The organism is Kribbella sp. NPDC006257 (assembly GCF_040613535.1).
Taxonomy (GTDB): domain Bacteria; phylum Actinomycetota; class Actinomycetes; order Propionibacteriales; family Kribbellaceae; genus Kribbella.
The window spans coordinates 55,174-112,844 of the sequence record NZ_JBEXSJ010000011.1 but is presented as its reverse complement, the minus strand read 5'-3'; the positions used below and the strand labels follow the sequence as shown (position 1 = coordinate 112,844).

The 57,671-nt window shown below is 67.1% G+C and carries 42 protein-coding genes and 1 pseudogene (1 of these 43 running past the window's edge); 28 read left to right on the top strand and 15 right to left on the bottom strand.

Annotated features, from left to right (window positions below; genetic code table 11):
* The 11 genes from ABZ004_RS15875 to sppA form a co-directional block, all read left to right on the top strand.
* On the top strand, window positions 1-103 hold the 3' portion of the coding sequence (locus tag ABZ004_RS15875; RefSeq protein WP_355680578.1) for a hypothetical protein. The gene continues 113 nt to the left of window position 1, outside the view; the window shows 103 of its 216 coding nt (coding positions 114-216); its start codon lies off the left edge, out of view; its stop codon occupies window positions 101-103.
* A 97-nt stretch (window positions 104-200) separates the two neighbouring features.
* A complete protein-coding gene (gene atpB, locus ABZ004_RS15870; RefSeq protein ID WP_355680577.1) occupies window positions 201-980 on the top strand; it encodes a F0F1 ATP synthase subunit A in 780 nt (259 codons plus the stop codon).
* A gap of 78 nt (window positions 981-1,058) precedes the next feature.
* On the top strand, window positions 1,059-1,283 hold the full coding sequence (gene atpE / locus ABZ004_RS15865) for an ATP synthase F0 subunit C (RefSeq protein ID WP_355680576.1): 225 nt from the start codon (window positions 1,059-1,061) through the stop codon (window positions 1,281-1,283).
* 32 nt (window positions 1,284-1,315) lie between these two features.
* Window positions 1,316-1,888 (top strand): F0F1 ATP synthase subunit B, encoded by a 573-nt coding sequence (locus tag ABZ004_RS15860; protein ID WP_355680575.1) that lies wholly within the window; start codon window positions 1,316-1,318, stop codon window positions 1,886-1,888.
* Entirely contained in the window at window positions 1,888-2,685 is a 798-nt protein-coding gene (locus ABZ004_RS15855) for a F0F1 ATP synthase subunit delta (protein WP_355680574.1), read from the top strand. Before ABZ004_RS15860 ends, ABZ004_RS15855 begins: the two co-directional genes overlap by 1 nt.
* Window positions 2,686-2,775: 90 nt before the next feature.
* Window positions 2,776-4,413, top strand: a complete 1,638-nt coding sequence (gene atpA / locus ABZ004_RS15850) for a F0F1 ATP synthase subunit alpha (protein WP_355680573.1) — start codon at window positions 2,776-2,778, stop codon at window positions 4,411-4,413.
* Between the two features lie 6 nt (window positions 4,414-4,419).
* Window positions 4,420-5,331: a F0F1 ATP synthase subunit gamma gene (locus ABZ004_RS15845; protein WP_355680572.1), complete on the top strand. Its 912-nt coding sequence runs from the start codon at window positions 4,420-4,422 to the stop codon at window positions 5,329-5,331.
* A gap of 5 nt (window positions 5,332-5,336) precedes the next feature.
* A complete protein-coding gene (gene atpD, locus ABZ004_RS15840) occupies window positions 5,337-6,794 on the top strand; it encodes a F0F1 ATP synthase subunit beta (protein WP_355680571.1) in 1,458 nt (485 codons plus the stop codon).
* Window position 6,795: 1 nt separating this feature from the next.
* Window positions 6,796-7,200 carry a F0F1 ATP synthase subunit epsilon gene (locus ABZ004_RS15835; RefSeq protein ID WP_355680570.1) on the top strand — a complete coding sequence of 135 codons (405 nt, stop codon included), beginning with the start codon at window positions 6,796-6,798 and terminating at the stop codon, window positions 7,198-7,200.
* Between the two features lie 92 nt (window positions 7,201-7,292).
* On the top strand, window positions 7,293-7,724 hold the full coding sequence (locus ABZ004_RS15830) for a DUF2550 domain-containing protein (RefSeq protein ID WP_355680569.1): 432 nt from the start codon (window positions 7,293-7,295) through the stop codon (window positions 7,722-7,724).
* Window positions 7,725-7,810: 86 nt separating this feature from the next.
* Window positions 7,811-9,472: a signal peptide peptidase SppA gene (gene sppA, locus ABZ004_RS15825; RefSeq protein ID WP_355680568.1), complete on the top strand. Its 1,662-nt coding sequence runs from the start codon at window positions 7,811-7,813 to the stop codon at window positions 9,470-9,472.
* Here sppA and ABZ004_RS15820 read toward each other — a convergent pair.
* Window positions 9,469-10,200 carry a phytanoyl-CoA dioxygenase family protein gene (locus tag ABZ004_RS15820; protein WP_355680567.1) on the bottom strand — a complete coding sequence of 244 codons (732 nt, stop codon included), beginning with the start codon at window positions 10,198-10,200 and terminating at the stop codon, window positions 9,469-9,471. The genes sppA and ABZ004_RS15820 overlap by 4 nt on opposite strands.
* Window positions 10,201-10,270: 70 nt before the next feature.
* Between ABZ004_RS15820 and ABZ004_RS15815 the strand changes: the two genes are divergently transcribed.
* Window positions 10,271-11,119, top strand: coding sequence for an AraC family transcriptional regulator (locus ABZ004_RS15815; RefSeq protein ID WP_355680566.1), 849 nt, complete (start codon window positions 10,271-10,273; stop codon window positions 11,117-11,119).
* Entirely contained in the window at window positions 11,116-12,000 is an 885-nt protein-coding gene (locus ABZ004_RS15810; protein ID WP_355680565.1) for an aminoglycoside phosphotransferase family protein, read from the top strand. Before ABZ004_RS15815 ends, ABZ004_RS15810 begins: the two co-directional genes overlap by 4 nt.
* On the opposite strand, the gene ABZ004_RS15805 is transcribed toward ABZ004_RS15810, so the two are convergent.
* Window positions 11,997-12,575, bottom strand: a complete 579-nt coding sequence (locus tag ABZ004_RS15805) for a cob(I)yrinic acid a,c-diamide adenosyltransferase (RefSeq protein WP_355680564.1) — start codon at window positions 12,573-12,575, stop codon at window positions 11,997-11,999. The two genes, ABZ004_RS15810 and ABZ004_RS15805, sit on opposite strands and share 4 nt — an antisense overlap.
* 50 nt (window positions 12,576-12,625) lie before the next feature.
* Between ABZ004_RS15805 and murA the strand changes: the two genes are divergently transcribed.
* The 3 genes from murA to ABZ004_RS15790 all read left to right on the top strand — a co-directional run bounded on the left by murA (window position 12,626) and on the right by ABZ004_RS15790 (window position 21,009).
* Window positions 12,626-13,912, top strand: a complete 1,287-nt coding sequence (gene murA / locus ABZ004_RS15800) for a UDP-N-acetylglucosamine 1-carboxyvinyltransferase (RefSeq protein ID WP_355680563.1) — start codon at window positions 12,626-12,628, stop codon at window positions 13,910-13,912.
* Window positions 13,913-13,949: 37 nt separating this feature from the next.
* On the top strand, window positions 13,950-15,134 hold the full coding sequence (gene fabV, locus ABZ004_RS15795; RefSeq protein WP_355680562.1) for an enoyl-[acyl-carrier-protein] reductase FabV: 1,185 nt from the start codon (window positions 13,950-13,952) through the stop codon (window positions 15,132-15,134).
* A 157-nt stretch (window positions 15,135-15,291) separates the two neighbouring features.
* On the top strand, window positions 15,292-21,009 hold the full coding sequence (locus tag ABZ004_RS15790; protein ID WP_355680561.1) for an RHS repeat-associated core domain-containing protein: 5,718 nt from the start codon (window positions 15,292-15,294) through the stop codon (window positions 21,007-21,009).
* On the opposite strand, the gene ABZ004_RS15785 is transcribed toward ABZ004_RS15790, so the two are convergent.
* The 3 genes from ABZ004_RS15785 to ABZ004_RS15775 form a co-directional block, all read right to left on the bottom strand.
* The gene (locus tag ABZ004_RS15785) at window positions 21,010-23,511 is read right to left on the bottom strand and encodes a DUF3516 domain-containing protein (protein WP_355680560.1); all 2,502 of its coding nucleotides are present in this window, start codon (window positions 23,509-23,511) and stop codon (window positions 21,010-21,012) included. It lies immediately after the preceding gene.
* 332 nt (window positions 23,512-23,843) lie between these two features.
* The gene (locus ABZ004_RS15780) at window positions 23,844-24,263 is read right to left on the bottom strand and encodes a hypothetical protein (protein WP_355680559.1); all 420 of its coding nucleotides are present in this window, start codon (window positions 24,261-24,263) and stop codon (window positions 23,844-23,846) included.
* Window positions 24,264-24,304: 41 nt separating this feature from the next.
* Complete coding sequence (locus tag ABZ004_RS15775; protein WP_355680558.1) at window positions 24,305-26,305, bottom strand: hypothetical protein; 2,001 nt, start codon at window positions 26,303-26,305, stop codon at window positions 24,305-24,307.
* A 251-nt stretch (window positions 26,306-26,556) separates the two neighbouring features.
* On the opposite strand from ABZ004_RS15775, the gene ABZ004_RS15770 reads away from it, so the two are divergent.
* A complete protein-coding gene (locus tag ABZ004_RS15770) occupies window positions 26,557-27,051 on the top strand; it encodes an SRPBCC domain-containing protein (RefSeq protein WP_355680557.1) in 495 nt (164 codons plus the stop codon).
* A gap of 54 nt (window positions 27,052-27,105) precedes the next feature.
* Here the strand turns inward: ABZ004_RS15770 and ABZ004_RS15765 are convergent, their stop codons facing one another.
* From ABZ004_RS15765 to ABZ004_RS15740, 6 genes are all read right to left on the bottom strand, one after another.
* Window positions 27,106-27,552 carry a helix-turn-helix domain-containing protein gene (locus tag ABZ004_RS15765; RefSeq protein WP_355680556.1) on the bottom strand — a complete coding sequence of 149 codons (447 nt, stop codon included), beginning with the start codon at window positions 27,550-27,552 and terminating at the stop codon, window positions 27,106-27,108.
* A gap of 36 nt (window positions 27,553-27,588) precedes the next feature.
* The gene (gene rox / locus ABZ004_RS15760) at window positions 27,589-29,016 is read right to left on the bottom strand and encodes a rifampin monooxygenase (RefSeq protein ID WP_355680699.1); all 1,428 of its coding nucleotides are present in this window, start codon (window positions 29,014-29,016) and stop codon (window positions 27,589-27,591) included.
* Between the two features lie 153 nt (window positions 29,017-29,169).
* Window positions 29,170-32,643 (bottom strand): S8 family serine peptidase, encoded by a 3,474-nt coding sequence (locus ABZ004_RS15755; protein WP_355680555.1) that lies wholly within the window; start codon window positions 32,641-32,643, stop codon window positions 29,170-29,172.
* A gap of 90 nt (window positions 32,644-32,733) precedes the next feature.
* A complete protein-coding gene (locus ABZ004_RS15750; protein WP_355680554.1) occupies window positions 32,734-33,900 on the bottom strand; it encodes a CU044_5270 family protein in 1,167 nt (388 codons plus the stop codon).
* Complete coding sequence (locus ABZ004_RS15745; RefSeq protein ID WP_355680553.1) at window positions 33,893-34,591, bottom strand: RNA polymerase sigma factor; 699 nt, start codon at window positions 34,589-34,591, stop codon at window positions 33,893-33,895. Before ABZ004_RS15745 ends, ABZ004_RS15750 begins: the two co-directional genes overlap by 8 nt.
* Window positions 34,592-34,765: 174 nt before the next feature.
* Entirely contained in the window at window positions 34,766-35,104 is a 339-nt protein-coding gene (locus ABZ004_RS15740) for a hypothetical protein (protein ID WP_355680552.1), read from the bottom strand.
* Between the two features lie 114 nt (window positions 35,105-35,218).
* On the opposite strand from ABZ004_RS15740, the gene ABZ004_RS15735 reads away from it, so the two are divergent.
* The 3 genes from ABZ004_RS15735 to ABZ004_RS15725 all read left to right on the top strand — a co-directional run bounded on the left by ABZ004_RS15735 (window position 35,219) and on the right by ABZ004_RS15725 (window position 40,256).
* Complete coding sequence (locus ABZ004_RS15735) at window positions 35,219-35,551, top strand: STAS domain-containing protein (protein ID WP_355680551.1); 333 nt, start codon at window positions 35,219-35,221, stop codon at window positions 35,549-35,551.
* A gap of 93 nt (window positions 35,552-35,644) precedes the next feature.
* Complete coding sequence (locus ABZ004_RS15730; RefSeq protein ID WP_355680550.1) at window positions 35,645-38,191, top strand: hypothetical protein; 2,547 nt, start codon at window positions 35,645-35,647, stop codon at window positions 38,189-38,191.
* An 85-nt stretch (window positions 38,192-38,276) separates the two neighbouring features.
* Window positions 38,277-40,256 carry a protein meaA gene (locus ABZ004_RS15725; RefSeq protein WP_355680549.1) on the top strand — a complete coding sequence of 660 codons (1,980 nt, stop codon included), beginning with the start codon at window positions 38,277-38,279 and terminating at the stop codon, window positions 40,254-40,256.
* Here ABZ004_RS15725 and ABZ004_RS15720 read toward each other — a convergent pair.
* Window positions 40,253-40,732, bottom strand: a complete 480-nt coding sequence (locus ABZ004_RS15720; protein WP_355680548.1) for a pyridoxamine 5'-phosphate oxidase family protein — start codon at window positions 40,730-40,732, stop codon at window positions 40,253-40,255. The two genes, ABZ004_RS15725 and ABZ004_RS15720, sit on opposite strands and share 4 nt — an antisense overlap.
* Window positions 40,733-40,828: 96 nt before the next feature.
* Between ABZ004_RS15720 and ABZ004_RS15715 the strand changes: the two genes are divergently transcribed.
* From ABZ004_RS15715 to ABZ004_RS15690, 6 genes are all read left to right on the top strand, one after another.
* Window positions 40,829-42,709, top strand: coding sequence for a hypothetical protein (locus ABZ004_RS15715; protein ID WP_355680547.1), 1,881 nt, complete (start codon window positions 40,829-40,831; stop codon window positions 42,707-42,709).
* A 40-nt stretch (window positions 42,710-42,749) separates the two neighbouring features.
* Entirely contained in the window at window positions 42,750-43,829 is a 1,080-nt protein-coding gene (locus tag ABZ004_RS15710; RefSeq protein WP_355680546.1) for a LuxR C-terminal-related transcriptional regulator, read from the top strand.
* Window positions 43,830-43,875: 46 nt separating this feature from the next.
* Window positions 43,876-44,184 carry a hypothetical protein gene (locus ABZ004_RS15705; RefSeq protein WP_355680545.1) on the top strand — a complete coding sequence of 103 codons (309 nt, stop codon included), beginning with the start codon at window positions 43,876-43,878 and terminating at the stop codon, window positions 44,182-44,184.
* Between the two features lie 15 nt (window positions 44,185-44,199).
* Window positions 44,200-45,954 carry a sialate O-acetylesterase gene (locus ABZ004_RS15700; RefSeq protein ID WP_355680544.1) on the top strand — a complete coding sequence of 585 codons (1,755 nt, stop codon included), beginning with the start codon at window positions 44,200-44,202 and terminating at the stop codon, window positions 45,952-45,954.
* A gap of 102 nt (window positions 45,955-46,056) precedes the next feature.
* Entirely contained in the window at window positions 46,057-52,161 is a 6,105-nt protein-coding gene (locus tag ABZ004_RS15695) for a DNRLRE domain-containing protein (protein ID WP_355680543.1), read from the top strand.
* Window positions 52,162-52,548: 387 nt separating this feature from the next.
* Entirely contained in the window at window positions 52,549-53,901 is a 1,353-nt protein-coding gene (locus ABZ004_RS15690; RefSeq protein ID WP_355680542.1) for a DNRLRE domain-containing protein, read from the top strand.
* A gap of 37 nt (window positions 53,902-53,938) precedes the next feature.
* On the opposite strand, the gene ABZ004_RS15685 is transcribed toward ABZ004_RS15690, so the two are convergent.
* A complete protein-coding gene (locus tag ABZ004_RS15685) occupies window positions 53,939-54,844 on the bottom strand; it encodes a cyclase family protein (protein ID WP_355680541.1) in 906 nt (301 codons plus the stop codon).
* A gap of 50 nt (window positions 54,845-54,894) precedes the next feature.
* Here ABZ004_RS15685 and ABZ004_RS15680 point away from each other — a divergent pair, with 50 nt between their 5' ends.
* Window positions 54,895-55,782 carry an alpha/beta fold hydrolase gene (locus ABZ004_RS15680; protein WP_355680540.1) on the top strand — a complete coding sequence of 296 codons (888 nt, stop codon included), beginning with the start codon at window positions 54,895-54,897 and terminating at the stop codon, window positions 55,780-55,782.
* Between the two features lie 137 nt (window positions 55,783-55,919).
* On the opposite strand, the gene ABZ004_RS15675 is transcribed toward ABZ004_RS15680, so the two are convergent.
* Together ABZ004_RS15675 and ABZ004_RS15670 are read right to left on the bottom strand one after the other, a co-directional pair.
* Entirely contained in the window at window positions 55,920-56,636 is a 717-nt protein-coding gene (locus ABZ004_RS15675; protein ID WP_355680539.1) for an isocitrate lyase/phosphoenolpyruvate mutase family protein, read from the bottom strand.
* Window positions 56,637-56,735: 99 nt separating this feature from the next.
* Complete coding sequence (locus ABZ004_RS15670) at window positions 56,736-57,203, bottom strand: carboxymuconolactone decarboxylase family protein (RefSeq protein WP_355680538.1); 468 nt, start codon at window positions 57,201-57,203, stop codon at window positions 56,736-56,738.
* A gap of 47 nt (window positions 57,204-57,250) precedes the next feature.
* Here ABZ004_RS15670 and ABZ004_RS15665 point away from each other — a divergent pair.
* Window positions 57,251-57,535: pseudogene (locus ABZ004_RS15665) on the top strand (winged helix-turn-helix domain-containing protein); the annotation flags it as partial.
* Between the last annotated feature and the right edge of the window lie 136 nt (window positions 57,536-57,671).

The following is a 57,671-nucleotide window of genomic DNA, read 5'->3' as shown; positions in this document are numbered from 1 at the left end:
GGATCGCTGGCTGGGCACCTGGTTTCTTCTTCCGGTGGGCATCGTGATCGGTGCCGGCCTGACGATCTTGTTGTTGAACTTCCGGTACCGGCAGCAACCCTGAGCCGTACCGGGTCTGACGTAGTTGACCGCCTTGCCCTGAGCCGCCCTGCCCTTAGCCCTATGGCGAACGACTTGAGCACGACGCGAGAGGAGACCCGGTGAGCGCCGGCGTTTCGACCGAGTTCATTTCCCCCGGTCCACAGAGTTTCGACACCCCAGGCCTGTTCGGCGTGGACTGGCTGACCAAGCCCGTCCTGGTGGCGGCGCTGTCGGTGGTAGTGATCGTCTGGTTCTACTGGGCGGCTTCCCGCAAGGCCGCTGTCGTGCCGTCGAAGCTGCAGTTCGCCGGTGAGCTGGGCTACAACTTCGTCCGCAACTCGATGGCGCGCGATGCGATCGGCAGCCAGGAGTACATGAAGTACGTGCCGTACCTGTGCGGCTTGTTCTACTTCATCCTCTTCAACAACGTCGCCGGCACGATCCCGCTGATCCAGTTCCCGACCTTCAGCCACATCGGCTGGGCGTACGTGGCCGCGATCATGAGCTGGGTCATCTACAACGCGGTGGGCATCAAGAAGAAGGGCCTCTGGGGCTACTTCAAGCACCAGACGATGCCGGCCGGCGTACCGCTGTGGCTGATGCCGCTGATGATCCCGATCGAGTTCATCTCGAACATCCTGGTCCGCCCGGTCTCGCTGAGCCTGCGGTTGTTCGCCAACATGTTCGCCGGCCACATCCTGCTGCTCGTCTTCGTCACCGGTGGCGACTACATGCTGCGCGAGACCGGCAGCATCGCGCTCGGCGGCGTCGGCATCATCACCTTGCTGATGGGCCTCGCGATCGCCGGACTGGAGCTGTTCGTCCAGTGCATCCAGGCCTACATCTTCGTCGTCCTGACCGCGCAGTACATCGGTAGCGCGATCTCCGACGAGCACTGATCCGCCGCACCACCCCCATAGACCCGTAGCAACGGAAACCCGGATAGCACTTATCCGTACCGAAAGGAACACACCGCAATGAGCGCTCTCGACATCACCGGCAACATCGCCGTTCTGGGCTACGGCCTCGCAGCGATCGGCCCGGGCGTCGGTGTTGGTCTGATCTTCGCCGCCGTCATCAACGGCACCGCGCGTCAGCCCGAGGCACAGAGCCGGCTGCAGTCGATCGCGTGGATCGGCTTCGGCGTCACCGAGGTGCTGGCGATCATCGGTATCGCCCTCGCCTTCGTATTCCGTAAGTGAGCCCACTCTTCTCTGACTGACAGGACTCAGACATGTTGACGATGGTGCTACCGCTCAGCGAGGCCGCCGGGGAAGACCCGAACCCGCTGCTGCCGCACAACGCCGAGATCATCTTCGGTTTCGTCTTCCTGATCCTGCTGGCCATCGCCTTCGCCAAGGTCGTCGTCCCGAAGTTCGAAAAGGCGTATGCCGATCGGACCGCGGCGATCGAAGGCGGGATGAACGAGGCCAAGCAGGCCCAGGCCGAGGCGAAGGCGGCGCTCGACAAGTACAACGCGCAGCTGGCCGAAGCCCGGCAGGAAGCTGCGAAGATCCGTGAGGACGCGCGCGAGCAGGGTGCGCTCATCATCGCGGAGATGCGTGAGCAGGCGAACGCCGAAGCAGAACGCATCGTGACCCACGCCCGCACCCAGATCGACGCCGAGCGCACGCAGGCGGTTGCCTCGCTGCGCAGTGAGGTCGGCACGCTCGCGACCTCGCTGGCCGGCCGGATCGTCGGTGAATCGCTCGAGGACGAGGCGCGCCAGCGTCGTACGGTCGAGCGTTTCCTGTCCGAGCTGGAGTCCTCGGAGTCGGCCCGGCAGGCAGTCGGAACGGACGGCTGATGCGCGGCGCTTCGAAGGAGTCACTCGTCCGGGCCCAGGCGGCCCTGGCGGGTGTCACCGTCTCCGAAGACCTCGGCGCCGAGCTGTTCTCGGTCGCCAAGGTGCTCGACGGCAACGGCACGCTGCGCCGGGCGCTGACCGATCCGGCCCGGCCCGCCGCGGCGCGGACCGGACTGGCCGGACAGTTGTTCGGCGGCAAGATCTCGGCCCAGGCGCTCGAGATCCTGACCGCCGCGGTGAACGGGCGCTGGGTCAGCGCCCGGGACCTGGCTGACGCGCTCGACCAGTTGAGTGTCGAGGCCGAGATCGCGTACGCCGACGGGCAGCGCGAGCTGGACGAGCTCGAGGACCAGCTGTTCCGCCTCGACCGGGTGGTCGTGGCCGAGCGGGTGCTGGCCGACAAGCTGAACGACCGGAGCATTCCGCTCGCGGCCCGCCAGGGACTGCTGCGCGGTCTGCTGGAGGGCAAGGCCGACGCCGTCACCGTGCGGCTGGCCGAGCGCGCGGTCGACGGCCGCGGGCTGCACTTCGCGGCCGTGATGCGCGGCTACCAGGTCGCTGCCGCGGCTCGCCGGGACGCCAGCGTCGCGACGGTCCGGGTGGCCGCCGACCTGACCGAAGGCGAGCGTTCCAGGCTCGCCGACGCACTCGGGCGGCAGTACGGCCGGCAGATCCAGCTGAACGTGATCGTGGACCCGAACGTGGTCGGCGGTGTCCGGGTGGACATCGGCGACGAGGTGATCGACGGAACCATCGCGGCCCGGCTCGACGAGGCGCAACGGCGCATCGCGGGCTGACCCTAACGACATATTGCGGCGCTAGCGGTCAGCAAGCCTCTAGAGCCATCCACAGGCCAAGCTAGGCCAAGGAAGCAGGGACGGAAGATAATGGCGGAGCTCACGATCAGGCCGGAGGAAATCCGGGACGCCCTGGATCGCTTCGTCTCCGACTACGAACCGGAGACGGCGACCCGCGAAGAGGTCGGCACCGTTGTCGACGCAGGCGACGGCATCGCGCACGTCGAGGGACTGCCCTCGGCGATGGCGAACGAGCTGCTCACCTTCGAGGACGGCAGCCAGGGCATCGCCTTGAACCTCGACGTCCGCGACATCGGCGTCGCCGTTCTCGGTGAGTTCAGTGGCATCGAGGAGGGCCAGCAGGTCCGCCGGACCGGCCAGGTGCTGTCCGTGCCGGTCGGCGAGGGCTACCTGGGTCGCGTCATCGACCCGCTCGGCAAGCCGATCGACGGCCTCGGCGAGATCAAGGACATCGAAGGCACCCGCGCGCTCGAGCTGCAGGCAGCCGGCGTGATGGACCGCCAGGAGGTCCGCGAGCCGCTGCAGACCGGTATCAAGGCGATCGACGGGATGATCCCGATCGGCCGCGGCCAGCGTCAGCTGATCATCGGCGACCGGTCGACCGGCAAGACCGCGATCGCGATCGACACGATCATCAACCAGAAGGCCAACTGGGCCTCCGGCGACCCGAAGAAGCAGGTCCGCTGCATCTACGTCGCGATCGGCCAGAAGGGCTCGACGATCGCCTCCGTGCGTGGCGCGCTCGAAGAGGCCGGCGCGATGGAGTACACCACCATCGTCGCCTCCCCGGCCTCCGACCCGGCCGGCTTCAAGTACGTCGCGCCGTACACCGGTTCGGCGATCGGCCAGCACTGGATGTACCAGGGCAAGCACGTCCTGATCGTCTTCGACGACCTGACCAAGCAGGCCGAGGCCTACCGGTCGATGTCGCTGCTGCTCCGCCGCCCGCCGGGCCGCGAGGCCTACCCGGGTGACGTCTTCTACCTGCACAGCCGGCTGCTCGAGCGTTGCGCGAAGCTGTCCGACGAGCTGGGCGGCGGCTCGATGACCGGCCTGCCGATCATCGAGACGAAGGCCAACGACGTGTCGGCCTTCATCCCGACCAACGTCATCTCGATCACCGACGGCCAGATCTTCCTCCAGTCGGACCTGTTCAACGCCAACATCCGGCCCGCCATCGACGTCGGTGTCTCGGTGTCCCGGGTCGGCGGTGCCGCGCAGGTCAAGGGCATGAAGAACGTCTCCGGCTCGCTGAAGATCGACCTCGCCCAGTTCCGCGCGATGGAGGCGTTCGCGATGTTCGCCTCCGACCTCGACGCCACCTCGCGCCGCCAGCTGGACCGTGGTCAGCGCCTGGTCGAGCTGCTCCGCCAGCCGCAGTACTCGCCGTACCCGATCGAGGAGCAAACGGTCTCGATCTGGGCCGGTACGACCGGCAAGTTCGACGACGTCCCGGTCAACGACGTACTCCGGTTCGAGCGCGAGTTCCTGGACTTCCTGCGTCGCGAGAGCAACGTGCTGGACGCGGTCCGCGAGTCGGGCAAGTTCGAGGACGAGTCCGCGGCGGCCGTGACGGACGCGATCGACAAGTTCAAGCCGACCTTCCAGACCTCCGACGGCCAGCTGCTGGCCGGCAAGGAGGAGACCGCGGCGATGGACTCCGAGGACGTCGAGCAGGAGCAGATCCGCAAGCAGAAGCGGGGCTGATCACCCATGCCAGCCAGTCTGCGGGAGCTTCGTGAGCGTCGGGCCTCGGTCTCGACGATCAAGAAGCTGACCCGCGCGATGGAGCTCATCGCGGCGTCCCGGATCGTCAAGGCGCAGCAACGCGCCGCGGCGGCCGGTCCGTACGCGCGTGAGCTCACCCGTGCCGTGTCGGCGGTGGCGACGTACTCCAACGTCGACCACCCGCTGACCACCGAGAAGCCGGACGCGAAGCGTGCTGCCGTCCTGCTGATCACCTCGGACCGTGGCCAGGCCGGGGCGTACTCCTCCTCCGTGATCCGCGAGGGTGAGCGGCTGAACCAGCTGCTGCGCGAGGACGAGAAGGAGATCATCCCGTTCCTGAGCGGCCGCAAGGGCATCGCCTACTACACCTTCCGGCAGCGTGAGATCGCGCAGTCGTGGAGTGGCGATTCCGACGCGCCGTCGTTCGCCCGGGCCCGGGAGATCGCCGACGCCCTGATCGAGAAGTTCCTGACCCCGACCGACGAGGGCGGCGTGGACGAGATCCACATCGTCTTCACCCGGTTCGTGTCGATGCTGACCCAGCGCCCGGACGTGATCCGGTTGCTGCCGTTGGAGGTCGTCGAGGGCGAGGAGCCGCCGGCGGCGGACGAAGTACTGCCGCTGTACGAGTTCGAGCCGTCGGCCGAAGAGGTGCTGGACGGCCTGCTGCCGAAGTACGTCGCCAGCCGGATCCACTACTGCATGCTGCAGGCGGCGGCGTCCGAGCTGGCCAGCCGGCAGCGGGCGATGAAGTCCGCGACCGACAACGCCCAGGACCTGATCGAGTCGCTCACGCGGCAGTTCAACCAGGCCCGCCAGGCCCAAATTACCCAAGAAATCAGCGAGATCGTCGGTGGCGCCAGCGCGCTGGCCGATGCCAACGCCGGGAGCGAGTGAGAGAGATGACTGCCACGGTTACCGAGAAGAACGACAACAGCGGAGGGGCCGCCTCCGTTGGCCGCGTCGCCCGGGTGATCGGCCCGGTCGTCGATGTCGAGTTCGCGGCCGACGCGATGCCCGACATGTACAACGCGCTCGAGGTGGACATCACCCTGGGCGAGACCACCCAGACGATCACCCTAGAGGTTGCGCTGCACGTCGGCGACAACATCGTCCGGGCGATCTCGATGAAGCCCACCGACGGCCTGGTCCGCGGTGCCGAGGTGCGCGACACCGGTGCGGCGATCTCCGTCCCGGTCGGCGACGTCACCAAGGGCCGGGTCTGGTCCGTGACCGGCAAGTGCCTGAACCAGGACGAGTCCGAGTTCGAGATCACCGAGCGCTGGCCGATCCACCGCAAGGCGCCGGCCTTCGACCAGCTCGAGTCCAAGACCCAGATGCTGGAGACCGGCATCAAGGTGCTGGACCTGCTCACGCCGTACGTCCAGGGTGGAAAGATCGGCCTGTTCGGCGGTGCGGGCGTCGGCAAGACGGTGATGATCCAGGAGATGATCTACCGGATCGCGCACAACTTCGGTGGCACCTCGGTGTTCGCCGGCGTCGGCGAGCGGACCCGTGAGGGCAACGACCTGATCCACGAGATGGAAGAGGCCGGCGTCTTCAAGGACACCGCGCTGGTCTTCGGTCAGATGGACGAGCCGCCGGGCACCCGGCTGCGGGTGGCGCTGTCCGCGCTGACGATGGCGGAGTACTTCCGCGACGTCGCCAACCAGGACGTGCTGCTGTTCATCGACAACATCTTCCGGTTCACCCAGGCCGGTTCCGAGGTCTCCACGCTGCTCGGCCGGATGCCGTCGGCGGTTGGTTACCAGCCGAACCTGGCCGACGAGATGGGCATCCTGCAGGAGCGGATCACCTCGACCCGCGGGCACTCGATCACCTCGATGCAGGCGATCTACGTGCCGGCCGACGACTACACCGACCCGGCTCCGGCGACCACCTTCGCCCACCTCGACGCGACCACCGAGCTCTCCCGCGACATCGCGTCGCGTGGTCTGTACCCGGCCGTCGACCCGCTGACCTCCACGTCGCGGATCCTCGACCCGCAGTACATCGGCCAGGAGCACTACGACGTGGCCGTCCGGGTGAAGCAGATCCTGCAGAAGAACAAGGAACTGCAGGACATCATCGCCATCCTCGGTGTCGACGAGCTGTCCGAAGAGGACAAGATCGTCGTCGCCCGGGCGCGCCGGATCGAGCAGTTCCTGTCGCAGAACACCTACATGGCGGAGAAGTTCACCAACATCCCGGGCTCGACCGTGCCGCTGAAGGACACCATCGAGTCCTTCAAGAAGATCACCGAGGGCGAGTGCGACCACATCGCCGAGCAGGCGTTCTTCAACACCGGTTCGCTCGAGGACGTCGAGCGCAAGTGGGCAGAGCTGCAGAAGGACAACTGAGATGGCCGATGAATCCGCCAAGCACCTCGAGGTAGCCCTCGTCGCGGCCGAGCGGACCGTGTGGGAGGGGCAGGCGAAGATCGTCATCGCCCGCACCACCGACGGCGACGTCGGCATCCTGCCGGGGCACGCGCCGTTGCTGGGTCTCCTGCAGGGCGGCACCGTCCAGGTGCGGACCGTCGACGACGAGTACTTCGTCGCGGCCGCGCCGGACGGCTTCATCTCGGTGGCCAACGACCGGGTCTCGATCCTGGCCGAGAACGCCGAGATGGGGCACGACATCGACCTGGAAGAGGCCAAGCTGGCACTCGAGCGGGCGCTGTCGACCGGTACCGACTCCGAGGACGAGCAGGAGCAGGTGCGGCTCGCCGAGGCCAGGGTGCGGGCCGCCGAGACGGCGTCCTGACCCCACCTGCCATAATTGAAAACAGTCACACTCAGCACGGTTCGGGGTAGGTGCCGCCAGGTCGTCGGCACCAGGAATGGGGTCGGCAGCTTATGAGGACAGTCCTCGATGTGGTCGGGGTCTGTCTTGCTGCCGCCGTACTGCTGATCATTTTTTTCGCGTTCCGCCGTCGCTGGTTGTCCAGGGACGGCGGAACGTTCGATTGCAGCCTCCAGCTGGCTGAGAAGGACCACGGCCGCGGCTGGGCGCTCGGCATCGCCCGGTACGTCGGCGACGACCTCGAATGGTTCCGGGTCTTCAGCCTGGCCTGGTGGCCGAAGCTGACCGTGAGCCGCCGTCAGTTGCAGGGCGTCACCACCCGCCGCCCGATGGGCAACGAGCCGCTGGTCACGTACGCCGGCCACGTCATCGTCGACGCCGAACTCCGCGACCGCACCGTCCACTTCGCGATGACCGAGGAAGCCCTCACCGGCGTCCTCGCCTGGATGGAATCCGCACCCCCCAACACCCAGACCTACCTCTGACCTTCCGCTTGCGTCCGAAGAAGTGGACGAGACGTCCCTCCGCTTCTTCGGACGTAACGGTTGGGTGGGGCGTCTAGGGTCGGGGTATGACGGGTGTGTTGCTTGAGCTGGATCTGACTCGGGGTGTGCTGGAGACGCCGCCTGCATCGCCGTTGGCTGCGTTCAGGGCGCGGCATCTGCCGACCTTGCGGGAGCTGGTGTCGGCGCTGCGCAAGGGGTCGCGGGACGACTCCGTGCTGGGGCTGGTCGCGCATCTGGGTGGGCCGGCATTGTCGCTGGCTCAGGTGCAGGATCTTCGCGAGGCAGTGGCCGACTTCCGGGCGTCCGGGAAGCCGGCGGTGGCCTGGACCGAGTCCTTTGGTGAGGTCGGTGGCGGGACAGTGCCGTACTACCTGGCTACCGCGTTCGACGAGATCTGGCTGCAGCCTTCGGGGGACCTCGGGATCACCGGGGTTTCCGTGCAGGCGACGTTCATTCGTGGTGCGCTGGACAAGGCTGGGCTGATCCCGCAGTTCGGCAAGCGGCGTGAGTACAAGACCGCCGTCGACACGTTCACCGAGAAGGAGATGACCGGACCGGGCCGCGAGATGGCGGCGCGGCTGGCCGAGTCGGCGTACGAGCAGATCGTCGAAGGCATCGCCGTACGGCGTGGGCTGGAGCCGGCGCGCGTCAAGGAGCTCGTGGACAGTGCGCCGCTGGCCGCGGAGGCCGGCCGGGAAACCGGGCTGGTGGACAAGCTGGGGTATCGGTCGGACGTGTACGACGCGCTGCGGAAGGGGCTCGGGGAGTTCGAGCCGTTGCTGGCCGAGCGGTACGTGCGGCGTGGACCGCGGACGCTCGACGAGGTGCGCAAGGCGCTTCCGTGGCCGCAGAAGCCGGTGGTGGCGGTCATCCGGATCAGCGGTGGGATCACTGTCGGCCGCAACTCGGGCGGTGGGCCGCTGGGTGGTCCCGGGTCGGGCTCGGACACCGTAGGCGCCGCTCTGCGGGCTATGGCTCAGGACGACAAGGTCAAAGCCGTCGTACTCCGGGTCGACAGCCCTGGTGGGTCATACGTCGCCTCTGACGCCATCCGCCACGAGGTGCTGCGGCTGCGAGCCACCGGGCGTCCAGTGATCGCGTCTATGGGCAGTGTGGCCGCATCTGGTGGCTACTTCGTCGCCATGCCTGCCGATGTCGTCGTAGCTCAACCAGGGACCATCACAGGCTCTATCGGCGTCTTCACGGGCAAGGGAGTGGTCCGGGACGCGCTGGGCCGCCTCGGCATCTCTCAGCAGGCTGTGTCCGAGGGGGAGAACGCCCGGATGTACTCCGCCCAGGAGGAGTTCTCACCTGAGCAGTGGGAGCGTCTGGAGGAGACCCTGGACCGCATCTACACCGACTTCGTCGCCAAGGCTGCCCAGGACCGCGGCCTTGCCGAGGCAGAGCTGGAAGCCCTGGCTCGCGGCCGGGTGTGGACCGGCGCCGACGCCCACGCCCACAAGCTCGTCGACGAACTAGGCGGCTTCGAACACGCCCTCCGCCTGGCCTGCAACCGCGCCGGCCTCGACCGAGACAACATCGCCCTCGCCGCCGCCCCGCACCGCAACCTCCTGGACCGCCTCCGCCCACCCACCACCACCGAAGACCTAGCAGCCACCAGCAAGTCCCCCTTCACCACACACGGCCTAACCACCACCATCTACAAAGCCCTAGGCCTCCCACCCACCGGCCTACTCACCATGCCCACCACCTGGTCCATCTCCTAGCCGACTCTGGGGAAGGTCTCGTCTGGGAGGGGCTCGCCTGGCGTGAGGTGTAAGGGGTCGGTTACTACGTGGGGGGTGCCGGAGTAGGTGGTGTTGGCGTCTATGTAGATGTTGATGTGGGCGAAGCGGGCGGTGTCTGTGGTGTTGGGGAGGGCCATGTGTCCGGTGTAGCCCGAGTGGAAGGTGCAGTCGCCGGCGTACAGGGGGATGGTGACTCGGGGCGAGTAACGGAGCTCTGGGGCTCGGGTGAAGAGGTCTTCTTCGTCTGCGAGGTTCTGGGGTTGTAGGTCGGTGCGGGTGTGGGAGCCGGGGAGGAAGGTCATGCAGCCGCGTTCGGGTGGTACGTCGACCAGGGCGATCCAGGCTGACAAGGGGAGCCGGTCGTTCGCGTGGGGCCAGTAGGGGCGGTCCTGGTGGAAGTGGGTGGCCGCGTTGCTGTTGGGTTCCTTGACGAGCATCTGGTCGTGCCAGAGGCGGACGGGGAATCCGGCTAGCTGTTCGGCGACGGTGGCGATGCGGGGGTGGAGCGTCAGCTCCCGTAGTACCGGGTCTTGCTGCCAGACGTTGACCAGCTGGCTGAAGATGGAGTCCTGTTGGAGGCGGTCGGCGCGGTGTTCTTCCAGGTAGCTGCCGGCACGGGATCGGTAGCGGTCGACCTCGGCCGGGGTGAGGACTGACGGGACTCGGACGAATCCGTCCTTGCGGTAGGCGTTGATCAAGTCATCCATGGTGATAACCATGAAGTCCGCCGATAAAAGGCGACAGGGCGATCGTGACCAGTAGTCGTACGATTCTGACATGCCGGAGACGCTGCACGAGGTGGAGTTGTTCGTCGGTGGACCGGTCTGGGGTGGGGTCCATCGGCTGAACGAGGATGTCGAGCCGCATGCTCATGACTTCCTGGAGATCGCGGTGGTCGGCGCCGGGAGCGGGCGGCACGAGACGAGCCAGGGGGAGCGCAGCGTGCGGCACGGGATGGTCGTCGTACTACGCCCTGGCGCGTGGCACGCGTTTCGCCGTACGACGGATCTCGTCGTCGCCAACTGCTGCGTCTCGATGCCCGGTCTGCAGGGCCAACTCGCCGGCCTGCAACAACTTCCAGTACTGCGGGACCTCCTGTGGACCGGACCTGCTGCCCGGGCACCCCACGGCGTCGAGCTCACTCAGGTCGCCCCAGATGCAGCAGACGAAGCAATAGAAGAGATCGCCAAGCTGGAGCAGGAGCTGTCCCACCAGAGAGCGGGGCGAGTGCTGGGGAGGCTTGTGACGGTGCTCGGCATCATGGCTGATGGGCGGGTTGGGGAGCAGGCGGTGGAGCAGGTGGTGCATCCGGCGGTGGTGGCGACGGTGGCTCGGCTTGAGGGGGCGATCGCCGAAGCGTGGTCGTTGGATGACCTTGCACAAGCTGTGAGTCTCGATCCGGCCTATCTCAGCAGGCTGTTTCGCCGTGACACCGGCTTGAGCCCGCTCGCCTTCCTGGCTCGGCAGCGGGCTGAGCGGGCAGCGGTGCTTCTCGCACAGACGGACCTGCCCGCCGCCCGCGTGGGGGCGGCAGTCGGGTGGACTGATCCGACCTACTTCGCCCGGCGCTTCCGCTCCCTGGTTGGATCGACACCGACCGAGTACCGCAACCGGAGCGGCAGATGACCGACGATCTCCGCCGGCTCGCCACCCTCGCGGCCCGCCGTCGCGGCGCCGGCGAGGTGAGAACGGCAGGGCGTGGCACCGAGTTCGCCTTCTTCGTCGCCGACAACGGCGAGGGCTACCGGGTGCCGCGGGCCGATCTGTCCGACCGGGTCAACGACCCGGACGTCAGCGCTTACCACCTGCAGCGCAAGGAGCAGATCTTCACGACCTGGGCTGCCGAGCACGACCTCCCGGCCGCCGAGGTGCGAGAGCTGCTGGAGATCGAGGGCATTCCGGTTCTGGTCGTGACCGTGGTGGAGGACGACGGGTCGGAGTTGGCCGGCCGCGCATTCGGCCGGATGCTCGCGCGAATGCATCAGACACCCCCGCCCACCAGCAGCGCCGAGCACCAGTCGCCCACCGGCAACGTCCACCACCAAGAGGATCTCGCAGACACGATCGCGGCTCGGCTCACTCATCGGCACGCGGCGCTCACGAAGTACGGGCTCGAGCACTTGCCCGCACCACATGAGCTCGCAGAGATGATCCGGGCCGGGACCGGGCCGGACGTGGTGAATCACCTGGACCTGCGCAGGCAGAACGTTCGCTGTCAGGACGGTGAGGTGAAGGCGCTCTTCGACTGGAGCAACGCGTTGCTCGCGCCGGTGGAGCTCGAGCTCGCCCGGCTCACCGAGTACGCCGAGATCGCGGAGAACGGGCTGGAGCTCCGCGAACTGATCGCCGGGTACCGCGAGGCGGGTGGGATCGTCGCCGATCACACCGACGCCTGGCGGCTGCTCCGGCTGGACGCCGCGGTGATGCTCGCGAACCTGTTCGACTCGGTGGTCCCGGACCCCCGGATGCGGGACCTGTTCCTCAAGCGATCAGCGGCATTGCTCTAGCGATCGCCGCCCGGGACCCAGAGGACGTCGCCACCCGAGGACAGGTTCGCCACTCGGCCGAGGATGAAGAGTAGGTCGGACAGCCTGTTCAAGTAGGTGATCGCCAGCAGGTTCACCGAGGGTCCGTGAGCCTCGACAGCGGCCCAGCCTGCCCGTTCGGCTCGGCGAGTGACGGTGCGGGCGACGTTCAGGTACGCCGAACCGACCGATCCGCCCGGCAGGATGAACGAGCGGAGTTTGGTGAGACGGTTGTTGTACTCGTCGCACCAGCCTTCGAGCCGGTCGATGTAGTCCTGGGTGATCCGCAGCGGCGGGTACTCCGGGTCGGGGGCGATCGGATTGCACAGGTCCGCACCCACGTCGAACAGGTCGTTCTGGATCCGCGTGAGCAGCAGCACCAAGGAGCTGTTCAGGTGGCCGGCCGCGATCGCGACGCCGATCGAGGAGTTCGCCTCGTCGACCTCGCCGTACGCCGCGAGCCGCGGATCGGTCTTGGTGGTCTTGCTCATGTCGCCCAGGCGGGTCTCGCCGGCATCGCCGGTCCGGGTATAGATCCGCGTCAAGTTCACAGCCATGTCACGGCACTCTACGCAGGGTTGTGAACGAGAGCAGATACAGTCAGCAGGTGGAACGGTTTCGGATCGCGGGTGAAGCACGGCTCGAGGGCTCTGTCGAGGTGGCGGGCGCGAAGAACAGCGTGCTGAAGCTGATGGCGGCGGCGTTGCTGGCCGAGGGGACGACGACGCTTCGGCAGGTGCCGAGCATCCTCGATGTCACCTTCATGGCGCAGCTGCTGGACACGCTCGGCTGCAAGGTGCTGGTCGACGCTGACGCTGGTACGGCGACGATCGCGGTGCCCGGTGAGATCGGCCACCAGTGCGACTACGAGCTGGTCCGCAAGCTGCGCGCCTCGATCTCGGTGCTCGGCCCGCTGCTCGGCCGCTGTGGTCAGGCGGAGGTGGCGCTGCCGGGCGGCGACAACATCGGTTCCCGCGGGCTCAACATGCACGTCGCCGGCCTGGAGTCGATGGGCGCCAAGGTCCACATCGAGCACGGTTTCGTGATGGCCGAGGCGCCGCAGGGTCTGCACGGCGCCGAGGTCTGGCTGGACTTCCCGAGCGTCGGCGCGACCGAGACGATCATGATGGCCGCCGTGCTGGCCAAGGGCACCACGGTGATCGAGAACGCCGCCCGGGAGCCCGAGATCCAGGACATCGCCGCGATGCTGGTCGAGATGGGCGCGCAGATCGACGGCGCCGGTACGCCGCGGATCGAGGTCTCCGGCGTCGACGGGCTGCTCAAGCCGGTCGAGCACGTGGTCGTTCCGGACCGGATCGTCAGTGGGAGCTGGGCATTCGCCGCCGCAATCACCAAGGGTGACATCACGATCGCGAACGGTCATGCCGAGCATCTCGAACTGCCGCTGGACAAGCTGCACAAGGCCGGCGCCGAGATCACCATCCTGAACCCGGGCTTCCGGGTCGTGATGCACGACCGCCCGAAGCCGGTCGACGTCGTCACCCTGCCGTACCCGGGCTTCGCGACCGATCTGCAAGCCTTCGTGATCGCGATGAACGCCGTGAGCGACGGCGCCGCGATGGTCACCGAGAACCTCTTCGAGGGCCGGTTCACCTTCGCCCAGGAGCTGACGCGACTGGGTGCGCAGATCCAGACCGACGGCCACCACGCCGTCGTACGGGGTGTTCCGCGGTTGTCCGGGGCGCCGGTGGTGGCCAGTGACATCCGCGCCGGAGCCGCGCTGGTGATCGCCGGGCTGGCCGCCGAGGGGGAGACGTTGGTCTCGGCCGCGCACCACGTGCACCGCGGCTACACCGACTTCGCCGGCAACCTCCGACGCCTCGGCGCCGACGTCACGGTCGAACCGGACGACGCGGACGTCTACTGGAACTAGTGCGGGCGTATTACCGGCACAAGTTAGGGTCAGGCGCATGACAGAGCGCCTGATCAAGCCCCTCGGCCGTGGATTCCTCTTCCTCGACTCGCATCCCGCCGGCTGCGCCCAGATCGTGCGGGGACTGACCGGACAAGTCGAGGCCCGTATGACGGATGCCCGGCCGGTCGCCTTGGTGGTCGGCTCGAGCTCCGGCTACGGGTTGGCCACGACGATCGCCGGGCTGGCCAGGTACGGGATCAACGGGGTCGGGATCTCGTTCGAGAAGGCGCCGACGCACCGGCGTACGGCGACCGCCGGCTGGTATCGCACCGCGGAGACCGCGGCGTACGCGGCCGAGCAGGGCAGCGAGTTCCACTTCGTCAACGCGGACGCGTTCGCCGACACCACGAAGTCCGAGGTGCTCGACCTGATCGCGGAGCGGTTCGGGGGAGTGGACTACCTGATCTACAGCGTCGCCGCGCCGCGCCGGATCGACCCGCGCACGGAGACGACGTACCAGTCGGTGATCAAGGCGATCGGGCAGTCCGCGCAGACCAAGAGCCTCGCGTTCGAGGACGGCGAGCCGGTGCTGCAGGAGGTCGCGATCGAGGTCGCCACCGACGACGAGGTCGCCGAGACCGTCCAGGTGATGGGCGGCGAGGACTGGATCCGCTGGGTGGACGCGCTCGAGGAGCGCAAGCTGCTCAAGGACGGCTTCAGCACGGTCGCGCTGACCTACATCGGTTCCGAGTTGACCGGCCCGATCTACCGGCAGGGCTCGATCGGCGCGGCCAAGGCGCACCTGGAGAAGACGGCACAGGAGCTGCGCGAACGCGACGGCGTAGAAGCCCGTACGTCGGTCAACGGTGCCGCGGTGACCCAGGCATCGTCCGCGATCCCCGGCATCGGGCTGTACGTGAGCCTGCTGCACAAGGTGCTCGGCGACAAGCTCCAAACCCCCATGCAGCAGTCGATCTCGCTGTGGGACCAGCTGACCGGCGACAAGCCGCTCGACCTCGACGAGGACGGCCGCATCCGCCTCGACCGCTGGGAACTCGACCCGGCCGTGCAGGCCACGATGAAGCAGGAGTGGGAAGCGGTCACCGCCGAGAACATCGCCGACGCCACCGACGCCGCCTGGTTCTTCGCCGAGGTCCGCCGCCTCTACGGCTTCGACGTCCCCGGCGTCGACTACGCCGCCGAAACCGAGGTCGACGTCGACTGGCCTGGAAAAGCCTGACCTTCCGGCACTACGAAGTGCCGGATTCGACCCAGATCGAAAGGCTCTATCCGGCCACCCTGCGCGGTCGTACGATCACGTTCCGATCGTAGCCTGAGGTCACCGGGGGAAGTGTCGATGGCGGCCTCGGACTCCCACCGCCCAAGGAGTCTGGTCGATGAAATCGCAGCGTGTTCGCCGCGCCCTGCGCGGAGCCGTCGCGGCAGTCGCCGTGTTCGCCGTCACCGTCACCACCGCCGGAGCCGCCAAGCCGTCCGGCGGCGCTGACCAGCCTGACAAGGATCAGCGAACCCCGCTGGCCGACGTCGCCAAGCCATCGGACCCCCAGGTCCCGGACAAGACCTGGAAGGTCGACACCCACGGCACCTTCAGCGACAAGATCCCGCTCCAGGTCCCCGGTTTCCACCAGATCGCTCCGGACCTGTCGCTGACCTACCAGTCCGCCGAAGAGAACAGCTGGGCCGGCGTGGGCTGGAGTCTGACCGGGGTAGCGGAGATCGAGCGGGCCGGCGTCAATCGCGGCGCCCCGAAGTACGACGCAACCGATATCTACCTGCTCGACGGCCAGGAGTTCGTCCCGTGTGCGACCGGCAGCGTCAGCCCGAGCTGTACGACGAGTGGCACGCACTCGACCAAGAACGAGAGCTACTCACGCATCGCGCTGAGCGGGACAGGCTCGGCCAGTCGTTGGACGGTCACCGCCAAGGACGGCACCAGGCGGATCTACGCACCCGTGTACACCACCGGCACGGACCTGGTGTTCCGCTGGGGCCTGAGCCAGGTAGTCGACACGGTCGGCAACACCGTCACCTACAACTGGGCCAGTAACCAGTTCGGTTGCTGCTGGGAATCACTCGACTCGATCACCTACAACGGCACGACAGTGAAGCTGTACTACGAGACGCGGCCCGACACCGAGCAGCAAGCCGTCGGCAACGGACTCAGCACTGTGCTCGGCCGGATCAAGACAGTCGACGTGACTGTCGGAGGCAATCGGGTCCGGGCGTACAAGCTGACCTACACGACCAGTGGTGCCACCGCGCGATCGCTGTTGTCGAGTGTGCAGCAGTTCGGCAAGGACGCGGTCGTGGACGCCACCGGCACGATCACCGGCGGTACCAGCCTGCCCGCGACCACGAACGCCTACAAGAACGGCACGATCGCATTCGACCCGGGCGTGACCGACACGACGATGGGCGGCAGCACCGACGCCAGGCATCTCGAGCTGGACGTCAACGGCGACGGCCGGACCGATCTGCTCGAGCTGTATCCGAACCTCACGGTCTTCCAGCGCAAGACCTGGATCTCGAACGGCACCGGATTCACCCTCGCCTCCACCGCGAACGACCTGCCACTGCATGTCGAGAGCCGGTTCCTCACCGGCGACGTCACCGGTGACGGCAAGGCGGACCTGATCGAGATCTACCCCAACGGCCTCGGCTGGGGCCGGCGGCTCTGGATCTCCAACGGCACCGGCTTCACGAAGGCGGCCGCTACCGGCAACTGGACCGGCCGGTACGACGAGAACGGGCGCTTCCTCTCGATGGACGTCAACGGTGACGGGCGGACCGACGTACTGGAGCTCTACTCGTGCGGGATCTTCCCGGTGCACTACTGCCGTGCCACCTGGTTGTCGAACGGCAATGGTTTCACCCGCGCCTCCAATGACACCGGGATCTCCTACGACGACAGCAAGCAGTTCCGCGCCGGCGACTTCAACGGGGACGGCCGGACGGACCTGCTCGAGCTCTCACCAGGGCTGCTCGGCGTCGGCGGCCGCCACCTCTGGCTCTCGACCGGTACCGGCTTCGTCTCCGGAGCAAGCGACAGCGGCATCAACTGGAGCCCGCCGGGTGCGGACGGCAGCGGCAGCCGGTTCCTGATGATGGACCTCAACGGAGACGAGAAGACCGACATGGTCGAGCTCTATCCGTTCCTGACCAGCTATACCCGCAGGGCCTGGATCTCCACCGGCTACGGCTTCACGTTGGCCAGCACGGACACGGCCATGCCGAACGGCAACAGCTCCCAACAACTCGCGATCGACGTGAACGGGGATCAGCGGACAGACCTGGTGGAGCTCGCACCTGGCTTCCTCGGGTTGTCGACGCAGCGCCGGATCTGGTTGTCCACCGGCACCGGCTTCGCGCTGGGTGTCAGCGATCCGACCATGGGCACCTACAACTGTGACAAGAAGGGCGTCTGTACCAGCGAGTTCCTGGGGATGGACGTAAACGGTGACGGGCTCGCCGAGATGGTCGAGCTCCATGCGGCGAATTTCGGGCTCAGCAAGGCCCGCAACATCTGGAAGATCGGCGGACCGGCTCCGGACGCGCTCGCGTCCCGCACCAACGAGTACGGCGCCAAGACCTCGGTGAGCTACAAGCCGTCGTCCGAGTGGTCGAACACCACCAACCGGCAGATCGTCCAGACCGCTACAGCGGTGACTGTTGACGACGGTCGCGGCGGCACGGCGACTACGCAGTACAGCTACACCGGTGGTGCCTACGACTGGTCCGAACGGCAATTCCTGGGGTTCCGGCAGCAGCGGGAGACCGCACCGTGCAACGTGGGTGAAGCAGCCTGCCCGTACACGGAGACCTGGTTCCGGCAGGACCTGGCATCGGTCGGCCTGCCGGAGCGACGCGAACGGCGTACCGGTGACGGCAAGTTGCTCGCGGCAACGGTGCAGGACTACACCACCGACAACAGCGCTCTGCCGCGGACCTCGCTACTCACCGGCACCTGGGAGTACAGCTACGCCGGAGACGGCACGGCTTGCCCGGGTGCGGACTGCAAGCGAAAGTACACCAGCCAGGAGTACAACTCGTACGGCGAAGTGACGCAGCTGGTGGAGCACGGCGACAACGAGCTCGCCGGTGACGAGCGCACGACAGCAACCACGTTCGTACCCAACACCTCGGCGTACGTGGTCAACAAGCCGGCAGTGGTGACGAAGTACCAGGGAGTCGGTACTGCGGGGGCCAAGCTCACTGAGACGCGCAGCTACTACGACAGCGCTCCCGACTGGAAGCAGGCGCCCTCGAAGGGGCTGGAGACCAGGAACAGCAAGTGGCTCTCGACGACCAACTCGTACGCCGATACGCGTCAGGAGTACGACACCTTCGGCAATGTGACCGCGTTGATCGATCAGCTCGGTGCGCGCACCACACTTGCCTGGGACTCGACGTATCACCAGTTCCAGACCTCGGAGACAAACGCCTTGTCCCAGCAGGTCACAGCAGCCTGGGACGTCACCTGCGCCGCACCGACCTTGGTACGCAAGCCCGGCAACCTCGACACCACGGTCTCGTACGACGCCCTGTGCCGACGGGCTGAGATGACCGAGCCGGGCGGCAAGTTCGAGCGGTACTCCTGGGTGAACGTGGGCGACGCGGCTACGCAGTACGTGCAAACCGAGCGTCCGCCGGCTGACGGCACTCCGCAGTGGAACCGCCGCTACATCGATGGTCTGCAACGGACCTGGCGTACGGCGACCAAGGGGCCGGACGCCGCCACCGGGGACATCTATGTCGACACCACGTTCAACGCCCGCGGACTGGTCGGGGCAAAGACAGCGGAGTACTACTGGGTCTCCGGCCAACCACAGCCGACTACCTACCCGACAGTGACGGCCTACGACGCCCTCGACCGGATTACGAAGGTGACCGCACCGGGCGGCGCCGCCCAGACCAAGAGCTACGGCCTCTGGTCCACCACAGAGACGGACGAGCGTGGACACGCGGTCACAGAGAAGGTGAATGCCTTTGACAAGCGCGTGGCCAGTACGGAGCAGGTCAACGGCATCGGCCGTACTGCGGCCTACGTGTTCGACGGCAACGACAACCTGGTGCAGTCGACCGATCCCGACGGCAACGTGATCGCCTACACCCGCGACTCGAACGGCAATGCCACCAAGGTGGTGGACCCGGACTCAGGAGTCACCACCTACGAGTGGGACGCCGCCGGGCGACTGACTGCCCAGACGGACGCGAAGAACCAGCGGACCACCTTCAGCTACGACGCACTCGGCCGCAAGACGTCGCAGACCAGCAGAGCCGGTACTGCGTCGTCAGTCACCTCGACCTGGACCTATGACCAAGCCCGGTCGGGCTACTACAACGTCGGTCAACTCACCACGCTGACTGACTCGGCCGGGACCAGGACGTCCGACTACGACAACGCGGGGCGGGTCGCCAAGTCTGTCCGAACGATCGACGGTACGGCCTACACGTTCGAGTACGGCTTCGACGCGGGAGACCGGCCACTCTGGACCACGTATCCCGACGGCTACACCGTTGGCACCGAGGCAGCGCCGCTGCGGTACGACGGAGCCGGACGACTGGTGTCCATCCCGGGTGTCGTGACTGCCGCGCGCTACACGGCAGCGGGGAAGCTCGTCGGTCTGGACAACGCCAACGGGACGGCAACCACGATCGCAATCGACCCGGAACGCGGCTGGGTGACTGGAATCACGACGATGGCGGGAGGTACCGCAGTACAGGACAACAACTACACGCGTGATGCCAAGGGCAACGTCACCAAGGTGACCAGCCCGTTCGCCGGCGAGAGCTGGACCTACGGGTACGACGAGGCGGAGCAGCTCACTGCCTCGACCGGTGCGGCCGGCCAGACAACGGCCTACGACGGCACCGGCAACATCACGTCGAACTCGCGGCTGGGTTCCTACACCTACTCGGCCTCTCGGCCGCATGCCGTGGCGACCGCGGGCTCCAATAGCTACACCTATGACGCAGCAGGTCTGATGACCGCTGGTGGTGGGCGCACGCTCACCTGGGACGGTGAGAACCGGCTGGCCTCGGTGACGAAGAGCGGAAGCACCACCACCTTCACCTACGACGGCGAAGGCGCTCGGATCCAGTCCGTGGAGGGTGGAATCACCAGGCGTTACCTGGGCGACGACTACGAGGTGGAGGTCGCGAGTGGCACGGCGACGAAGTACATCTCTGTGGCCGGGCAGCTGGTGGCGCGGGTGGACGGCAGCACGAAGTACTGGGTGCACACCGACCAGCAGGGCTCTGTGCAGGCAGTGACGGATGCCTCGGGCAACGAGGTGCACCGGAAAAAGTACGCCGCCTTCGGAAAGGTGCTCTCGGTAACCGGCCCGCTGACGAGGGAGGCCCGTGGGTTCACCGCGCAACGTCAGGAGGACAGCACCGGGCTGCTGTATCTGCACTCCCGGTACTACGACCCGGAGCTTGGCCGCTTCATCTCGCCGAACCCAGTGATCGACGGCGACGACACGATCGGCCTGAACCGGTACACGTATGCGGCCAACAACCCGGTGAGCAATGCAGACCGGACCGGCCTGGACTGCTCCAAGGGCGACGCGAAATGCGATCGCAACAACTGGCACAACTACGGGCAGCAGAAACACCTCGACTACTCCTGCGGACCGGCCGCAGTCCGGGTGGCCCTGGATGCGCAAGGTGTGGTTGTCGACGACGAGTCGGACCTCTACGGGCCGCTGGGAACCACGACCAACGGAACGGACTCGATCGGCGGCAACATCGTTCCGTTCCTCAACGCCAGGCTCAACACGACCTTCTACGAAGCCAAGGACATCCCCGGGAGCAAGGCCGACCAGGAGCACATCGATCGGCTCAAGGCTGACATCGTGACCGACATCAACGCCAACCGTCCGATCGTGGCGAACGTGACGATCGGCGCCGCCCAGGACACCGACGGCGACTACCACCAGTACGGCGGGCACTACATCACCATCGTCGGCTACGACGATTACGGCAACAAGGCGCACATCTACGACTCGGCGGACGTGAACCGCGTTTACCAGTACTGGATGACCACCGACAACCTTGCCACCTGGATCGCGGGCAAGGGATACGCCGGGTGACTAGAGGGGTTTGAAGGAGACGAGTTCTAGGACTAGGGCGCCGGCTTCGTCGGAGGCGTCGAGGTCGACGGTGGCGGTGATGCGCCAGTCGTGGTTGCCCTCGGGGTCGTCGATGATCTGCTGGACCTCCCAGTAGCCGGGGTGCTCCTCGACCATGAACAGGGCCGGTCCACGGGCGGCCGGTCCTGTTCCGAGGGTGGAGTGCTCGGCGTAGTACGCCGTACCGGCTTCTGCCCAGCGGCCCGCGTCCCAGCCGGACTCCTGGTCGAGCTGACCGAGTTCGGCCCAGCGGTGCAGCGCGACGAGCTCGACGCGGCGGAACATCGCGTTGCGGACGAGGACCCGGAAAGCCCTGCTGTTCAAGGTGATCCGGCGCGGGCCGGCCGGGACCGGCGCGACGATCTCGTCGGTGGTCGGGTTGGTCAGCTCCTCCCACTCGTCGAGCAGGCTGGAGTCGGTCTGCCGGACCACCTCGCCGAGCCACTCGATCAGGTCGGTGAGATCCTCGTTGACCTTGTCGGGCGGGACGGTCTGGCGGAGCGCCTTGTAGGTGTCGGACAGATACCGCAGGACGACGCCTTCGGAGCGCGCGAGCCCGTAGTACTGGATGAACTCGCCGAACGTCATCGCCCGCTCGAACATGTCCCGTACGACAGACTTCGGCGACAACCCGGCGTCGGCGATCCACGGGTGCGTCTGCCGGTACATCTCGAACGTTGCCTCGAGCAACTCTTCGAGCGGCTTCGGCCAGCTGATCTCCTCGAGCAGCTCCATCCGTTCGTCGTACTCGATGCCGTCGGCCTTCATCCCCTGCACGGCCTCGCCCTTGGCGTGGTGCAGCTGCGCGAGCAGAACCGCGCGCGGGTCCTCCAAGGTCGCCTCGATGATCGAGACGACATCGAGCGCGTACGTCGGGTCCTCGGGATCGAGCAGGTCGAGGGCGGCCAGCGCGAACGTCGACAGCGGCTGGTTGAGGCTGAAGTCCTTCTGCAGATCGACCGTCAGCCGGAGCGTCCGGCCGAACTCGTCGGGTTCGTCGAGGCGCTCGACGACGCCGGCCGTGAGCAGCGTGCGGTAGATCTGGATCGCGCGGCGGATCAGCCGGATCTGCGCCCGGGAGTCCTCATGGTTGTCCTGGAGGAGGTGTCGCATGCTGGAGAACGCGTCGCCGTCGCGGGCGATCACGTTCAGCAGCATCGCGTGGCTGACCCGCATCCTGCTCTGCAGCGCTTCGGGCTCGGCCGCGACGAGGCGGTCGAAGGTGTCCTCGCCCCAGGTGACGAATCCCTCCGGCGGCTTCTTCCGCTGCACCCGCCGCTGCTTCTTCGGGTCGTCGCCGGCCTTGGCGAGCAGCCTGACGTTCTCCACGACGTGATCCGGCGCCTGGACGACGACGGTGCCGGACGTGTCGTACCCGGCGCGGCCTGCGCGACCAGCGATCTGGTGGAACTCACGCGCCTTGAGGATCCGCTGCCGGCGTCCGTCGTACTTGCTCAGTGCCGTCAACAGCACCGTGCGGATCGGGACGTTGATCCCGACGCCGAGGGTGTCGGTGCCGCAGATCACCTTCAGCAGACCGGCCTGCGCGAGCTGCTCCACCAACCGCCGGTACTTCGGAAGCATGCCGGCGTGGTGGACACCGATCCCGTGCATGATGAGCCGCTGCAGGGTCTTGCCGAAGCCGGGGCTGAACCGGAAGTGCCCGATCAGCTCCTTGATCTTGTCCTTCTCCTCCTTCGTCGCCACGTTGATGCTGGTCAGCGCCTGGGCGCGTTCCAGGGCGGACGCCTGGGTGAAGTGGACGACGTACACCGGTGCCTGGTGGGTGACGAGGAGCTCGGTGAGCGTCTCGTGCAGGGGAGTGGTGACGTACTTGTAGATCAGCGGAACCGGGCGCTCGCCGGACGACACGATCGAGGTCGGTCGGCCGGTACGCCGGTTCAGGTCGATCTTGAACCGCTCGACGTCACCGAGGGTCGCGGACATCAGGATGAACTGCGCCTTCGGCAACTCCAGTAGCGGCACCTGCCAGGCCCAGCCGCGATCGGGTTCGGAGTAGAAATGGAACTCGTCCATCACCACCTGGCCGACGTCGGCGTCCGATCCTTCCCGGAGCGCGATGTTCGCCAGCACCTCCGCCGTACAGCAGATGATCGGCGCCCCGGCGTTCACCGACGCGTCGCCGGTGAGCATGCCGACCTTGTCCGCCCCGAAGATGTCACAGAGCGCGAAGAACTTCTCCGACACCAGCGCCTTGATCGGTGCCGTGTAGAACGTCCGCACCCCGTTCGCCAACGCCGCGAAGTGCGACCCGGTCGCCACCAGCGACTTCCCCGACCCGGTAGGCGTCGACAAAATGACGTTGGCCCCCGTCATCACCTCGATCAACGCCTCTTCCTGCGCCGGGTACAACGAAATCCCCTGCTCACCCACCCACGCCGCAAACGCGTCATACAGCGCATCAGGCCCAACAGTCCCCGGCAACATCTCAGTAAGCGTCATCCCCCCCATTCTCCCGCATCCCCACCACCCCACCGCCCACCCGCTTGACCCTGCCCGGCACCCCGAGATCCAGCCGACCTCCCCCCGGTGAGTGGGCCACTGACCCGATATTCGCCCGACACCGCGAAATAACCGTGTCAGTGGCCGAAAACCCCTCCACCGGCCGCACTCAACCCGCCTTCGTCGAACGAGCTAAGCACCGTCCACCGCCTAGCCCCTGACATCCCGAGCCGCTGAGCCACATGCCAGACAAACAGCCGCCCTATGTCCCGATCGACAGGAAATGCTGGCGTTCGGCGCCGTCTCGCCCTGCATCTCCCATCCCACCTCGCCTATCCAGCCCCAGCACGACCACCCACGGTGGCTCGGCCCCCACCCCGGCTGACCTCCAGACCGGAGAGATCCGCGCCCGAGGTCCAGGCCGACTCGGGGGTGAGCGGGCGTAGTACGTCGTACCAGCCGGGGAACTCGTGAGCTGTCTGGTACGACGCAGGCGACGTCCTCAGCCGTACGCCGCGGCCGGCCAAAGCAGCAGCAAAATCCGAGTACTGCGCAGCCGTCATCATCCAGCCTCGATAAACAGCATCCTCCGAAGCCGGTACTCCAGCGACAGCATCGGCCGGCCGATCGAGCGCGTCGTGGTCGATGCGCGCGACCTCGACCCCAGCCGAGCGGGCAGCATCAGCCTGCGGTTTGAAGTGGGGATCGACCCGGCGGGGGTTCAGCGGATCACACGGCACGAGCAGCAGCATGGTCCGGATTGTCCCCGCCGGGTCGCGCCGGCGCCTCTGGTTTAGCCCGGGGTTTGGTCGATCACCACGTCGTCGAAGTTGATGGTCCAGGTTTTGGCGGCGGTGTCGCCCAGCTGGATTCGGGAGATGGGGGTGGTGCCGGTGTTGGCGGTCCACGGGGTGCCGCGTTGGGTGCCGTTGAGGTAGAGGGTCCAGGTGGTGGCGGTGCCGACGGTGCCGCAGAGTTCGACGGTCTGCCAGGTGTTGAGGGGGACCGTGACGCCGGAGGAGCGCTGCGTCCCGGCCGCGTCGGAGCGCAGCCAGAGCACCCGGTTGGCGTCCAGGTAGACGCGGATGATGCCGCCATCCGTCGCCGTCCGGAAGCGCAGCAGATCAATGCTCGCCCCCACCGACGCAGCCCGGATCTTCGTGCTGAAACACGCATTCGTATAGCTGGCCCCCAACATCCGGTACGCCGATGCGCGAGCCGCCGTGGGATTGCCGCGCACGCTCGGGGGAGCCGTTGCGCCCTGGCTCGAGTCCACCGTGAGCCCGGTGTTCGTCCACCCGGTGAGCCCATCGGTGAAGTCCGTCGAGTAGATCGCCGACGACGCCTCCTGGACCGTGATAGGCAAGGACGCCTCGCTCTCGGCGGAAACGTTGCCCGCGGCATCCAATGCCGTCACCCAGTACGTATGCGTCGACCCGGCCGTGAGCCCGGTCCGCTGATAGCTCACCGAGGACGCGGAGGAAGTCACCTCAGCCACCTGATTCGTGGGGGAGTCCTCAAAGAGCCGGTAGCGCAACGAAGTACTGATGTCGTCCGTCGATCCCGCCCATGTCAGGTTGATCGTCGAACTCGAGTTGCTCACCCCAGCCGGAACGCCTGGTGCAGAAGGCGGAGTCGTATCAGGTTCACTCACCACTGCAGGAACCATGGCGATCGTGTGGTCCCGCCCTGCCGAGACATCAGCGACCCCGGTGATTCCACCCACCGTGACGGCGGTGGTCCGGTTGACGAGGGTGCCGTCGCCGAGTTGGCCGCTGGTGTTCCATCCCCACGCCCGCAGTGCTCCGCCTGCGACCACCGCGACGCTGTGTTGCCGGCCCGCTGCGATCGCCGTTGCCCCGGTCACCCCGGTCACTGCCACGGACGTCGTACGGCGGGTCGTCGTGCCGTCACCCAATTGTCCCTCGGTGTTCGACCCCCAGGATCGGAGGAGCCCGGAGCTCAACCGCACCAGGGAGTGATAGGCGCCGGCGGCAACTTCCACCGCGCCCGAAACGCCGCTCACCTGCACAGGCGACAACCTGTTCGTCAGTGTTCCGTCGCCGACCTCGCCCTGGGTGTTGTCGCCCCAACCCCAGACCGTTCCGTCGGAGCGAACCGCCAACCCGTGGTCGCGCCCGCCCGTGATGGCGGTGATGTCGGTCAGCGACCCGACCCGCACCGGCCGCGTACGCATCGTTGTCGTGCCGTCGCCCAGCTGCCCGGTGTCGTTCAGGCCCCAGGCCCAGACCGTGCCGTCCGAGCGCAGCGCGTAGCTCATGTCGCGTCCGCCGGCGATCGCGATCACGTCGGTCAGCGGACTCACCGCGACCGGAGTTCGCTGCGCGCTCGTCGTCGCGCCGTTGCCTAACTGACCGAACGAGTTGTACCCCCACCCGCGAACAGTCCCGTCCGCGAGCAGGGCAAGGCTGTGATAGTGCCCGCCCGCGATGTCGACCACGTTGCTGAGGCCACCGACCTGCACCGGCGACAGCCGATTGGTCACGGTTCCGTCGCCCAGTTGCCCCATCTCGTTGAAGCCCCAGGTCCAGACCGTCCCGTCGGAGCGCAACGCGATGGAATGCTCGCGGCCCGCCTCGACCTCGAGCACGTTGGTCAGCGAGTTGAGCGCCGCCGCGGATGATCGGTTGGTCGTCGTCCCGTTCCCCAGCTGACCTGTCCCGTTGCCGCCCCACGTCCAGGCCGCTCCCGGATCGACAGCCTGGGCCTCGATCGGTTGCAGCACGCCCGCCAGCAGGCAGCCGACAGCGAAAATCCCCCAACGCAGCTTCATAGCGCGTCCCCTCCCCTTGGGGACCGTTGTACCCGGGCCCGGTCCCATCCGTCCAGCACGGAGCGACCCAACGACCCGGCCGCCGCGGTCACCTACCCGCCCGCCCACCAGACAGTGAGCGAGCCCCACCAGACAGTGAATGCAGGGTTCACCAGAAACTCACATGCAACCAAAGGTTGCGCAATCGGGGTGACCTGTTCTAGAGTCACTTGCATCACGCAAGTCCAATCAGCAGCGAAAGAGAGAAGACCATGAGCGACTTCACGATGACCACCACCATCGCCGGTACGCCGGCCGACGTCTTCGCCGCGATCCTCGACACCCGCGCCTGGTGGAACCAGGCGATCGACGGCCCGACCGCCGCACCGGGTGACGAGTTCGGCTTCGAGGTCGAGGGTCTGCACAAGATCCGGCTCCGGGTCACCGAGGTGACCCCGGACAGCCGGGTCGAGTGGCTCGTCCTCGAGAACAACTTCAGCTTCGTCAACGACCAGAGCGAGTGGGTCGGCGACCGGATGGTCTTCGACCTCACCCCCGTCGACGGTGGCACCGCGGTCACCTTCACGCAGTACGGGCTGGTGCCGGAGCTCGAGTGCTACGACGTCTGTTCGAACGCTTGGGCCTTCTTCGTCCGCGACAGCCTCCGCCTGCTCGCCGAGGAGGGCAAGGGCAAGCCGGAGACCCACGCCGGCGAGGCCGAGACCGCCCCCCGGGCCCGCGCAGCCGCCGAAGCCCTCACCGCCTGAAAACAACACGCCACAAACAGCAGGGCCCGGATGAAGATCCGGGCCCGCTGCTTGCTAGGACATTCCAGGTCCAGGCGTCGCCATGATGGCGCCAGGCTTGGGTGCCTCGTGGCAGGTCTCGCACTCCAAGTGCTGCCGGATCGCCCCGCCACACTGCGCATGCTGATACCTGATCGGCGGCCCCTCCGGAGCGGCGTACCGATCACCCCACGCACTCAACGCCAAAATCACCGGCTCAAGATCCTGCCCCTTGGCCGTCAGAACATATTCCTGTACGCCGTCCGCGGCCGCCCGCAACTCCATCAACCCGCTCTCGATGAACCACTCGAGCCGGGCCTGGAGAATGTTCGTCGCGATCCCCAAGGACCGCTGGAACTGGTTGAACCGCCGGGACCCCGCATACATCGCGTTCCGCAGAATCAGCAGGCTCCAGCGCTCGCCGATCACCTCCAGCGCCCGCGCCGCCGAACAATTCTCCCGCTCGTAAGCCCGCCCCAGCATCCGCCTCAACTCCCTCCGAAGCCCACTTGCATCATGCTAGCGCGAAGCGGCTCCGAACCACCGGGACAACTGAGGCACCATCGACTCCTGCGAGTCACCCACCCACACCACATGGCCATCCGGCCGCAGCAGAACCGCCGGGAAGCCCAGCTCCTCACTCACATCGACCACAAGATCGACCCGATCCGCCCAACCCTCGACAGACAGCTGACCGCTCTGGTCAAGCAGCAGCCCGCGCCCAGCGTGCATCAGCTCGAACAGCCGCCCGCGCTTCAGCTCCACATCCCGCAGCCGCCGCCCGACCAACTCATGCTCGGAGTCCCCGAAGTCGTAACGGATCCCGACCGACATGATCATCTCGATCAGGTACTTGTTCACGTCCTCGAAGTCCATCAGCTTGGTCATCAACCGGCGCATCGCCTGATGCCCCGGCGCCGGATCCATCAACACCGTCTGCGCCCGGGTGTTGTCCAGCACCATCTGCGCGACCGGATACCGCTCGTCGTGATACGTATCCAGCAATCCCTCAGGTGCCCATCCCTTCACCGTCGCGGCCAATTTCCAGCCGAGGTTGAAGGCATCCTGCACACCAAGGTTCAACCCTTGCCCACCAAGCGGCGGGTGAATGTGCGCCGCATCCCCAGCCAGCAGCACCCGACCGGTCCGATACTGCTCGACCAACCGCGTCGCATCACCGAACCGCGACAACCACCGAGGCGAGTGGATCCCGAGATCGGTCCCGGCCGTCACCTGCATCTGCTGCTGGAACTCTTCGAACGTCGGCGCGACCTGACGATCCTCGGCCAGCCCAGCAGCCGGTACGACGACGCGGTACACCCCGTCGCCGAGCGGCATCGCCCCGAACATCCGCTGCGTCTTGTGCACCTCGGTGTTCACCGCCATCACCTCGTCGAGCGACGCGGTCAACGACATCTCACCGAGCAACGTCTCCCAGGTCGCCGGTTCGCCAGGGAAGGCGACGCCGAGCAACTTCCGCACCGTACTGCGGCCGCCGTCGCAACCAACGAGCCAACGCGACTGCAGCTGACTACCATCGGCCAACTCGACTGTCACCGCATCCGGAGATTGCGAAAGCCCGACCACCTCGGCACCACGCCGGATCTCGGCGCCGGCCTCGGCAGCATGCTCGGCCAGCAGCCGATCGGTGATGGGCTGGAAGATCCCGAGTGTGTAGGGGTAAGTGGTGTCCAGCTCGGGCGCCGGCTTCGTGATGCCGGCGAAGAACCCGTACTGGCCGCCGATCGGATACTTCGTGCCGAGTGCCTCGAACCGGTCCAGCAGCCCCCGCTGGTCCAGCACCTCCGCCGTCCGCGCGTGCATACCGAGCGCACGGACGATCGGCGACGGCTCCGCGAGTCGTTCCAGCACCAGCACCTGGACGTCGTGCAGCCGCAGTTCGGCCGCGAGCATCATGCCGGTCGGTCCGCCACCCGCAATGATCACGTCAAACAAAAGGAACCCCGATCCCCTGAATCAGCAGCCGGCGATTCCGGCTACGGGCAGTGATTCTCCGGAGAATTCGGGGGTTGCGGCAAGTCCCCCCATGGGTTATACCTTGGGTAGGGAGAGGAACTAATCGTTCCTCTCCCTTTCGCGTCAGTTCAGCTCGTACGCCTTGAGAATCGTCTGCCGCACTTGGTTGCCCACGGCATCTTTCGCAACGGTGCGCAGCGAGACGAATCCGCTACCAGGCTGGTCGATCGTGGCGATCCAGCCGCGCGAAGTACGCCGTACCGGGACTGTCCGCCAGGTCTTCCCGTCGAACGAGACCTCGGAAGACGCCGACACGACGGGTCGATCCGGTGCCCCGAACTGACGCTCCACACTGAACGGCACCTCGAACCGCCCCGCGGCCGCCCGGTTCCTGTCGTCCAACGCAGGGGAGTAGCGCACAGTCATCAACGGCAGCGGCGTCGCCACTCCGTCCGGCGTACGGCGGGACCGGAAGGTCCACTCGGCGCTGATCTCGGTCGACACTTTGTACCGCTCCGGCGACCGCTTCACCTCCTTCTTCAGCACGTACGCCGAATCGCCGGCCGGCAACGCGAACGTCTGCTGTTTCGGCGAATCCGACGACCCGATCTCCACGCCGTCCCGGCTTATCGAAGTGTGCTCCGAATCCACCAGCGCATCACCGAACCGGCCCGGTCCACCATCGGCGTACATCGGCACGACCACGGTCAAACTGTCACCGTCCCGGGAAGTCCACGGCTGCCGATCGCGCCCCGGAAGCCCGCCGCGTGCATCAGGCAAACTCGGCCCGAAAACCCCTTGCTGCCAACGGATCCCCGTACTGCGGCCGGCCGGATAAGCGATGTGTTGAGAGTCGACCACCGCCGTGTACTCGATGTCCTGGTTGGGCAACCGCCGCCAGACCTCCGTCTCGAAGGCCCACGAGACCCCCTTCGCCGAGTAGTACTCATCGCGATGGAAGGGCAGGTTCATCTCAACCGCAGGAGTGAACAGGAACAACCCCACCCAGCGCCCGCCCGCGTCGGGCTTCGGCAATGTCGGGTAGCCGTAGTTGTTCGCGCGAGTCCCCGGCTCACCCGCGTACGACGCGTCGAGATGCGCGTAGTCGCCGGGCTTGGTGATCAACGATGGCTTCTCCGGGAATCTCCCGGGCCACACCGCGACGTCGTGGTACAGGTATGGACTGTCCAGGTAGAAGTCGCCCTCGGGCGACTGCCCGTCGGGCATCCCGGCCCAGGCGAGGTGGGCAAAGCCGGTGAAGTTCTTCGCCGATCCGGTCTGGTTCGGTACGACGTACAGCGCGGGGGAGTAGCCCGGTTCGAACGAGTTGTTCACGCCGACGCCACCGACGTAGGTGAGGTCGCCGACCGGCCGGGCGAAGCCGATCCCACCGGCCGCCGCGGCAGCGTCGGTGACCGGCGCCTTGATCGCGACCTGGTGCGCCTTGCGCCCGTCGAGCACGATCGGGCCGTCCCGGTCGACGATCAGGTCGGGCTCGCCGAAGTAGGTCACGTCACCGAAGCCTTGGCCACCCGGATTGAACTTCGCATGGAACGCGTCGACCAGATAGCGCCCGCGCGGCAGCCGGATCGTGTCGCCGGCCCCGACCAGATAGAGCTGACGGTGGTCGACGTCGAGCAGGTACGCCGCGCCGACGCTGGTGTCGTCGTTCACGACGGGTTGACCGGTGCGGTCGAGCATCTCGATCTTCTGCTGGTAGCTCGCTACCTCCACGCCGACGCCGATCGTGGTCCGGATCGTCCGGCCGTTGCCCAGCGCAATCAACCAGCCGCCGTGCGGACCTTCTGCGGTACGCGATGTGTCGACGGTGACCTCGACGGTCGCGCTGCCGTGTGCCGGAACCCGCAGCGAAGTCCTGCTCAGCTTGAAGATCCGGGATGCCTGGACATCCAGCGACAACGTGACCGGCGTCGGTCCGTCGTTGCGATAGGTGACCTGCTTGGTGATCGGCTCGTCGTCGGTGTGCGGGTAGCTCTGCAGCCCGAGGTTGAGACTGCTCGGGTACGCCGTCACCAGCTGCTTGATCGCCCGGCCGACATCGACCCGGCCGGCGCCCTGGGCGAACACCCCGACCCCTTCGAGATCGAAGGCCGATCCCATCAGCGCCGACTTCAGCTCGGCGGCCTTCCAAGTCGGGTGCAGTTGAGCCAGCAATGCCGCAGCACCGGTCACATGCGGCGCGGCCATCGACGTACCGGAGAGTTCGGCGTACGAAGGGTTGATCGCCACCGGATCGAGCGGCGTACCGGCTGCGCGGGCCGCGACGATGCGGTCGCCAGGTGCCGCGATGTCCGGTTTGACGGCGAGGTCGCCGAGGCGCGGACCTCTGCTGGAGAAGGTGGAGAGGGTGTCGGACTTGGTCACCGAGGCAACGGCCAGTGCCGCGTCGGCGGCGGCCGGACTGCCGACACTGGACTCGGCACCGAAGTTGCCGGCCGAGGCGACGAAGAGGGTGCCTGAGCTTGCGGTCAGTCTGTTCACCGCTTCGGCGATGATGTCGGTGCCGTCGGTCGGACCACCACCGACGCTGAGGTTCGCGACGCGGGCGCCCTCCGAGGCCGCCCACTCCATTCCCTCGATGATGTCGGAGGTCTCGCAGTTGCGATCGCCGCAGATCTTGCCGATCAGCAGATCGGCGTCCGGAGCGACGCCCCGATAGCGTCCACCCGAAGCGGCTCCGCTGCCCGCGACAGTCGAGGCGACATGAGTACCGTGCCCGATCCGGTCGACCACATCGGCATCCACGTCCCCACCCCCATGGTCTTTCCCCTCCCCAACAACATCGTCGTCGTCCGTTGTGAAGCCTTTGGTAGCGATTACCCGGCCTTTGAGATCCGGGTGCGTCGCGTCGTACCCGCTGTCCAGGATCGCGACCTTCACACCCTTGCCGGTGGCACCGATCGCCCACGCGGCCGGTGCGCCGATCTGCGGCACGCTGCGGTCCAGGTTCGGCTTGATCCCACCGTCCAGCCACACCTTCTTGACCGTTCCGGCCAGTCCCGTACGCCGGTGCGCCTGCGGGCTGTTGAGCCAGTTCTGCCAGAGGTCGCCCGCCTGGGTCCGTTCCTGCCCGATCGCGACCGCGTCGACCAAGGGCAGTTCGCGCTTCACTTCCGTGCCTTCGGGCAGGGCCGATCGGACCGCGCGCGCCTGCCCGTCGTACTGGACGAGCAGCGGCAGGCGTGGCGCGGAGGCGTCGTCGAGGCCGAGCTCGGCCAGCAACGCGACGTCGAAGAGCCGCGGGTCGACGACGCCCGAGGCGATCAGCGGGACGGCATCCAGCGGGACGACCAACTGCTGGTTGTCAAGAGCAACTTTGTGGAAGGCCATCCCGGTGCGACCCGGGCCGGGACGCACCTCGGTACTGAAGGTGCCGCCGGGTCCGCGGCTCGCGATCACCTTGTCGCCGGTGACAAGGGTGATGGTGAGTGGCGCGACGGCGGCCGGGCGTACCGGCGTACCGGCTGAAGCGGTGGTTGCGAGTTGGTTGCCGGCAGCGGGCAGGCCGTAGGCGATGACGGCTACCAGGGCGGATGCGGTAGCGGCGGCGATCCCGCGGTTGCGGAGTCGGGACAAGGTTCACCTCTCAGAAATGGCGGTTCCCGGGCAGGGTGAAGCAAGGCGACGGCCCACACAGCGGGCCGTCGGCCAAGAAAAGGGGACGTTTTAGCTTGCTTTTTTACTAGGGGGTGTCGGGCGGTCGTCCGTCCAGCCGGACTCGAGTACGACGGTGACGCCGGTGCCCTTGCCGCGGTAGCCGAACGCGGAGCTGAGCAGCCGCCCGGTCTGCGGGTCGATGATGAAGCTGCTGCCGCCGCCGGTCAGGACGGTCGGCGAGGCGATCGGTTTGCCCTCGTTCTGCCAGGTCATCGCCATGGTGATCTGGGTGCCGATCCGACCTAGCGGGTCCTTGACGTTCTCCTTGAGCGTCGTCCCCGGCAGTTCGGAGAGCACTCGCAGGGCGGCACCACGCAGCTTCGGTGGCGACGGCATCTCGAACAGCAATCGGCCGGCGTTGCTGAAGACGGCGTAGTCGATCTCCTGCCGACTCGCCTCCGGCCGGACGTTCTTGCTGAGGACCTTCCGCAACTGCTCCGGATCGGTCGGCAGCGCCTCGATCTGCTGGGCGGTCAGCGGCTTCTCGTCGTTCAGGTAGTAGCCGGGCGGCACATCCTCGAAGGACATCTTGTTCACGACCGCCTGACCCGGCGCCATCAGCGTCGGCGTGTGGTCTTCTCGCAGCTGCCACGACGTCGGCGAGCCCTGCGCCCGCCACTTCGCGACGTCGTCGACGGTCGCCGGCCGCGAGCCCAGGTCGACCCAGCCGAACCAGGACTCGACGCCACGCTTCATCGGCATCCAGCTCTCGGTGATCTGCCGCCGTTGCAACTTGTACTTCGGGCTGCCGACCTCCAGGTTGCCCGTGTTGATCAGCAGGCTCCGGACCCGGAAGTACTTGCCGGCGACCTTCTCGTTCTTCTCCTGCCGTACTGCGGCGTCGAGCAGCGCCCTGCTCGCGGCCGTCAATCGAGGAGCCTGCGAACTCGTGCCAGGTGCCGGAACCGCGTCGGATCCGTCGTCCGGACCCATCGAGCGCAGCAGCGGAACCGACAGCGCCGTCACCGCGACGACCGCCGTCGCCGCCGTGACGGCGATGCCGATCCGGCTGGATCTGGTTGCCTCGCGCAACCGATTGCGGCGCGGCCCGGTCAGCTCCGCGCGGACCAGGTCCTGCACCTGGCGGCGAGCTTCGGCCATCACCTCCGCCGACGGCCCGGGCTGTTCGGGGAAGGCGGACCGGATCGTCTCGAAGTCGTCCTTGTGATCAGTCATGGTCGGGGCCCCCGGTCGGATCGATGGTGCCCAGGCTCTCGCGCACGACGCGCCGAGCCCTGGACAGCCGTGAGCAGACCGTCCCGTACTTGATCCCCAGTGCGGCCGCGACCTCGTCGTAGGTGAGCTCACCGAGGGCGACCAGCATCAGTACTTCGCGGTCCTTCGCGGACACCTTCGCCAGCGCCGCGGCCAGCCGGCGACTCGTCGCCTCGGCCGTGACCTGGGCGGCGACGCGCTCCTCGTGACCGGGTGCCGGCAGCGGCAGCGGCAACTTGGCGGTCGCCCGCCAGGCCCGGAGCTCGTCGCGGCGGTGCCGGCGGATCAGGTTGGTGGCGATGCCGTACAACCAGGCGCGCACCACGCCGCTGCCGCGGTCGAACCGGTCGCGCTGGCGGAAGGCGATCAGGAAGGTCTCCGACGACAGGTCGTCGGCGAGATCGGTGCCGAGCCGGCGGGCGACGTACGAGTGCACCTGCGGGAAGTACCGGTCGAAGATCGCCGTGAACCGGTCGGGCTCGCGCACCGACGCTTCCAGGGTCAGGCCGTCTTCTTCGGCACTGGCATCACTGACTTCGCGGATGTGATCCCTGTCACGTACCCGGTCTCCGGCGGACGGGGTCGGCGTGGATCGGGGCGCTATCGGCCGGCCGGGCAACGCAAGCGTCGCCAGGGCGATGTCGGGCGTCATCGGGCTCCTCACGCGGCCGGCGGTGTCCGGATCCTGGGTCGACTCAGGCCCGGTGGCAGCGGCGCTGCCGGTCGGCTCACTCTGCTCTTGTCCGATGTCCCCAGAACCCTTCTCGACCCCGCTGACAGTCCGCGACGATGACGCGCAGGGCCAAGCTCTGGATGACACGCAAGGTCAGGGAGCGTCGAGAAATCCCCTGGCAGCAGCCTCATCGGCGGGCCAGACGTAGACCGACCAGCCGTCCTTGGTCCGCGCCGCGGTCGCCTTGATCCCGAGGTCCTTCAGCATCGCGACCTTCACCCGGGCCTCGTTGTAGCTGCGGACGGTCCGTACGTCGACCAGCAGGCCGAAGGTGTCCCGGTCGGCCGGCGAGTAGTCGATCCGGCGGACCAGGGAGCCGCCCTTGGGTTTGGAGAAGGCCCACCGGGTGAGCAGCACCATCACCCCGGCGAGCGCGATCGCCACGACCGGGAACAGAAAGTAGTGCTCCGCGAACATAGGCACAATTGTCACGCGAAAAGCAAGATCTCGAACCCTTGGCAACCTTTCGTGTCTCCGGGGAGTCTTTACGACTACACGCTGGAAAGCGGCCCTCGGGGGGCCGCCCGAAGAGCGGAGGGCACGGACATGCTGGCACCGACCCACGAAGCGACCCGGTACAAAGAGAACGTGGTCCACCTCTCAGGCTTGCTCGACGTCCGCTCGGTGGGCGACGTCCGGGAGGAGATCAACCAGCTGATCGACAGTTCCGACGGCGACGTGATCGTCGATCTGGAGGAGCTCGACGCGCTGGACGCCACCGGCCTCGGCCTGCTGGTGGCCACTCATCGAAGAACCCAGCTCCTCGGCCGCCAGCTCGTCCTCCGGCACCCGGTGCCCTCGGTCGTCCGCATCCTCGCGGTCACCCGGCTGCACCGGATCCTGCACGTCGAGCGCACGCCACTGCCGATCTCCGCCTGACCGGGAGCGGCACGGAATTCGCGAGGCCAACACTCTCTGTAGTACGATCCCGCCACTCCTGACTCACAGTAGTCAGGCTGGGGAGGGGTTCTCGTGAGGTTTCGTCCTGCCGTCGCGCTCGTCGGTGCCCTCGTGCTGGGGTCGGGTGCCGTCGTGGTGACCAGGCTCGCCGGTCCGGCGGACGCTGCGCTCGCCCCGGTCGAAGGCCGCTTGCTCGCCTCCGACCCGGACCCGGCGCCGCAGGGGTACCAGTTCGAGTCGGTGTCGAACGAGTTCTTCACCTTCCGCCCCGGCCTGCCGTCCGAGTCGAGGCCGCAGCCGTGGCAGATCCGTAGTACGGCGGACGGCTCGGTGGCGTCCAGCACGCCGTCGAGCGACCCGTACTGGCGGGGCGACGAGCTGGCCGGGCGGTCGAAGGTCACCCGGACGACGACCGACGCCGGGGTCCGGATCGCGCTCAGCGGACTGGCGGGCGCTTCCTCACCGGGCTCGCTCACGGTGCCTGCCGCCGACACGATCCTGGTCGTGCACGAGAAAGGTGTGCTCGTCAGGCACGACGACGGCGGCTCGTCGGAGCTCCGGATCTTCCGGTTCGACGGCACCGACCAACTCGTCACCGGCCTGGTCTCGCCCGACAACTCGCTGCGGGTCACCGACTCCGACGGGAGCATCCTGCTGCTGCAGAGCAGCGACCGCCTGCACACGCTCGACCTCGGCACCGCGGTCGCCACCCCGGTCGTGCAGTCCGGGCTGGGCGTCTCGTGGGCCGCGCTGACCCCGGGGCGGATCGTCTGGGAGACGGGCACCAGCGCTTCGGGGCACCAGCTGACCTGGAAGAACCGCGACGGTTCGCCCGGCGGTGACGTGACGGTGCCGGACTCCGAGGACCTGACCACCTTCGGTGACGATGTGGCCGTCCTGCGGATACCGGCCGGCGGGAGCTCCCTGCGCCGCGAGATCGTGCCGGTCCCGCTGGCCACCGGGAAATTCGAGGCGCCGGTCATCGACGACGTCGCCGCCGCCCGGGCGCTCTCCGACGGCCGGTTGCTGCTGATCCGCACCGACGCCGTGCTCGCGCTGAAGCCCGACCTCACCCGGACGAAGCTGGCCGACATCGCGGCGCCGGTGCTCGGCGCCCGCGACCTGGTCGTCTCGGGCGGCCGGGTGCTGAAGGGCTTCGACGACGGGTCGGCGCGCGAGACGACGCTGACCGCGACCAACTGGACCCAGTTCCGCGGCCCATCGGCGGCCGGTCGCGAACTGTTGCAGCTCGGTGGTGGCACGGTGCTCAGCCGGGGCGGCCTCGTCGTGAGCTGGCCGGGTGGGCAGCGTGCCCTGCCGAACAACGGCTCCGCCGAGCTGGGGCGCGGTGGCAAGCTGCTGTCGTATATATCTTTCGACGACCAGAGCACCGCCTCGATCCAGAATCCGCGGACCGGTGCGGTGCTTGCCACCCGGCCGACGGCTCGCGTGCTGGCGATGGACGGGACCTGGGTCTGGCAGGGCCCCGACCCGGTGACCCATGCCCTTACCGGCACTGATCTGTCGACCGGGACCTCCAAGACCGTGCCGACCGCGGTGCCCTGTCCGGCCGGCACGTTCCAGGTCGCCGGGCGGTGGGCGCTGGTGACCTGCGACCTGCACCAGCTGTACGCCATCGACCTGCTGGGAGTCGTCGCCGACTACCGGCTGCCCGACAATGCCCAGTCGGACGCGTTGTGGCCCGCCTTGGGCGACGGCTTCGTCGCCCGGTTGCGGGTGACCACCAACGCAGCCGGCACCGACATCCCGGAGTTGCTGGTCACCGATCTGAACTCGCCCGCCCATCCGGAACGCGTGGTCGGTCCGCTCCAGGGCCGGATCTCGCCGCCGGGCCCGAGCTTCGCACTCGATGACGAGGCCCCGCGGATCGTCTATGCCGACCCGGAGTCCCAGGTCCGGGTCGCTGCCGTGGACTGGCTCGCGGCACCACCGCCCGTGACGAGAGTCGACTCCACGGCGCCGAAGCTGTCGTCGGCGGCGATTGCCGGCGGCCGGATCGTGCTGACCACGCCGATCCGCTTCAGCTATGCCTTCACCGACGACCGCGGGGTCGCGTCGTACGACGTGGCCTATCGCTCGGCGCCGGCCGGCAAGACGTACGGGGCGTGGGTGTATCCGGCCGGCTGGCAGAAAATCAAGGGCACCTCGGTCACCACGACACCGCAACTGGGGGCCGACACGTGCCTGATGGTCCGGGCCAGGGACGGGGCGGGCAATGTGAGTGCGTGGTCCGCCCCGGTCTGTTCCGAGCTTCCGCAGGACGACCGCGCCTTCACGTCCAAGGGGTCGGTCAGCCGTACGACGTATGCCAGTGCCTACCGGACCACGTTGTCCCGGCTCGGCGCGTCCGGTGCCTCGCTCAGCAAGGCCGGCGAGGCGGGGAACCGGATCGCGGTCACCATCCTGGCGGGGCCGAGCCAGGGGACCGTGGAGGTGACGTTCGCCGGGCGCAAGATCGGCCGGGTGTCGCTGGCCGCGAGCACCTGGTCCCGCAAGGTCGTCTACCTGCCGGTGACTCCCTGGCTGACCGGGACAGTGGTGGTGACCTCGGTGTCGAGCCTGCCGTCCAACGTCGACGCGGTTTCCCTGCTGCGGTAGTTGCCGGGGCCTGTGATGTAAGCCGCTGGTGACACGAGTCACGAGCTGCGGACTCACAAGGGCACACAGTCCTACTCTCGGGTACATGACAGCCGAGAAGGACCGCCCGTGGGTGATGCGGACGTACGCCGGCCATTCCTCGGCGGCGGAGTCGAACGCGCTGTTCCGGCGCAACCTGGCCAAGGGACAGACGGGGCTCTCGGTCGCCTTCGACCTGCCCACCCAGACCGGGTACGACGCCGACCATCCGCTCGCCAAGGGTGAGGTCGGCAAGGTCGGCGTACCGATCGCGCATCTCGGTGACGTGCGCGCGCTGTTCGACCAGATCCCGCTCGCGCAGATGAACACGTCGATGACGATCAACGCCACCGCGATGTGGCTGCTCGCGCTCTACCAGGTCGCCGCGCAGGAGCAGGGCGCGCTGCCGGACGAGCTCACCGGGACGACCCAGAACGACATCGTCAAGGAGTACCTGTCGCGCGGAACGTATGCGTTCCCGCCGGACGCCTCGCTGCGGCTGTCGACCGACCTGATCGCGTACACGGTCTCGAACGTCCCGAAGTGGAACCCGATCAACATCTGCAGCTACCACCTGCAGGAGGCCGGTGCGACGCCGGTGCAGGAGCTGGCCTTCGCGTTGTCGACGGCGATCGCCGTACTGGACCGGGTTCGTGACGGCGGCCAGGTGTCGGCCGACCGGTTCGGCGACGTGGTGCAGCGGATCTCGTTCTTCGTGAACGCGGGGGTCCGGTTCATCGAGGAGACCTGCAAGATGCGCGCGTTCGTCCGGCTCTGGGACGACGTCTGCCTCAACCGGTACGGCGTGACGGACGCGAAGGCGCGCCGCCTGCGTTACGGCGTACAAGTGAATTCGCTCGGGCTCACCGAGGCGCAGCCGGAGAACAACGTTCAGCGGATCGTGCTGGAGATGCTTGGTGTGACGTTGTCCAAGAACGCTCGGGCGCGGGCTGTGCAGTTGCCGGCGTGGAACGAGGCGCTCGGGTTGCCGCGGCCGTGGGACCAGCAGTGGTCGCTTCGGATGCAGCAGGTGCTGGCGTATGAGTCGGACCTGCTGGAGTACGAGGACATCTTCGACGGGTCGCATGTGATCGAGGCAAAGGTCGACGAGTTGGTCGCGGGCGCGCAGGAAGAGATCGATCGCGTGCAGGCGATGGGCGGTGCGGTCGTCGCGGTGGAGAGCGGTTATCTCAAGCAGGCGCTGGTGGCGTCACACGCCGAGCGGCGGCAGCGGATCGAGTCGGGCGAGCAGATCGTGGTCGGGGTGAACAAGTTCGAGAACACCGAACCGTCGCCGCTGATCGAGAACCTCGACACGGCGATCCAGACGGTCGACCCGGCGGCCGAGAGCGCCGCGCTGGCGTCGTTGGTCGAGTGGCGTGCTCAGCGGGACAACCAGGCGGTCGAGGACGCCCTGGGTTCGCTGCGCGAGGCTGCGAAGGGCACCGAGAACCTGATGCCGGCGACGCTGCGCTGCGTTCGCGCGGGTGCGACGACGGGGGAGTGGGCCGGCGTACTGCGGGAGGTGTTCGGCGAATACCGGGCACCCACAGGGGTTTCCGGCTCGGTCGGTACGTCGGGCGGTGGCGAGGCGATCGCCGCGGTCCGGGCGAAGGTGGCCTCGACGTCGGAGGAGCTCGGCGGCCGGTTGCGGCTGCTGGTCGGCAAGCCTGGACTCGACGGGCATTCGAACGGGGCCGAGCAAGTCGCCGTACGGGCTCGTGATGTCGGCTTCGAGGTGATCTACCAGGGGATCCGGTTGACGCCCGAGCAGATCGTCGCCGCCGCGGTCGCCGAGGACGTGCACTGCGTCGGCCTGTCCATCCTGTCCGGCTCGCACATGGAGCTTGTCCCGCAGGTGGTCGACGGGCTGCGGAAGGCCGGTCTGGAGGACGTCCCGGTCGTCGTCGGCGGCATCGTCCCCGACGCGGACGCCCGAACCCTGCTCGGCTCGGGCGTCGCCGCCGTCTACACCCCGAAGGACTACGACCTCACCGGCATGATGTCCAACGTCGTCGACGTCATCCGCAAGGCGAATCACCTCTAGCTCTTCGAATCGATGAGGTCCTGCACGGCCTTCGGGATGGTGGTTTCGAAGTCGAGGAGCTTCGCCCAGTCCGGGGTGAAGGTGATCACGGCCATCGAGTCGTAGAGGGCGAGCACGCCGGCCTTCCAGCCCTCGAAGGCCTCGGCGGGGACATTCTTGCCGCTGGCAAGGTATTCGTCCGGTACGCCGTCGACGATCTCGACGCTGACCGAGCCGCGGAGCAGCAGCACCTTCGGCGGGTAGCCGTCGGTGTCGATGGTGATCGAGACCCGCGGGTTCTGCTGCAGCGCCTTCACCTTGGCCGCCTTCGGCACGGTGAAGAACTGCAGGTTCGTGCCGTCGAAGTGGAAGCCCATCGGGATGACCCGCGGGTCACCGTCGAGCCCGAGGTAGGCGAATCGGGACGGGATCTTCCCGTTCAGCAGCTCCTGCGAGTACGGCTTGGCCAGGATCTCGGCGATGTCGTGCTGGTTCACGGTCGTGCCTTTCGTCGGTGTGAGGTGCTTTCACCAGGTGAGCGACGCCGGGCCGGCGTTCTCGACATCCATGGGTAAAAAAGTTTGGATGGGCGGATGATCTTCGGATTCGGGGCCGGGCAGGTCGAGGTGGGGGACGACGGGGCCGTCCGGGCGGTGGTGCATCCGGTCCGGAGTCGTTCGGTGTTGCTCGAGGACGGCGGGGCGCACGACTCCACGCGGTACTGGGGCAAGGGGTTCGTGATCACGGATCGCGGGAGTCATCGGTGGGATGCGCCGGTGAGTCAGCGGTGGCGATCGTCGGGGATCGATCTGCTGTACCAGTTGGGGCCGCTGGAATTGCGAGTCGGCCGGCGGTTCGGCGAACGGTGGACCGAGACTTACGAAGTACGGAATGTGTCTGATGAAGCTGTGGCGGTCGGGTCGATCGGCATCAGTACGCCGTGGCGTGATCTCTACAGCTCCAGTCGCGAGAGTCTTGCCGAGGCTGTGCATGCACACGTGTGGACCGGTGGCGCGGATTCCTGGGTGTGGGCGGTGCCGATGGACGGCAGTGGTCCGGGCCTCGGGTTGCAGCTCACCGAGGGGGAGTTGTGGGCGTACTCGGTCGAGTCGCGGGAGGCGACTTCCAGCAGCAACGCCCGTGGGCATCTCTATCTGCAGGTGACCGATCACGCCCGGGCTCCGGGGGCGATGGGTGGACAGCCTTTGCTGACGGTGGAGCCTGGTGAGTCCTATCGCTGGACCTGGCAGCTCGCCTGGCACGACAGCCTTGCCGACTTCCACGCCACGCGGCAACCGTTGCTGGAGGCACCTAGTTTGGTTGCCGAGGTGGGGGAGAGCTTGGTGGTCCGATTGGCCGACGGGGTGAGCGGACCGACGACGGTGACGGCTGACGAAGCTGGTACGCAGTACGTGGAAGCCACTGACGGCAAGGTGCGGTCGCGGATCCAGGTGCTGTTCCATCAGCCGTTGCGCGAATTGGTCGAGGCGCGGGTGCGGTTCGTGCTCGATCGGCAGCGGCCGGTCGAGCGCGGCGACAGCAGGCGATTCTCCTTCGTGCCCTACGACAACGAGACCGGGCTGACGGTGTTGTCGGGCGCTTGGCACGACTGGTCGGACGGGCGCGAACGGATCGGCACCGCCTTGCTGCTGCAGGAGGCACGCGATCGGGGCTGGGGTGATCGGGCGGAGCTCGACGAGGCGCTTGCTGGCTATCAGCAGTTCGTCGACGAGTTCTTGGTGGACGCCGACGGCACGGTCGCCGACGACAGTCTGCGCTTGACGCGGACGCGGCTCTACAACTTCCCGTGGTTCGCACGCTTCTTCCTCGGCCAGGGTTCGCCCGAGCGCGCAATACAGATCCTCGACCGGTACTACGAACTCGGCGGCGACCACTTTCTGGCGTTCGATCTCGGGCCGCTGCTGCTGACCTTGTCCGAGCACTCGCCGCGGATGCTCGAGCATCTGGAGCGGCATGCGCGGACGTTCGTCGAGTACGGCGACGAACTGCCGGCGCACGAGGTGAACTACGAGCAGTCGATGGTCGCGCCGCTGCTGGAGTTGTTGCTCGCGGCTCATCAGACCGGCTTCGTGGATTCGTCTGAACTGGCCAGGCGCCTGCCTTGGTTGACAGCGTTCGCCGCGGATCAGCCCGACGTACGGCTTCGGCATATTGCCATCCGGCACTGGGACGGCTACTGGTTCGGGCTGCTGCGGTTGTGGGGCGACGTCTTTCCGCACTACTGGTCGGTGCTTAGCGCCGCCGTCTATCTCTCCTGGCCTTTTGAGGATCTGTCAGAGCTGGGACACGCGATCCTGCGGGCCAACCTGGTGAACTTCGCCCCGGACGGCTCGGCGACGTGCGCCTTCGTCTACCCGAGCGCGGTCAACAGCCGCCCGGCCCACCTCGCCGACCCCCTGGCCAACGACCAGGACTGGGCCCTCGTCTATGCCCTACGGTTCGGACTCTCGTGATGAAAGTTATTCACTGAAATCGATCTCCAATGGTAGTTTCTTGGCCTCGGGACTGGATGCCACCGGCTCGGTGGCTGAGTGCGCTGGGGGCACTGTGGTTGCCAACATCGGTCTGGGCCAGATCCACCCATCTTCAGAGCTGTCCGAACACGAGAGACTGTTCCGCGACCTGCTCCCGGAGCCGGTCGCCGACTCATATTTCGAACTCCTCGGGCTCGGCCAGCGCCCGGTGCAAGACGCCATCGACGACGAACTGGTCACCAGGCAGCTCGCCTATCTGCATCGCTCGCACGGTTCAGTCACGCTGCGCCCGGTCGATCCGCTGATCGCGACCACCGGCCTGCTGACCCAGGTGCAGCGAGAGCTCGGCAGGCAGCAGGACAGGCTGCTGCAGGGGTACGTCGCGGCTGCGGAACTCCATCAACGCCAGTTGCACGACAAGCGCCCCGGCGAGGTCCCGTCGGTGCTCACCCAACTGCTGACCGACCGCGACGAGATCGCCGAACGCTGGACCACGTCGATCCACACCACGCAATGCACCTACCGGTCGATCGCCGCCCACGACCCCACCCAGACAGCGCCGATCCTGCCGTCACCGCTGAACAGCCAATGCGACTCGATGAAGTTCCGCGAACTCTGTACGCCGGAATTCCTCGCCGATCCGCGCGGCAAAGCAGCTGTCCGCGCGGCGATCGAGGCAGGCGTCGACGTCCGTACTGCGCATGTCTTGCCGGCCAGGATGATCATCGTGGACGACCACTTCGCCGTGATCGGTCTGGTGCCGGCAGGCGACAGCGGTGCGCTGCTCGTCCGGTCATCGGTGCTGATTGCCGCACTCACGCAGTACTACGACCAGCTCTGGGCGAGCGCGACTCCGGTCGTGCTGCCGGGTTCGATCGAGGTCTCGCGGACCCGCCGGGCGATGAAGAGCCTCGGCGCGACCGAGCGCGAGGTGCTGACGTTACTGGTGCACGGTCTCAAGGACGAGGCGATCGCCCGGCACCTGAGTATCAGCGTCCGGACCGTACGCCGGCACATCGCCACCGTGATGGAGTTCGTCGACGCCCCCACCCGCTTCGCCGCCGGCGCCGCAGCCCAACGCCTCGGCCTCCTCAGCTGAACTCCAGCAAACCCTTCTTCCGCCCCGAAGCCCCGGAGGTTCCGCCATGCCCCGGTTCCACCCTGCCCACACCATCCCCCTCGCCTTCATAACCCTCCTCGGAACCACCACCTCTGCGACAGCTCTCACCCCCGCAGCGGCGGCGTCCGCCGCAGACCCCACTCCGGCTGTCATCGCGGCGGCGGGGTGTGATGCGGGGGCCGTGGGGTTCACCCCGGTTTTGCAGATCAATCTGCCGGTGTCGGCGAACTGGCTTAACAAGACTCCGCCGTACAGCGTGAACAACACCGCGACGATCGGCGCCTTCGATCGCGTCGGGTATTGCCTGGAACTGAACGGCCCCAAGGGAGTGTAGGGGGTGTGGGCGGCGATGGCGCCGTTCACCGCGGACGCCAAGCGGCTCGGCCTGCAGACCTTCACCGGCCAGATCTTCCGGCAACAGATCGGCGACCTTGAGGTGAACTCCAACGTCCCCGGTGTGACGACCGGAACCGGTCAGACCGGCTACCTCGAGATGTGGCCGAACCAATACAGCGGATCGGCGAGCGCCCAGGTCCCCAATGCCTCCGCGAGCACCTACGACGCCGACGACAGCCCCACCACGATCCTCGGCCACGGCACCTTCCAGATCCACCAGATCGGCGCGACCAAACCATCGACCGTCCCCGCGAAACCTGTTCTCTCGATCAACAGGTTCACCGAGTCGGCCACCGACGTCCTCGGGCTCGGCATCGGCACCAACACCATCGGCGCACCGGACTGGACCCTCACCGACAACGCCGCGACCTACACGCAACGCAAGCTGACCGTCTACGCCCGCCCTTCCCTGGTGAAGCTCACCGAGATGCCCCAGGACCTCAAGCTGATCCCACGAGACAGTGCAAACGGTGCGAATCCCGTGGTAGCCGGTGAAGTCACCGCGGCCGGGATCGACCAGGTGGAGCTGCGCGTCATCGGCAACGGCGAGACGCAGACCTTCACCGCTCAGGCATCCGAGCCGTTCCGGTTCACACCACGGATCGCGGCCGGCTTATGGGACTACACCTTCGAACTCAGAGCGACCGGACCCGGCATCGACCGGGTGGTGGCCCGACGCACGGGCATCGTCTCCGGCGACGCGTACGTCGTACAGGGGCAATCCAATGCGGAAGCAGCGAAGCGGACCGGCAACGCGAATGTCGAGGAATCGCCTTATCTCAGGAGTTTCGGCAGTTCCAACGCCGACTCGTCCATCTCCGGTGCCGACAGGGTCTGGCACTACGCGACCGGGGACGTGACCCAGCAATCCGGCTCGGCCGGTCAGTGGGCGATCCGGATGGCCCGCCGGATCGTGGACACCTACGGAGTCCCGGTGGCGCTGTTCAACGGCTCCCACGGCGGTCAACCGATCAGCTTCTTCCAACGCAACGACACCACCCCCAACGACCTCAGCACGAACTACGGTCGCCTGCGCAGCCGTCTGCAGGCGTCAGGAGTGCTCAGCAAAGTCAAGGGCGTGCTCTGGTACCAGGGCGAAGCGGAGAGCGACAACGCAGCAGTCCACATCGCAGGCTTCACCTCACTACTCGCTGACTGGCGAACAGAGATGACTACGGCAAAGTACTTCGTCTACCAGGTCCGTACGTCGCCCTGTAACAACACCACCAACGTGAACCTCCGCGAAGCGCAGCGCAAGCTCGGCGACACTCAAGGCGTCACCTTGCTGTCGACAACCAGTCTGTCCGGCCACGACGGTTGCCACTACGCCTACGTGGATGGCTATCGCGAGATGGGCGACCAGACGTTCGCAGTACTGGCAAGAGACCTGTACGGCGGTCCGTCGGCCGGCGTGGCTCCGCCGAACCCGTCCGGTGTCACCAAGAGCGGCTCCACCCTCACGGTGAAGCTCCGGTCGACTGACCCGCTGACAGTGAATCCCGGCGTTGGTGCCGACTTCCGGCTGGTCGGCTCCTCGGTAACCGTCAGCTCGGTCGCCTACCAAAGCGACGGATCGCTCAAGCTCACCTTGTCCGGTACGCCGACCGGTGCGACCGCACTCGTCTACCAAGGGCATCTGAAGGCGGGTCCGTCGATCACCAATGCGACGGGTACCGGATTGCTGGCCTTCAGTCTAGCGATTTCCTGACTCTGGCCAGTACTGGAACTTGTCCATTAGTGACCTGTCTGGAGCAGTGGTGCGGGCCGCACCCTTTGAGCAGAGCAGTCCGCCTCAGGAGGTCATCCGCCCATGCACCGTGCTCGAAGGTCCCGATTTCTCCGCCCTTATCCAGGCCGCCGATCGGCTCGCTGGATCGGCGTCACCGTCGGTCTGGCGCTGGTCGCCGCCGTCTTGCAGGTTCCCGAAGAATCCGAAGCCATTCAGCCCGAACAGATCGCAGCCGACGTTCCGCTGGAACGTCCCGACGAGTCAGCAGCCGTCATCACTGCCCGTACTACGGGCAAGCCGGTGCTGATCACCGGCCGCACCACCGAGACCACCGAGTATCGCGCGCTGCCCTCGGGCGCGATCGAGGCGACCGTCGCCGCCGGTCCGGTCCGGATGCACGACGAAGAAGGCGAGTGGATCGACGTCGACCTGACGCTGGTCCGCCAGCCCGACGGCTCGGTCGAACCGGCGGCCCACCCCTACGGGCTGAAGCTTGCCGGCGCCACCACCAGTAAGGCAGACCATGAGCTGGTCGCGCTCGGGACCACCGGCGCGCGCTCCAGCCTTGGCTGGTCCGGTTCGCTGCCGGCGCCCGAGCTGGATGGCAACGTTGCCGCCTATCGCGAAGTGAAGCCCGGTGTGGACCTCGTCGTCGAGGCGACCCGGACCGGCTACCAGCAGCACCTGCTGGTGAAGAACAAAGCAGCGGCCGCACAGGTCAAGCAGCTCCGGATGCCGTGGAAGGCCGACGGGATGACCGCCAAGCCGGACGGCAAGGGCGGCCTGTCGGTCCGCTCCACCAAGGGTGCGTCGAGTCGCGACGTACCGGCGCCGTTGATGTGGGACTCGACGGTCGTCACGGCATCCGGTGAGCATCCGCGCCGGGCCGCGGTCGGGCTCGGACTGGCCAAGAACGCCCTGGTTCTGACGCCGGACGCCGGCTTCCTGAACGACCCGAAGACGGTCTATCCGGTGACGATCGACCCGTCGCAGAGTGCCGGCGCGAACTTCGACGCGTTCGTGCAGAACACCTACACCAGCGATCAGTCCGCGGCGACCGAGTTGAAGCTCGGCAGCTACGACGGCGGCACCACCCGGGCCAAGTCGTACCTGCGCTTCGACAACCAGGAATGGCTGTGGGACAAGCAGATCCAGGCCGCCACCCTGAATCTCTGGGAGACCCACTCGTACTCCTGCGCCGCGGCAGGCTGGGAAGCCTGGCGTACTGCGGATGTCACGAACGCTGCCCGATGGACCGCGCAGCCGGCCGAACTGGAGAAGGTCGGCACCTCGACCCAGACAAAGGGTTTCTCGAGTTCTTGTGGTGCCGGCTGGGTGACCATCCCGGTGACCGCCGCGTTCCAGTACACGTCCACCAACCACTCGGCGAAGACGAATATCGGGATCAAGGCGGCGAGTGAGACCAACAGCGCCGGCTGGAAGCGGTTCGCCTCCCGCGAGGCAGCGGCCAACCCGCCATCGGTGACGATCACCTACCAGACCAAGACCGCGGTGAACGCGCAGACGACCGCGCCTGCGACGACCTGCGGCACTGGTTCAGCGCGTCCGTACATCTCCAGCCTGACACCCCAGTTGCGAGCGCAGATCAGTGATGGTCTGGGCGCAGCTGTCTACGGCAACTTCGAATGGCAGCCGATCGGTGGAGCCACCACCGCGGTCACTGAAGGGCCCGGCGCATCCGGTGCCTGGATGGGAACGACTGTCGGCCCTCTCAGCGAGGGCGGTAGCTACGCCTGGCGAGTGCGCGGCACAGACGGTACGACGCCTGGCGCCTGGTCGACGTGGTGCGAATTCACTGTCGACACCGCTAGTCCTGCAACTGCACCGACCGTCTCCTCCACCACGTACCCGGTCGGGCAGTGGTCGGGTGGAGCAGGCACGGCCGGCACCTTCACCTTCGGCGCCTCAGGTGTCGGTGATGTCGTGGCTTACGAGTACGGCGTGGACACCAACCCGCCGGACCAGGTGGTCAACGCCGCCACTCCGGGAGCCACGACCAGCATCAGCATCACGCCGACCGCGGACGGTCCGCACACGTTGTGGGTCCGGACCCGGGATCGCGCCGGCAACCGGTCGCCGATGACGGCGTACGAGTTCGCTGTCGGTGGGGGCGCGGTGATCGCGCCGAAGAACGGTGATGTCAGTGCGGCCAAGACGTCGATCGTCGGCGCGGCTCGTAGTACGGCGACCGGTGTCACCTATCAGTGGCGTCGCGGTGACACGGACGCGTGGGTGACGATCCCGGCTGCTCACGTCCAGGTCGCCGCCGGCGGTGGTGCCGTGACGTGGCCGCTGCCGACCAGTGGCAACGGGCAGTTCCCGAAGCTGAACTGGAATCTCGAAGCCACCCTGGCCGCGGTCGACGCCCAGTCGGTGCCGCGCGACGGGCCGGTCCAGATCCGGGGCAACTTCACCGGCGGTACGGCGGCGTCGTCCGGCGCGGTGAAGCTCACCTTCGACCGCAACCTCGCGACCGCGGCCACCGACGAGATCGGTCCTGGCGAGGTCAACTTGCTGACCGGCAATGTCACCTTGTCCGATACCGACGTGTCGGTCGACTCCTACGGCAGCGACCTGACGGTCAGCCGGACCTACAACAGCCGGCAATCGGCCAAGGCGGACGCTTCGGGGATGTTCGGTCCGGGGTGGATCTCCGGCGCCGTGGTGGACGAGGCCGATACGCCGTACACGTCGCTCGACGTCTTCGGAACATTGGTTCAGGTCGGGACACCCGAGGGCGACACAGTCGGGTTCACTGCTCGCGATGGTGTCAACTTCGATCCCGAGGTGGGGCAGGAGACGCTGAAGCTCAGCTATGCGAATGCGACCGACTCCTACAAACTCACTGACGACCAGGGCTCGATAGTGACGTTCGGCCGGGTCACGGGGACGGCAGCGGGTCACTACTACCCGACGGCGACGACGCTGCCGGGCAGCAACCAGACCACCACGTTCAACTGGGAGAAGGTGACGATCGGTGGCGCGGAGGTCGTGCGGCCGGTCCGCATGCTCGCCCCGGTGCCGGACGGTGTCAGCTGCGCGACGATGGCTCGCGGCTGCCGGGCACTGAACTTCACCTACGCCACCACGACCACAGCGACCGGTACGACCGAGGGCGACTACCTCGGTCGGGTGAAGGAGATTTCCTTCACTGCTTGGGATCCGGACCTTGCCACGCCTGCTCTTCAAACAGTGGCGGTCGCGAGGTACAGCTACGACAGCACGGGCCGGCTGCGTTCAACCTGGGACCCGCGGCTCGACTCCGGCACCACTCATGTCGGTGACGCCTACACCTACCAGGCCGATGGTGTTCTCTCGACAATCAAACCGGCTGGGCAGGAGCCCTGGCAGTTCACCTACACGACGCTGCCGAACGACCCTGCCATCGGCCGGCTGAACAAGGTGTCCCGCTCTGCACTGACCGCCGGAACCGCCGTAGAGAGCGTTGTTTACAAGGTTCCGCTGTCCGGATCAGGTGCACCGAACGACCTGTCTCCCGGGCAGACCAAGCGCTGGGGACAACCGGAAGCACCCACTGATGCTGCAGCAGTCTTCCCACCTGACCAGGTGCCGGGCGGCAACCCGGCAACAGGTTCGCTGCCGACGAACTGGGAGCGGGCGTCCGTCACCTACATGGACGCCAACGGTTCGGCAGTCAACAAGGCAGAGCCTGGCGGCAGCATCTCAACCAACTGGTACGACGGATTCGGCAATGCTGTCCGCACGCTGACCGCGGAGAACCGCAATCGGGCACTGAACCAGTCGTCGTCGGACAACGACGCTGCGGAACAGACCCTGGCGCAGACCTACTCCACGGTGAACACCTACTCGCCGGACGGCGAAAGGCTCGAGACCACGTTGGAGCCTGAGACTGAGGTCCGTCTGAGCACGGGCAGCACAGTCAGAGGTCGGCAGCTCACACGCAACACCTACGACCAGGGTGCGCCAACCTCTGGCGGCCCCTTCAACCTGGTCACCACCGTTGAGTCGCAGGTCCGGCTCTGGGGTGCAGGCGGCACTGCAGTTGAGGCAGATCGCCGGGTGACGACCACCGGCTACAACTGGACTCTGCGGATGCCCACCGTGGTGACCACAGACCCAGGTGGTCTCGGCCAGACCGTCCGTACCGCTCTGGATCCGGTCACCGGTCTCGAAACCTCCACCACCCAGGTGGCAGGCGGAACGACCACCAACACCCCAGCCACGCAGAAGACGATCTACTACCGGGCTACAGCTGGCTCGGGGTACAGCGAATGCGATCTGCGGCCGGAGTGGGCCAACCTGTCCTGCCGCATCCAGCCAGGTGGTCAAGCAGCCACCGGGCCTGAGCTGCCGGTCAAGGTGCTGACGTACGACATGTTCAACCAGGTGCGGACAGAAGTCGAGAAGACCAGTGCCGGCACGCTGCGAACCAGTACTACGAAGTACGACGCGGCCGGCCGGACCCTGGAGATCGGTGTCGTGGCGGCAGCGGATCTCGGTACGCCGGTGCCGATCCAGCGCACCGTCTACGACCCGCTCAACGGCAACCTGCTGCGGTCCCAGTCGGTGACCGCGGGCGCTGTCACGGCCGAGATCATCCGCACCTACGACACGCTCGGCCGGATCACCTCCTATCAAGATGCCGACGGCAACGTGTCCATCACGACGTACGACCTGCTTGGCCGACCGGCAACGAGCTCGGACGGCAAGGCGAGCCGCACGTACGGCTACGACTACCGCGGTCTGGTCACTTCGGTGAACGACAGCCAGACCGGCATCTACACCGGGAGCTACAACGCCGACGGCCAACTCACCAGCGAGACCTGGCCGAACGGGGTCAAGGTCGACACCCGGTACGACGAGAGCGGAGAGAAGGCCGGGATCTCCTACAGCAAGTCCGGTTGTTCCTCCGGCGACTGCACGTTGTTCAGTGAGTCGCTTACCGAGTCGGCACAGGGCCAGACGGCTCGCAGGGTCTCCACCCTGTCCAGCCAGCTCTACCACCAGGACGCGGCCGGCCGGATCACGTCGGTGGAGGAGACCATCGGTGAGAAGTGTGTGACCAGGGCCTACGGGTTCAGCCCTGCCTCGGACCGGACAAGCAGCACCGACTACGGTCCGGCTGCCGACGGCAGTTGCCAGACGACCACTCCGTCGGCCTCACGGACGTGGACCTACGACACAGCGAACCGGGTGAACACCGCTGGCTACGTGTACGACGCTCTCGGCCGGACCACGACGCTGCCGGCCGTCGACACCGGTGCACCCGCGGCCGGGAACCTGACGGCCACCTACCACGCGGACGACCTGGTCGACACGATCACCCAGGGCGGTCGTACGACGGACTACGCCATCGACGTCGCCGGTGAGCGGGTGCGGTCATGGACCGACAACTCGACCGGTGAGCTGGTGACGAACGTCAATCACTACGACGAGGACGGGGACTCACCGGCTTGGACCCAGGAAGGCACCGGCCGGTTCACCCGGGTCGTCGCCGGACTGGCCGGCATGACCGCGATCGTCGACAGCGACAGCGGCGTACCGGACTGGCAGGTCGCCGATCTGTCGGGTGATGTCGTGGCGACGATCCACAGTGGTGAGGAGGGGTTGTCCAGTACCAGTCAGAGTGATGAGTACGGGCAGCTCGGTGACTCCGAGGCTGTCGGGAAGCAGCGCTATGGCTGGCTCGGCACGCAACAGCGCGCCGCGGATGCGCCGTCGGGGATCGTGCTGATGGGGGTCCGGCTCTACAACCCCACCACTGGACGCTTCCTGCAGGTCGACCCGGTGCCAGGTGCTGGGTGCAACGCGTACGAGTACACCTGCGCCGACCCGGTCGACAAGGTCGACCTCGACGGCAAGTGGCCGTGCTGGAGCAAGAAGTGCTTGCTCAAGGCTGCCGCGAAGAAGTTGAAGGCGCTGAAGAAGAGGATCAAGAAGAACAAGTACGTGCGGTGGGTCTGGCGGAAGGTCGTCAAGAACAAGTACGTGCGGGCGTGTGCGAAGGGCGCCGGGCTGTCGATGCTGCGGAAGTCCTTCTGGGCCAAGTTCCGCCGGCTCCCGTACAAGGTCGGGCGCTGGGGCGCACAAGGGTGTGCGTTCGGCGTGGTCAAGCTCTACGTCTGGCAGAAGGTGCGGCAGTGGAGACCGAAGTATCCCTTCCCGCACTGGGGAATGTACTGATCCGCTGACCCACTCCCGGGCGGCCCGTCACCGGGCCGCCCGGGTTTCTTCACAAGAAAGGCCCCACGCATGTCCCCTGCCCGAACCCCCCACTGGCGAGCTGCAGCCACCACCCTCGCCCTCCTGGCCACCCCCCTCACCACACTCGGACCAGCAACCGCCTCCCCCACCCCAACCAACGCCCCGGACGCAATCGCGGCGGCCAGCGCCCCCACCGGCTCGCGCGCCGAAGGCGCTGCTGTTCTTCCTGCGCGGGCTAGTGGGAAGCCGGCGGTGATTGGGGGGTGGACTACTGAGAGTGCGCAGTATCGGGCTTTGCCGTCGGGGGAGGTGGAGGCAACTCTTACGGCTGCTCCGGTGCGGATGCGGGGTTCTGATGGCGAGTGGATGCCGGTCGATGTGTCGTTGGTGCGGCAGGCTGACGGATCTGTTGTTTCCAAGGCTCATCCGGTCGGACTGAAGCTGTCTGGGCCTGTTGGTCCGGGCGATCACGATCTGGTGGTGCTCGGGAAGCGTTCCGCCCTTGGGTGGTCCGGCCCGTTGCCGGCTCCTTCGATCGACGGAACCACGGCGACCTATCGCGAGGTGAAACCGGGAGTCGACCTGATCGTCGAAGCGACAAGGACCGGCTATCAGCAACTGCTGCTGGTGAAGAACCGGCAGGCCGCAGTACAGGTGAAGCAGCTTCGGATGCCGTGGAAGTCGGACCACGTTCCGGACGCGATGATGTGGGACTCGACCGTCGACCCGACGTCCGGCGAACACCTCAGAAGGGCACCGGTTCGCCTCGGCGTCGGCGTCGGCGTCGGCAAGAACGCTTTGTCTTTGACGCCCGATGCGTCATTCCTGAGCGATCCGAAGACCGTCTACCCGGTGACGATCGACCCGTCGGACACGTCAGGCGCGAACTTCGACGCTTTCGTCCAGTCCAGCTACACCACCGACCAGTCCGCCGCGACCGAGCTGAAGATCGGCACCTACGACTCCGGCGCCAACAAAGCCAGGTCCTATCTGCGGTTCGACAACCAGCAATGGCTGTGGGACAAGGACATTCAGTCGGCGACACTGAATCTCTGGGAACACCATTCCTATTCCTGCACAGCCAAAGGCTGGGTCGCTTTCCGGGTGGCTGACGTGACGAATACGGCTCGCTGGACGAACCGGCCCGCGCAGTACGAGCAGGTCGGTACGTCGACCCAGACCAAGGGCTGGGGGAGCGGCTGTGCCGCCGGCTGGGTGACGATCCCGGTGACCGCGGCGATTCAGTACACGGCGGCGCATCAGCTGGCCAAGACGAACATCGGGATCAGCGCGGCGAGCGAGACCGACAACTACGGCTGGAAACGCTTCGACTCCCGCGAGGGCGCGAACCCGCCGTCGGTGACGATCACCTATCGAACACCGACCTCGATCGACGCCCTGGGGACAGCACCGGAGACCGCCTGTGCGACCGGAGCCGGCCGGCCGGAGATCGCCAGCCTGAACCCCCAGCTCCGCGCGCAGATCAGCAACACCCTGGGCGCCCAGGTCTACGGCACCTTCGAATGGAAGGTCGTCGGCGGCACCACTTCCACGACTACCACCGAAGGTCCCGGCGCCTCCGGCTCCTGGCTAGGCACCACGATCCCCGACGACGCCTTCACCGAAGGCACCAGCTACGCCTGGCGAGTCCAAGGCACCGACGGCACGACGCCCGGCGAATGGTCCTCGTGGTGCGAATTCACCGTGCACGCCTTCTAAAACACCTTCGCGAACGCGCGGCCAACCTCCTCGCCTCTCAGCCGATTCTGGCGAAGGCGCGGACCGGGAAGGTTGCGAGTCCGGCTATCCGAGGTGGGGTAGCAGTGAAGGTAGCTCCGGTGGGTGGGAGTTGTGCCAGGCTGGTGAGATGTTCGACGATCGGCAACCCGGCGGCGAGTAGCAGCGTGTGCGCCGGCCGGGTTCCGTCCGTCATGTCGTCGATGTTGGCCGCGTCGATACCGACCAACGCGGCCCCGTTGCGGATCAGAAACTCGGCGCCGTCCCGCGTCAGGAAATGCGCGTCCTCGACGTACTGCGGAGTGCCGAAACGCGCATCGTCCCCGGTGTGCAACAGCACCGCCTTGCCGCGTACGTCGTACGTCGCCAACGCCTTCGCATCGACCCCGAGCTTGCCGCTGTCCTGGACCCGGATCACGATCGCGGGCAGGTCGACCAGGCGTTCGAGCGGGAACCCGGTGAGGTCGTGGCCGTCGGGGTAGCGGTGGTTCGGGCTGTCCAGATACGTCCCGGTGTTCGCCACCATCGAGATCCGGCCGATCTCGAACTCGGTCCCCTCGGCGTAGATCTCCCTGGACGCCTCCCTCGTCAGATGAGTGGCGAGCTCGGGACCCGGCAGGTTCGGCAGGGTGACCATGCCGTCGCGGATCACATGGTTCAGTTCGACGTACTGCGGACTGCCTTCGTTCGTATCCTGTGTCGCCGGTCCACCGCGAGTGCCCTTGTGCGGCGCCTCGACGATCTCCAGGTTTTCGAGGGTCACCTCTCCCGCCATCAACAGCCCGAGCGAATCGAGGAACAACTCGCCGACCTCGGCCTCGTTCGGGTTGGCCGCCGCGACATCAACCATGAAGCCCTGCGCTTGCAGCCCACCCCCGTTGGTGAACGTGACAGTGGCATCGAAACGCGCGCGATAACTGGTCATACCTGGCATCCTCACCCATCTCTGGCCGACCCGGCACCGAATTCCACGCGATGATCACCCGCCGCACGCTGCTTACCTCGGCCCTCCCGCTGGCCGCCTCGGCTGCTGGGCTGACCGGTTGTTCGAAGACAGCCGTGGGAGACGCAGGCCCGGTGCAGAGCCAGGGCAGCACCGCCTCCGATCGCCGCCTGATCCGGTACGGCGATGACGACTCGCAGGTGGCTGAGCTTCATCTGCCACCGGGTGATGGGCAGGTGCCGGTGGCTGTGGTCATCCATGGTGGGTTCTGGATGAGCAGCTACGGGATGGAACTGGCGACGCCGTTGGCGGAGGATCTTGCCCGGAACGGTGTGGGCGGGTACGCGATCGAGTACCGCCGGGTGGGGAACGGTGGTGGTTGGCCCACCACCTTCGAAGACGTTGCCGCAGCCATCGATTCGCTTGCCGCCCAGCCGCGGGTGGATCTGGCGAAGGTGGTTGCCATCGGCCACTCAGCAGGCGGTCAACTCGCGGTATGGGCCGCTGGCCGCCCCGGGCTTCCTGTTGGCGCACCGGGTGCCGGTCCCCGCGTAGTACTGGCCGGAGCAGTATCGCAAGCCGGCGTGCTCGATCTAGTGAATGCCGCTGAGGAGCAGCTAGGCGGGGATGCAGTCCAGCAATTCCTCGGTACGACGCCCGCCAAGGATCCCGCGCGCTACCGCTTGGCGTCGCCGTACGAACAAATCCCCCTGAAGGTCCCCGTCGCCCTGATCCACGGCACCCACGACCTCCAGGTTCCCCTCACCCAAAGCCGCCGCTACACCACCGCCGCCACCAAAGCCGGCGCCCCCGCAGACCTCACCGAACTCCCCAACACCGGCCACTTCGAACTAATAGACCCCCACCACCAGGCTTGGCAAACCACCCGCACCAAAACCCACCACCTCCTCACCCTCTAAACCCTGGCACCGCACCTTCTGCCACCACCCAGCACCACACCACCACCAGCACGAGCACCCGCGCACCAGCACCCAGCATCCAGTGAGCACCAGCACCCAGCACCAGCACCCAGCACCAGCACCCGCACCAGCAGTCCTCAGGTGAGGTGGGGGAGGAGGGCTTGGAGGGTGTTGGTGGTGTGGGTGTGGAGGCTGGTGCCGTAGGTGATTCGGGTGGCGCCGGCGGCGATGAGGGTGGCGGCGGTGGGGGTTGTGGGGGTGGCGTGGGCGTTGAGGGGGCCGCCGATCTCGGTAGCCAGGTGGGGGAGGGTGTCGAGCGGCGCGAGGATCGGGTAGATGCAGTCGGCGCCGGCTCGGCGGTACGCGCGTCCTCGGGCGATCGCGTCGTCCACCTGGCCGGAGTACAGGAAGTTGTCGACGCGGGCGTTGATGACGAGATCGGCACCGGCGGCAGCCCGTACGGCGTTGAGGTAGTCGGCCTGCTGAGCAGGGTCCACGAGCGCGTCGTCGACCGAGTCCTCCAGGTTGCAGCCGACCGCGCCGGTCTCCAGGAGGCGTTCGGCGAACTCCTTCGGGTCGAGACCGTAGCCGGCTTCCATGTCAGCAGTGACCGGTACGCCGACCGCGCGGACGATGCGCGCGACCGCCTCGAACATCTCCGCGACCGGGGTCAACTGCCCGTCGTCGTACCCGAGTACTCGCGCGACCGCCCCGCTGCTGGTGGCGATCGCGGGGTACCCGGCTTCGGCCATCACCCGGGCGCTCACCGGGTCCCACGCGTTCGGCAGGATCAGCGGGTTCGGTCCGTGGTGCATGGCCCGGAAGAGTTCGGCTTTGGACGGTTCGGTGGTCATCGGGCTCACCCTCGTTCGTAGTACGGGAAGAAAAAGCGCGGTCCGGCTCGTCTTGGGGACGGCCGGACCGGGTTACCAGGTTGCGGAGGCGGGGGAGCTTCAGCTGGGGTCGTAGTGGCCGGGCTCGAGGCGGCCGGTGACGCCTACCCGGTTCCAGGCGTTGATCATGATGATCAGGCCGATCAGCTGGGCGAGTTCCTTGTCGTCGAAGACGGCGGCCGCGGCGGCGTACACGTCGTCCGGTACGTGGTCGACGCTGATCAGCGTGATCGCCTCGGTGAGGGCGAAGGCCGCCTTCTCCTGCTCGCTGAAGAACTTGGGGGCTTCGCGCCAGGCGGCGACCAGGTGCAGCTTCTGGTCCTGCTCGCCGGCGTGCTTGGCGTCGAGGGTGTGCATGTCGAGGCAGTACGCGCACCCGTTCAGCTGCGAGGCGCGGATCCGGACCAGGTCGGCCAGCCGCGGGTCGAGTCCGGTGGCGGAGACGGCGTCCAGCTCGATCAGGGCCTTGTAGAACTCCGGGGCCAGGGAGGCGATCTTGACTCGGCGTTGTGTCGTCGTTGTGCTCATGTGGACAACGTTAGGCGGAGATCGGCCCAGGTGTATGGTCCACTTCCATGGAAGAAAAAGGGGCCAATTCTCCGGCGCCGGAGACGGAGCCAGCGCCGGGGCCGGAGCCGGGGACAGGGGCGGATCTGCACCTGGATCTGTCCGGGCGCCGCGGTCGCGCCGACCTCGTCGAGGCGCTGCACGAGTCGATCCGCACCGGCCGGCTGGCGGCTGGCACGAGGCTCCCGTCATCCCGCTCCCTCGCCAAAGACCTCGGCATCGCCCGGAACACAGTCGCTGATGCCTACGGCCAACTAGTAGCCGAGGGTTGGCTGACCGCCCGCCAAGGCTCCGGCACCGTCGTCGCAACCCGGGTCTCGGCCCTCCCACCATCGGCGCCCGCCGCCCGCACCCGCACCGGCGCGGGGGCGGGGGCGATGCCGGGGATAGGAACCCCGCCGGGAACGCGGAGCATGCCGGGGGTAGACA

What these genes read in the sequence shown, in the direction of transcription:
- ABZ004_RS15675 (WP_355680539.1), bottom strand. Translation starts at nt 56,636, where the DNA reads ATGACCACCGAACCGTCCAAAGCCGAACTCTTCCGGGCCATGCACCAC.
- sppA (WP_355680568.1), top strand. Translation starts at nt 7,811, where the DNA reads ATGACGGGTGTGTTGCTTGAGCTGGATCTGACTCGGGGTGTGCTGGAG.
- ABZ004_RS15775 (WP_355680558.1), bottom strand. Translation starts at nt 26,305, where the DNA reads ATGAAGCTGCGTTGGGGGATTTTCGCTGTCGGCTGCCTGCTGGCGGGC.
- ABZ004_RS15845 (WP_355680572.1), top strand. Translation starts at nt 4,420, where the DNA reads ATGCCAGCCAGTCTGCGGGAGCTTCGTGAGCGTCGGGCCTCGGTCTCG.
- ABZ004_RS15725 (WP_355680549.1), top strand. Translation starts at nt 38,277, where the DNA reads ATGACAGCCGAGAAGGACCGCCCGTGGGTGATGCGGACGTACGCCGGC.
- ABZ004_RS15700 (WP_355680544.1), top strand. Translation starts at nt 44,200, where the DNA reads ATGGCGCCGTTCACCGCGGACGCCAAGCGGCTCGGCCTGCAGACCTTC.
- ABZ004_RS15690 (WP_355680542.1), top strand. Translation starts at nt 52,549, where the DNA reads ATGCCGGTCGATGTGTCGTTGGTGCGGCAGGCTGACGGATCTGTTGTT.
- ABZ004_RS15835 (WP_355680570.1), top strand. Translation starts at nt 6,796, where the DNA reads ATGGCCGATGAATCCGCCAAGCACCTCGAGGTAGCCCTCGTCGCGGCC.
- atpD (WP_355680571.1), top strand. Translation starts at nt 5,337, where the DNA reads ATGACTGCCACGGTTACCGAGAAGAACGACAACAGCGGAGGGGCCGCC.
- ABZ004_RS15815 (WP_355680566.1), top strand. Translation starts at nt 10,271, where the DNA reads ATGCCGGAGACGCTGCACGAGGTGGAGTTGTTCGTCGGTGGACCGGTC.
- ABZ004_RS15790 (WP_355680561.1), top strand. Translation starts at nt 15,292, where the DNA reads ATGAAATCGCAGCGTGTTCGCCGCGCCCTGCGCGGAGCCGTCGCGGCA.
- fabV (WP_355680562.1), top strand. Translation starts at nt 13,950, where the DNA reads ATGACAGAGCGCCTGATCAAGCCCCTCGGCCGTGGATTCCTCTTCCTC.
- atpA (WP_355680573.1), top strand. Translation starts at nt 2,776, where the DNA reads ATGGCGGAGCTCACGATCAGGCCGGAGGAAATCCGGGACGCCCTGGAT.
- ABZ004_RS15695 (WP_355680543.1), top strand. Translation starts at nt 46,057, where the DNA reads ATGCACCGTGCTCGAAGGTCCCGATTTCTCCGCCCTTATCCAGGCCGC.
- ABZ004_RS15855 (WP_355680574.1), top strand. Translation starts at nt 1,888, where the DNA reads ATGCGCGGCGCTTCGAAGGAGTCACTCGTCCGGGCCCAGGCGGCCCTG.
- ABZ004_RS15830 (WP_355680569.1), top strand. Translation starts at nt 7,293, where the DNA reads ATGAGGACAGTCCTCGATGTGGTCGGGGTCTGTCTTGCTGCCGCCGTA.
- ABZ004_RS15820 (WP_355680567.1), bottom strand. Translation starts at nt 10,200, where the DNA reads ATGGATGACTTGATCAACGCCTACCGCAAGGACGGATTCGTCCGAGTC.
- ABZ004_RS15860 (WP_355680575.1), top strand. Translation starts at nt 1,316, where the DNA reads ATGTTGACGATGGTGCTACCGCTCAGCGAGGCCGCCGGGGAAGACCCG.
- ABZ004_RS15770 (WP_355680557.1), top strand. Translation starts at nt 26,557, where the DNA reads ATGAGCGACTTCACGATGACCACCACCATCGCCGGTACGCCGGCCGAC.
- ABZ004_RS15810 (WP_355680565.1), top strand. Translation starts at nt 11,116, where the DNA reads ATGACCGACGATCTCCGCCGGCTCGCCACCCTCGCGGCCCGCCGTCGC.
- ABZ004_RS15765 (WP_355680556.1), bottom strand. Translation starts at nt 27,552, where the DNA reads ATGCTGGGGCGGGCTTACGAGCGGGAGAATTGTTCGGCGGCGCGGGCG.
- ABZ004_RS15705 (WP_355680545.1), top strand. Translation starts at nt 43,876, where the DNA reads ATGCCCCGGTTCCACCCTGCCCACACCATCCCCCTCGCCTTCATAACC.
- ABZ004_RS15670 (WP_355680538.1), bottom strand. Translation starts at nt 57,203, where the DNA reads ATGAGCACAACGACGACACAACGCCGAGTCAAGATCGCCTCCCTGGCC.
- ABZ004_RS15685 (WP_355680541.1), bottom strand. Translation starts at nt 54,844, where the DNA reads ATGACCAGTTATCGCGCGCGTTTCGATGCCACTGTCACGTTCACCAAC.
- ABZ004_RS15785 (WP_355680560.1), bottom strand. Translation starts at nt 23,511, where the DNA reads ATGACGCTTACTGAGATGTTGCCGGGGACTGTTGGGCCTGATGCGCTG.
- atpE (WP_355680576.1), top strand. Translation starts at nt 1,059, where the DNA reads ATGAGCGCTCTCGACATCACCGGCAACATCGCCGTTCTGGGCTACGGC.
- ABZ004_RS15805 (WP_355680564.1), bottom strand. Translation starts at nt 12,575, where the DNA reads ATGGCTGTGAACTTGACGCGGATCTATACCCGGACCGGCGATGCCGGC.
- ABZ004_RS15715 (WP_355680547.1), top strand. Translation starts at nt 40,829, where the DNA reads ATGATCTTCGGATTCGGGGCCGGGCAGGTCGAGGTGGGGGACGACGGG.
- ABZ004_RS15780 (WP_355680559.1), bottom strand. Translation starts at nt 24,263, where the DNA reads ATGCTGCTGCTCGTGCCGTGTGATCCGCTGAACCCCCGCCGGGTCGAT.
- ABZ004_RS15745 (WP_355680553.1), bottom strand. Translation starts at nt 34,591, where the DNA reads ATGACGCCCGACATCGCCCTGGCGACGCTTGCGTTGCCCGGCCGGCCG.
- ABZ004_RS15750 (WP_355680554.1), bottom strand. Translation starts at nt 33,900, where the DNA reads ATGACTGATCACAAGGACGACTTCGAGACGATCCGGTCCGCCTTCCCC.
- ABZ004_RS15680 (WP_355680540.1), top strand. Translation starts at nt 54,895, where the DNA reads ATGATCACCCGCCGCACGCTGCTTACCTCGGCCCTCCCGCTGGCCGCC.
- ABZ004_RS15735 (WP_355680551.1), top strand. Translation starts at nt 35,219, where the DNA reads ATGCTGGCACCGACCCACGAAGCGACCCGGTACAAAGAGAACGTGGTC.